This is a genomic window from Rhodoplanes tepidamans (assembly GCF_030813915.1).
Classification (GTDB): domain Bacteria; phylum Pseudomonadota; class Alphaproteobacteria; order Rhizobiales; family Xanthobacteraceae; genus Rhodoplanes; species Rhodoplanes tepidamans.
In genome coordinates this window covers 227992-285662 of sequence record NZ_JAUSUJ010000002.1, presented here as the reverse complement: position 1 = coordinate 285662, position 57671 = coordinate 227992, and the positions used below count along the sequence as shown (strand labels likewise).

Sequence of the window (57671 nt, the reverse complement as noted above, 5' to 3'; positions counted from 1 at the left end):
CCTCGACATCAAGATGCCGCGCATGGACGGCATGGAGACGCTCCGCCGCCTACGCCAGAAGTCCGACGTGCCCGTCATCTTCCTCACCTCGAAGGACGAGGAGATCGACGAGCTGTTCGGCCTCAAGATGGGCGCCGACGACTTCATCCGGAAGCCGTTCTCGCAGCGGCTGCTGGTCGAGCGGGTGAAGGCGGTGCTGCGGCGGGCGACGCCGAAGGACGGCGCCGCCCCGAAGGAGACCGACTCGGCCAAGGTGCTGGAGCGCGGTCAGCTCCGCATGGATCCGGAGCGCCACACCTGCACCTGGAAGGGCGAGCCGGTGACCCTCACGGTCACCGAGTTCCTGATCCTCCAGGCGCTGGCCCAGCGACCCGGGGTGGTGAAGAGCCGCAACGCCCTGATGGACGCCGCCTACGACGATCAGGTCTATGTCGACGACCGCACCATCGACAGCCACATCAAGCGGCTGCGCAAGAAGTTCAAGCAGGCCGACGACGAGTTCGACATGATCGAGACCTTGTACGGCGTCGGCTACCGGTTCAAGGAATAGGGCACGGCTTTCGGGCGACGCGGCACGCCGGGCCGGTCGGTGCCGCGCCGTGATCGGCGGCGCGACCGCTCGACCCGAACCGACGAGACGCCCTGATCAACTCGCGAGGCGCACGGCCCGTGCTCGATCGACTTGCCGACCGCGACACCACCGGAGACACCCCGGTCGAGACCCGCGCGGCGCCCCCGGCCGTGCCGACGCAGGTCCCGCCCGCCCGCCGCCGGCACCGCCGGACGCTGCGGCGGCTGATGCGGCCGCTGCGCCGGGCCGCCCGCTTCTGGCTGCAGCCCGCCACCGAGCAGATCCGGCGCTCCGCCGAGCGCGCCGCGCCGGGCGGAGCGTCGCCGGCCCGCGACGAGCCGGTCCTCTCGGGCATGTTCGGCATCGCCGGCCTGCGCCGCATCGCCCGCCTGCGGCGCGCCCTGCGCCGGGCCCGGCTGCGCGTCGCCATGCTGGCGGCCCCGCTGGTGCGCGGCGGCCGCGCCGTCGGCGACGCGCTCGTCACGGTGCACCGGACCACCGTCGGCGTTCTCGCCGCGGTCGGCACCCCGGTCGCCCGGACGCTGCGCCTCGACCGCCTCGGCCGGGCCATGCAGCCGGCCTGGAAGCTGTTCACGGCGCTGACCTTCTCCAGCCTCACCCGGCGCATCGTCTTCCTCAACGTCGCCGGCCTGCTGGCCCTGGTGGTCGGCATCCTCTACCTGACCCAGTTCCGGGCCGGCCTGATCGACGCGCGGGTGCACAGCCTGCTGGTGCAGGGCGAGATCATCTCGGGCGCCATCGCCTCCTCGGCGACGGTCGACACCGACACCATCACGATCGACCCGCAGCGCCTGCTCGAGCTGCAGGCGGGCGAGAGCTACGGCCCCTCCGACGACGTCCTGTTCGGCTACGAGTTTCCGCTCAACCCCGAGCAGGTGGCGCCGCTGCTGCGCCGGCTCGTCACCCCGACCAACACGCGCGCCCGCATCTACGACCGCGAGGGCACGCTGTTCATGGACAGCCGCACGTTCCTGGGCCGCGGCGACGTGCTGCGCTACGACCTGCCGCCGCCGACGGCCGAGAAGCCCGGCGCGGTCGAGCGCACCGTCGGCTCGATCCGGCGCTGGATGGGCCGCGGCGACCTGCCGCGCTACCGCGAGCTCGGACCGGAGGAGAACGGCCGCGCCTATCCGGAGATCGCCCAGGCGCTGGCCGGCCAGAAGGCGAGCGTGGTGCGGGTCGACGACCGCGGCAACGTCATCGTGTCGGTGGCGATCCCGATCCAGCGCTCGCGGGTGGTGCGCGGCGCCCTGCTGCTCTCCACCCAGGGCGGCGACATCGACCAGATCGTCGAGGCCGAGCGGCTGGCGATCCTGAAGGTGTCGCTGATCGCCGCCGGCATCATGTTCGTGCTGTCGCTCCTGCTCGCCGGCACCATCGCCGGGCCGGTGCGCCGCCTCGCCGACGGCGCCGAGCGGGTGCGCCGGCGCATCAAGACGCGCGTCGAGATTCCCGACTTCACCGGCCGGCGCGACGAGATCGGCCATCTCTCGGGCGCGCTGCGCGACATGACCAACGCGCTCTACAGCCGCATCGAGGCGATCGAGAGCTTCGCGGCCGACGTGGCGCACGAGCTGAAGAATCCGCTGACCTCGCTGCGCAGCGCCGTCGAGACCCTGCCGCGGGCCAAGACGCCGGAGAGCCAGGCGCGCCTGCTCGCCGTCATCGAGCACGACGTGAAGCGGCTCGACCGGCTGATCTCCGACATCTCCGACGCCAGCCGGCTCGACGCCGAGCTGCAGCGCAACGATTCCGGCACCGTCGACCTGCGCCGCCTGCTCACCACCGTGGTGGCGGTCGCCAACGAGGTGAAGCGCGGCAAGGGCGTCAACGGCGTGCGGGTGTCGCTCGCCTTCGAGGGCGGCGGACCGCGCAGCTTCCAGATCTCCGGCCACGACTCGCGCCTCGGCCAGGTGGTGCACAACCTGATCGACAATGCCCGCTCGTTCTCGCCGGAGGGCGGCATCGTGCGGGTGACCTGCCGGCGCCGCGACAAGGAGCTGGAGGTGACCGTGGAGGACGACGGGCCGGGCATCCGCCCCGACGCGCTCGACAAGATCTTCCAGCGCTTCTACACGGACCGCCCCGACCAGGGCTTCGGCCAGAACTCCGGCCTGGGCCTGTCGATCTCCAAGCAGATCGTCGAGGCGCATGCCGGGCGCATCTGGGCCGAGAACCGCCTCGGGCCGGACCCGGGTCCCGACAGCGGCGACGGCCCGCCGGTGCTCGGCGCCCGCTTCGTCGTCCGCCTGCCGGCGATGTGAGCCGGACCAATGTCCGCATGGGCCTCTCGCCTCCTGCGTTCCCTCCCCCCTTGTGGGGAAGGGACAGAGAGGGGGGTGAGCCGCGGGCGCGGTGATCGTGGCTCACCCCCCTCTCCACCTCTCCCCCACAAGGGGGGAGAGAGCAGGCTGCGATCTGCGGCGATGCACCGGCACACCTGTCGGTCCGGCCGCGACACGCTCGCCGCCCGCCGGCGCGGGCGGCCATGACTCCCACCATCCACGCCTCCGCCGTGCTGGTCGGGGCCCGGGCGGTGCTGATCCGCGGGCCGTCGGGAGCGGGAAAGTCGCGGCTCGCCCTGCGGCTCCTCGACGCGGGGGCGGGCCGGTTCGCCCGGCTGGTGGCGGACGACCGCACGGCGGTCACGGCGGCGGGCGGCCGCCTGCTGGCGCGGCCGGCCGAGACTCTCGCCGGGCTGATCGAGGTGCGCGGCCTGGGCCTGCGCCGGCTGCCGCACGAGCCGGTCGCGGTGGTCGGCCTCGTGGTCGACCTCGCCGATCCGGCGGCCGAACGGATGCCGCAGGACCGGGCGACCATCGTCACCATCGAGGGCGTCACGCTGCCGCGTCTCGGCCTGCCGGCCGGCGTCGACCCCCTGCCGGTCCTGCTGGCGGCGCTGGCGGGACCGCCCCCCGGGACGCCGGTCTCGCCCTGACCCGGGACGGTGGCGGTGCCGCGGTCCGGCGGGGCGTCGCGTCGCAGGTTCTTCACGGAATGGTCACGCCTGCCTATTAACGAATGACAACTTGAATTTAGCCGCGGGTCTGAAAGGATCCGCGGCGTCGGCCCCTCGGCGCGGCGGTGTGTGGATGCAGGCCGGCGCGGCTTGCCCGCCTCCGGGCGCCGGGGTATCGGCGACGCCCGGCGCGCGGCCGTCCGCACCGCGCCGGCCATCGGGGACACCCCGCGGACGCACGGGCCGGGGAGCCGGGCACTTGCGCTCGGGCCCCGGGATGTCATGATCCATTCGTATTTTCGTGCGGCGCAGCACACGCGCCGCGAGGTATTCCGATGATCGGCCTCGTACTCGTGACCCACGGTCGGCTCGCCGTCGAGTTCCGGGCCGCGCTGGAGCACGTCGTGGGTCCGCAGAGCCAGATCGAGACCGTCACGATCGATCCGAACGACAATGTCGAGCTTCGCCGCAAGGAGATCATCGACGCGGTCGGCCGGGTCGACACCGGCGACGGGGTGGCGATCCTGACCGACATGTTCGGCGGCACGCCCTCCAACCTCGCCATCTCGGTGATGAGCCTGCCCAATGTCGAGGTGCTGGCCGGCATCAACCTGCCGATGCTGGTGAAGCTCGCCAAGATCCGGGCCGAGTGCCCGCTGGCCGAATCGGTCGCGGCGGCGCAAGAATCGGGACGCAAGTACATCACCATCGCAAGCCGGGTTCTGGCCGGGAAATGAGCCGGGCGATGAGCGACGAGATCGACGCGGTCGACGGACCCTGCGGGTCGGAGTTCCCGGCACCGCGCGAGGGCGCCGTGGTGCGCCACATCCCCATCATCAACCAGAAGGGCCTGCACGCCCGCGCCTCGGCCAAGTTCGTCCAGACGGTCGAGCGCTTCGAGGCCCGGGTGTTCGTCACCCGCTGCGGCCAGACGGTCGGCGGGGATTCGATCATGGGCCTGATGATGCTGGCCGCCGCTCCCGGCACCACCATCATGGTGGAGGCGCTCGGCAGCGACGCCGACGCCGTGATCGCCGCCCTCGAGGAGCTGATCGGCAACCGCTTCGGCGAGGACGACTGAGGCGCTGCGCGCCTGCGCACCCGAGATCGCGTGCGCCGGACGGCAGCCGGGACGCCTTCGGCCGAGGCCCCATGGTCCTGGTCCGGCTTGCCGGGCGGATGGCCCGTGCTATCGTCCGGGCCATGAGCAAGACACTTCGGGACGTTCTCGCCCGCGCCGAATCGTGGCCGGACTGGGCGCAGCGCGATCTGGCCGAGATCGCGTCGCAGATCGATCGCGAGGTCCGCGGCGACCGCTACCGGGCGACCCGCGAGGAACTGGACAAGCTCGACGAAGCCGTGGACCAGGTCCGACGCGGTGAGGTCGTGACCGAGGCCGAGGTCGAAGCGATCTTCGCCAAGCACCGGACATCATGAGGCTCGAGCTTTCGCACGCGGCGGCAGCCGAGCTCGACGAGCTCCTCGGATACATCGGCGAACGAAGTCCTTCCGGTGCGGCCCATGTCGAGGCGAGCCTCCGCCAGGCGTTCGACCGCATCCGCCGGCATCCCGAGGCGGCCGAGCGGGTGGACGAGCGCCCGAGCATCCGGCGCATCCCGCTCGTCCGCTATCCTTACGTCATCTATTACGAGGTGGGCGAGGACGTAGTCACGATCCTTCGCATCCTGCACGGCGCCAGACGGCAACCTCGGCCCGGCGAGGAGAGCGAATCGTAGCCCCCAGGGCATGACGGGGCATTGGCCCACCATCCCTAACTGCGGCTTAACGACATAAAGAAGTCTTTATGTGTTTCTTGCGGGGTTCGCCGAGCCCTGCTATAGGGCTGGCGACGCCGCCCGGCGCTCGGCCCCTGTCGGCCGCAGGCGCCGGGGCGCGCCCGTTTCCATCAGCACCCAGGGATCTCCATGACCGCTTCCGCGAAGCCCGCGTCCGCCGCCGCCCCCGACTACGCCGTGAAGGACATCGGCCTCGCCGACTGGGGCCGCAAGGAGATCGCCATCGCCGAGACCGAGATGCCCGGCCTGATGGCGACCCGCGACGAGTACGGCCCGGAGCAGCCGCTGCGCGGCGCCCGCATCGCCGGCTCGCTGCACATGACCATCCAGACCGCGGTGCTGATCGAGACGCTCAAGGCGCTCGGCGCCGACGTGCGCTGGGCCTCGTGCAACATCTACTCGACCCAGGACCACGCCGCGGCAGCGATCGCGGCCGGCGGCACCCCGGTGTTCGCCGTCAAGGGCGAGAGCCTGGTCGACTACTGGGACTACACCCACCGGATCTTCGAGTGGGGCGACGGCGGCACCCCGAACATGATCCTCGACGACGGCGGCGACGCGACGCTGCTGATCCATCTCGGGGCCCGCGTCGAGGCCGGCGAGACCGCGCTGATCGCCAAGCCGACCAACGAGGAGGAGGAGGTCCTGTTCGCCGCCATCGCGAAGCGGATCAAGGAGCAGCCCGGCTGGTACAAGCGGAACGCCGAGGCGATCCGCGGCGTCACCGAGGAGACCACGACGGGCGTGCACCGCCTCTACGAGATGCAGAAGAAGGGCCAGCTCCTGTGGCCCGCCATCAACGTCAACGACTCGGTCACCAAGTCGAAGTTCGACAATCTCTACGGCTGCCGCGAGAGCCTGGTCGACGGCATCCGCCGCGGCACCGACGTGATGATGGCCGGCAAGATCGCCATGGTGGCGGGCTTCGGCGACGTCGGCAAGGGCTCGGCCGCCTCGCTGCGCAACGCCGGCTGCCGGGTGATGATCTCCGAGATCGATCCGATCTGCGCCCTGCAGGCCGCCATGGAGGGCTACGAGGTCGTCACCATGGACGACGCGGCGCCGCGCGCCGACATCTTCGTCACCGCGACCGGCAATCTCGACGTGATCACGGTCGACCACATGCGCAAGATGAAGGACCGCGCCATCGTCTGCAACATCGGCCACTTCGACTCGGAGATCCAGGTCGCCGGCCTGAAGAACTTCAAGTGGCACAACGTCAAGCCGCAGGTCGACGAGGTCGAGTTCCCGGACGGGCACCGCGTCATCCTGCTGTCCGAGGGGCGGCTGGTGAATCTCGGCAACGCCACCGGCCATCCGAGCTTCGTGATGTCGGCGTCGTTCACCAACCAGACGCTCGCCCAGATCGAGATCTTCACCAACCCGGGCAAGTACGAGCGCAAGGTCTACACGCTGCCCAAGCACCTCGACGAGAAGGTCGCGCGCCTGCACCTCGCCAAGGTCGGGGCCAAGCTGACGCAGCTCTCCGACAAGCAGGCCACCTATATCGGCGTGCCCCAGCAGGGCCCGTTCAAGCCGGAGATGTACCGGTACTGAGCGGCCGGTCGCCGCGCGGCACGGCGCGGCCCCGATGGTACGGGAAAGCGAGCGGCCGGGCCCCTGCCCGGCCGCTGTCGTTCCGGGCCGCCGCCGAGCCGGGCGGTCCGCGGCACCGGCTCGGCCGGGGCCGGGGGCCCGGGCGGCCCCGGCCGGAAGCCGGGCCGGGGTCCGGAGAAACCCGATTTGACCTTCCCCCTGCCGCATTGCGAATATAGCGGGTGAATCGGCCGGTCGGGCCGACATGCCGCGGCCGGGAAGGAGCATGTCCCCATGTGCCGCTGGATCGCCTATCGGGGCGAGACGATCGCACTCGAACACTACGTCACGGCGCCCGCGCGCTCCCTGGTCGCCCAGAGCATCCACGCCCTCGAATCGACGGCCGCCACCCATGGCGACGGCTTCGGGCTGGGCTGGTACGCCGACCATCCGGAGCCCGGCCTCTACCGCGAGGTGCGCCCGGCCTGGTCGGACGAGAACCTGCGCTATCTCTGCCGCCACATCCGCTCGCACCTGTTCTTCGCCCATGTGCGCTCGGCGACCGGCACCCCGATCACCCGGCCGAACTGCCATCCCTTCGCCTGCGGCAACTGGCTGTTCATGCACAACGGCTTCATCGGCGACTGGAACCGCATCCGCCGGCGGGTCGAAGGGCTGATCCCGGACGAGCTGTACGGCTCGCGCACCGGAACGACCGACTCGGAGGCCGTGTTCCTGGCGATCCTCGGGGCCGGGCTCGACCGCGACCCGGTCGGCGCCACCGCGCGGACCATGGCGGCCATCACGGCGATGACCCGCGAGAACGGCCGCGCCGATGCGCTGCGCTTCACCGCGGCGATCGCCAACGGCCGCGACCTCTACGCCTTCCGCTACGCCGCCAACGACGAGGCCAACACCCTGTACTACCGGGCCGCCGGCCAGGACGTGGTGTGCGTCTCCGAGCCGCTGGACGAGGACCGCTCCGGCTGGACCGCGGTGCCCACCGACCATGTGGTGGTGGCCCGCGCCGGCCGCCGGCCCGAGGTGCAGCCCTTCGCGGTCGCCCAGGCTCTGGCCGCGGAGTAGCCGGCGCTCCCTCTTCACCTCTCCCCGCCGGGCGGGGCGAGGGGGTGACCCGTGCCGTGCTGCCGGGGCCCTCCTGCGCCACCGGCTCGCCTTGCCGCTGCGCGGGGCGGATGATATCCCCCGCGCATGACCACCCAGACCATCGACCGCATCCGCAACTTCTCGATCGTGGCCCATATCGACCACGGCAAGTCGACGCTCGCCGACCGGCTGATCCAGCTCACCGGGGCGATGTCCGAGCGCGAGATGCAGGGGCGCGAGCAGGTGCTCGACTCGATGGACATCGAGCGCGAGCGCGGCATCACCATCAAGGCCCAGACGGTGCGGCTCGCCTACCGGGCCAAGGACGGCAAGGACTACGTCCTCAACCTGATCGACACGCCCGGGCATGTCGACTTCGCCTACGAGGTCAACCGGTCGCTGGCCGCCTGCGAAGGCTCGCTGCTGGTCGTCGACGCCAGCCAGGGGGTCGAGGCGCAGACGCTGGCCAACGTCTACCAGGCACTCGACAACAACCACGAGGTCGTGCCGGTCCTCAACAAGGTCGACCTGCCGGCCGCCGAGCCCGACAAGGTGAAGCAGCAGATCGAGGACGTGATCGGGCTCGACGCCTCGGACGCGCTGCAGATCTCCGCCAAGACCGGCATCGGCATCCCGGACGTGCTGGAGGCGATCGTCACCCGCCTGCCGGCCCCCAAGGGCGACCCCGACGCGCCCCTCAAGGCGCTGCTGGTCGACAGCTGGTACGACGCCTATCTGGGCGTCGTCGTGCTGGTGCGCATCGTCGACGGGTCGATCCGCAAGACCCAGAAGGTGCGCATGATGGGCACCGACGCGGCCTACGAGGTCGACCGCGTCGGCGTGTTCACGCCGAAAATGCAGGAGAAGGATTCTCTAGGCCCCGGCGAGATCGGCTTCATCACGGCGTCGATCAAGGAGGTGGCCGACACCAGGGTCGGCGACACCATCACGGACGACCGCAAGCCGACCGCGACGCCCCTGCCCGGCTTCCGCCCCGCCATTCCGGTGGTGTTCTGCGGCCTGTTCCCGGTCGATGCCGCGCAGTTCGAGGACCTGCGCGCCGCGATGGGCAAGCTGCGGCTCAACGACGCGAGCTTCACGTTCGAGATGGAGACGTCGGCCGCGCTCGGCTTCGGCTTCCGCTGCGGCTTCCTCGGCCTCCTGCACCTCGAGATCATCCAGGAGCGGCTGGAGCGCGAGTTCAATCTCGACCTGATCGCCACCGCGCCCAGCGTGATCTACAAGATCTTCATGACCGACGGGTCGGAGATCGAGATCCACAACCCGGTCGACATGCCGGACGTGGTGAAGATCAAGGAGATCCACGAGCCGTGGATCCAGGCCACCATCATGACGCCGGACGAGTATCTGGGCAGTGTGCTGAAGCTGTGCCAGGACCGCCGCGGCGTGCAGACCGAGCTCACCTACGTGGGCAACCGCGCCATGGTGAAGTACGAGCTGCCGCTGAACGAGGTGGTGTTCGATTTCTATGATCGCCTGAAGTCGGTGTCGAAGGGCTACGCGTCCTTCGACTACCATCTGACGGATTATCGCGAGGCCGATCTGGTAAAAATGTCGATCCTGGTCAATGCCGAGCCGGTCGACGCGCTGTCCATGCTGGTCCACCGCACGAGAGCCGAGGGGCGCGGCCGCGCCATGTGCGAGAAGCTCAAGGAGCTGATCCCGCCGCACATGTTCCAGGTGCCGATCCAGGCGGCGATCGGCGCGAAGATCATCGCCCGCGAGACGGTGCGGGCCTTCCGCAAGGACGTGACGGCCAAGTGCTACGGCGGCGACATCACGCGCAAGCGAAAGCTCCTCGACAAGCAGAAGGAGGGCAAGAAGCGCATGCGCCAGTTCGGCAAGGTCGACATCCCGCAGGAGGCTTTCATCGCCGCGCTGAAGGTTGATGTGTGAGGCGGTGACCCGCGTCAGCCACCGTCTTCTTCGGTTTCCTCGGCTTCCGGTTCGGGGGGCACGACGACTTCGGTCGTACCTTCCGCCCACTTGAACGTCGTTTTGTTCCGCTGGTCGTAGGCATCGACGATCGCTCCGATGGCGTCTTTGAACGACATCAACGATGCCGGTCGACCGGTTCGCGGCGGTGCGTCCATGACGTCGAAGAACGCGACACGTCCGAAGTCGTTCGGGCTCACGTCATAGAGGCCGATGAGAATCCGCTCGAACAATGTCGAATCGTCGACCGGCTTTTCACGACCGGCCCGATAGCGGAGAATCTGAACGGCCTGCCCGAAGCTGGACGGAGCGGAACTCCCGTCGTCGCAGGCATCCAAAGGTAGGAAGACGACGGCGCAGAGTACCGCATAAGGCTGTCGTTCGTGATAATCCGCCGCCTCGGCTCTCAGCTCGTTGTCGACGCGGGTGTAGTTCTTCGTATATCGCTTCGTTTTCGCGTCGCGGAAATTGATGGTCTTGATCGATACGCCGAGGCCGAGCCCGAGCTCGATGGTGGAATAGTTCACGTCGAGCTTCTTCAGACCCTTCCCGGTTCGCGCCTTGGATTCCTGTCCCGCCCCGGAGGCGTCCGGCAGAATCCCGGAAAAAGAGCTGCGGAGCGCATCTGCGAATCGCTGAGCCAGTGCACGAGACAAGGACTCGGCGTAGTTCTTCTTGTCGGTGCTGCTACCGTCCGCGGCTGCATCCCTCGGCCCGGCCCATGAGAGCTCTCGCCCAATACTGTCCTCGGTAAGAGATCGGGTTTCGGTCGAGAAACGTCTCGTCGTGGAATTCTTCGATTTCGCCATGACGACTACCGTGAGGTCAACGATCGGAGCTGCCGTCTGATCCGGGGCGCATCGATCGTCTCGCATTCCCAAACGACCACGACGCGAAAGCCCAGCTTTCGGAGTGCCTCGGTTTTGATTGCATCCCTTCGGACGTTGCTGTCGAACTTCGCCACCCAAAAGTCCCGATTGCGCGACGGCGTCGTGGTTCGGGCACACTCCTCGTGTCTGTGCCAGAAACATCCATTCACGAAGATGGCCCACTTCCTCCGCTTGTTGGCGAAATCAGGAGAGCCCGGGAGCGATCTCACATTGCGCCGATAGCCCAATCTCAGCTCGCGGAGCACGACTGCTACGTCGTCTTCCGGCTTGGTGCCGCGTTGCCTCACGCGACGCATCAACGCGGAGCGCTTCGGGTCTATCGGGCGTTCGCAAACAGGGGGCTTCATTCCGCGGCGTGAAGGCGGGGAAATCGATCGTCGACGAACCGGTCGATGGCGCGTACATGGTCGAGATGGGAGCGGACACGTTCCTTGAACCCGGGCACGAAACGAAGTGAACTCTTCTCGATTCGCGACAGGAAGCCAGCGGTTGCCCGTTCCGACAACAAGGTTGGTTCGTATTTCAGAAACTCTTGTAGCGGCGGTCTGATCTTCCAAGCCGGGAAGGCGGAGATGTGGACTTCGCGCCGTGTCTCGCCGTCGAAGCGGGCTGCCCGCGGCCAACGCACGCTCGTGAACGTTGCCGAATCCCGCGAGCGATCGAAGCGACCAGGTTTCGTCAAACGCCTCCCGATCCACGCCGCCACCGGTCGAGTCACCGCGTTGCCGACCAACGACCATCGGAACGAAGCGCGCCCGACAGCGGCGGCCGGTTTCGTCCAATCTGCCCGGAATCCCTGGAGCCGTTCCGCATCGCGTATATCGGGTGTGACGATCTCGCCGTTCGGCAGGAGGATTGCGGGTGGCGACGGAATCCCGACCGTCGAGCCATTCTTCAACGTCGGAACACAGTCGGGTCCCCAGCCCAGGCCGCGAGTGCCTTCCGTCCAGTAGAAGCCGTGCGCGTGGGTGCGGAGATCGGTTGCTTGAACCCGAGGCTCCGCCTCGTCCACGAGCAAAACGTCCGATGGATCGCCTTCGGTACTCGCGAGGAAGAAGACACGTTCCCGTCGCTGCGGCAGGAACGCGAGCGAGTTGACGACCCGGTACGCCCATCGATAGCCGCGCTCCTCGAAGGCGGACACCAGCCTGTCCATTGCGCTGCCGCGATCGAGTTGCAGCATGAATGACACGTTCTCAAGCAACACCCATCGAGGCCTGCTTTGGTCGATCAGCCGAAAAACGTGGCCGACCAGGCCCGACTTTCGGCCATTGATTCCCGCCGTCCTGCCGGCCTGGCTGAGGTCCTGGCAAGGAAAACCGGCGGTGAGCAGACCGACATCGGCAGGCAGTGATTTCAACCTTTCGACATCGCCGATGTTCGGAACGTCGCAGAACCGCTCCGCAAGGACCGCACGTGCGGGCTCCCAAATTTCGGACAGCAAAACGCTCTCGTGGCCGCCTTGATGCAGCCCGAGCTCAAGCCCACCGACGCCAGCAAACAATCCAGCAATCTTCATCGTCATCCCAGCCGTCTCGATCCAATGTTCATTAAACGTTCTGCCAAAGCAAGGGGGGTACACGAAGATTCAGTCGTAAAATCGAGCGTGTAGCCGACCCGTGACAGCAATCATGATCCGGATGGAGCGTGAAGCGGCAGCTGGGCTCCCGGCCACATCGTCCCGGGCCTTCGCTGCGAGGCCGGGCAAGAAACCCGCTTCAGACCTGGAGGGCCGAGAGTGGTCGCCGGTGGGCTCGGTCGGGGCGATTTCGGCCGCGAATCGGGCCAGGAGGGCGCGGCGGCGCGCACGAGGGACTGGACGGCGTTCCGGGCGCCGCGTGCGAGCAGTTCGGCGGCGCGTTCGCCGACCGAAATCCCGAGCTCCCCGACGATGCCGACCCCGCAGTCCCGAGCACGGCAGCCTCACCGAACGCGCGTCGGGGCCGAACGGGCGCTGTTCCGCCCCCAGCGCCGCCACGAACCGCGCGGGCGAGCGGACCCACGTACCGAGCGCATCCGCCACGCGGGCACGTCCCCTTGCGCCGGGCGGCCGGGCAGCGTACCTCGCCTCGCGCACCCGACGATCCGGTCGGCGCCGAGGATCGCCCGAGGATCACTCATGTCCCACGACGATGCGCGCCACGCGGCGGACGACGCTCTCTACAAGAAGATCGCGCTCCGGCTGATCCCGTTCATGATGGTGCTCTATCTGGTCGCGTTTCTCGACCGGGTGAACGTGTCGTTCGCGGCGCTCACCATGAATGCCGAGCTCGGGCTCTCGGCGAGCGTGTACGGCTGGGGCGCCGGGATCTTCTTTCTCGGCTACTTTCTGTTCGAGGTGCCGAGCAACCTGATCCTGGAGCGGGTCGGGGCGCGGGTGTGGATCGCCCGCATCATGATCACCTGGGGGCTCGTCTCGGCCGGCATGGCCTTCGTGCAGGGGCCGACGAGCTTCTACGTGCTGCGCTTCCTGCTCGGCGTCGCCGAGGCCGGCTTCCTGCCCGGCATGATCCTCTATCTGACGTACTGGTTCCCGCAGGAGCGGCTGGCGCGCTTCGTCGGCCTGTTCATGATGGCGGTGCCGATCGCCAGCGCGGTCGGGGCGCCGCTGTCGAGCCTGCTGCTCCAGACCCACGGCTTTCTCGGCCTGTCCGGCTGGCAGTGGCTGTTCATCCTGGAAGGCCTGCCGGCCTGCGCCCTCGGCCTCGCCGTGCTGGCCTGGCTCCCCGACGGCCCGGCGAGCGCGCGCTGGCTTTCCGACGCGGAGCGCGACGTCGTCGCGAAGAACCTCGCCGCCGACCGCGCCCGCAGCCCGCACCGGCTGCACGCCGCGCTCGGCCCGGCGCTGGCCGACGGCCGCGTCTGGCTGCTCGGCCTCGCCTATTTCGGCATCGTGGTCGGCCTCTACGGGGTCGGGATGTGGCTGCCGCAACTCATCAAGGCGCTCGGCTACGGCATCGAGGAGGTCGGGCTCCTGGTCGCCGTCCCCTACGCGATCAGCGCCGTCGCGATGCTCCTCTGGGGCCGCCGCAGCGACCGCCGGGCCGAGCGGGTGATGCATGTCGCGCTGCCGACCATGCTGAGCGCCGCCGGCCTGCTCGCCGCGGTGCTGCTGCCGCCGAACCTGTGGTCGATCGCGGCGCTCGGGGTCGCCACGGTCGGCATCTACGCGACGCTCGGGCCGTTCTGGGGCCTGCCGCCCCAGTTCCTCGAGCGCACCGCCGCAGCCGGCGGCATCGCGCTGATCAATTCGGTCGGCAATCTCGGCGGCTTTCTCGGGCCCACCCTGGTCGGCTGGAGCATGTCCCTCACCGGCAGCGCCCATGCCGGCCTCGTCGCCGTGACGGCCTGCCTCGCCGCCTCGGTCGCCGCCGTGCTGGTGACGGGCCGGCGGCTGCGTCTGCCGGGACAGGCCGCCGTGGCCGGCGCCGGGCCCTGAGCCCGGCGCGTCACCGCGGCCCACGCGGCGCGAAAGCGGCTAAACCGGGATCGTTACGCGGGCGCCGATCACGGTTCGGCCAGCCGGGCCTCGCCCTGCCGGCACAGGCTCGTGAAGCGCCGCGGCGTAACTCCGGGTGGCCCCGGCCGTATCTCGTGACAGGTGCGGCGACGATCGCCCATCGTTTCGAGACCAGGAGCCACTCCATGGCCAAGACCGCCTCCTCCAAGACCGCCTCCTCCGAGATCGCCTCCTTCAAGACCACCTTCTCCAAGGCCGCCCTGTTCGCCTTCGGGCTCGCCGCCGTGCTGGTCGCGGGCAGCGTGACCGCCGACGCCGCCATGCGCGTCCGCGGCAGCGCCGTGCACGACTCCTACGCGTCCGGCGGGACGCCGGGACCGACGGTCGGCTCGGAGGAGTCGCTGTTCGATCGGGCGAAGGGTTCGATCTACTGATCGCGGCGGCGCACGCCGATCCCGCGTTTCCCGGGGGGCGAACGCCGTTCGCCCCCCGCCGTTTCGATCCCGCCGCAGCCCGCGCCGGTCCGTGATCGCACCCGCTCCGCCCCTCAGTGCAGGCGCGGCGCGAGATGCGCCAGCTTGTCCGGATTGCGGACGAAGTAGATCGCCGCGATCGAGCCGTCGACGATCTCGAACGCCAGGGTCTGCACGCTGCCGTCGGCCTCGGTGACGATCAGGCCGGGCAGGCCGTTGATCGAGGCGCCGCGGCTCGCCGCCAGCACGTCCGGGAACTTGGCGGCGATGCCGGCGAAGAAGCGGGCGACCCGGTCGCGCCCGACGATCGGGTTGAGGGCCGCGGTCTTGCGGCCGCCGCCATCGCTGTGCAGCACCGCGTCGGCGGCGAGCAGCCTCGCCAGCCCGCTGGCGTCGGCCCGCTGCACCGCCTCGGCGAAGGCGGCGACCAGGCGCGAGCCCTCCTCGGGCGCCACCGCGAAGCGCGGCCGGGCGGCCCGGACATGGGCGCGGGCCCGCGTCGCCAGTTGTCGGCACGCCGCCTCGCTGCGGCCGATCAGCGCCGCCACCTCGGCGAAGCCCACGTCGAACACGTCGTGCAGCAGGAAGGCGGCGCGCTCCAGCGGCGACAGGCGTTCCAGCGCCATCAGCAGCCCGACCGAGAGGTCGGACGCGTACTCGCTCGCCGTGTCGGCGGCGAGCGCCTCGGCGTCGAGCAGCGGCTCCGGCAGCCACGGCCCGACATAGGTCTCGCGGCGCGCCTTGGCGGCGCGCAGCCGGTCGAGGCACAGCCGCGCCACGGTGCGCGACAGGAACGCACGGGCGTCGCCGACCGCAGCGCGGTCGGCCCGGTGCCAGCGCAGATAGGCGTCCTGCACGGCGTCCTCGGCCTCGGCGACCGAGCCGAGCATGCGATAGGCGAGGCCGACGAGATGCCGGCGATGCGCCTCGAAGTCCCGGGCGGGATCGTCCACCCCCCGCTCGCGCGTCGTCTCGTCGTTCGCCGGCTCGTCCATGCGGGGGCTCCGGGTTCAGGCCGCCGCCGCGGCCGCCCGGTCGGCAGGATGCTGCACCCGGAAGCCGATCGCCAGCCGGTTCCACGCGTTGATCATCCCGACCGCGATCGACAGCGCGATCACCTCGTCCTCGGAGAAATGGGCCCGGACCTCCTCCCAGGCGGCGTCCGGCGCATGCGTGTCGGCGACCCGGGTGAGCGCCTCGGCCCAGGCGAGCGCCGCCCGTTCGCGCGGCGTGTAGAGGGCGGACTCCTCCCAGGCGTCGAGCAGCAGGAGGCGGGCGACGCTCTCGCCGGCCTTCAGGGCGTCGGCGGAATGCATGTGCAGGCAGAAGGCGCAGCCGTTGATCTGCGACACCCGCGTCTTGATCAGCTCCAGGAGGGTGTGGTCGAGCTGCCTGCCGACCCAGGTCTCCACCCCGGCCATGGCGGCGACGCCGTCGTTCCTGCGGCCCAGCCAGTTCGTCACGCGCTCCGTCATCTCGCTCTCCGTTCGCTCCGTCGGCCGCTCCGCGGCGGCTCCGACCACAAGACGAAGCGGCCCATGGCGGTGTGACACGGGGCGGACGGTTTTTTGTGCGGGACGTCCTGTCCGTCTCGAGACGGAGGGGCGTCTACTCGGCGGCGTCGACGCGCTTCAGGAGGCCTTCCGCCTGCATCTCGTCGTGCAGGGCGATCGGGTCCCAGTCGTAGCCGTTCGGCCAGGTCGGGGCGCCGTCGTGCACGATCACGCGGGCGAAACAGGCGGGGTCCTTCAGCGGCTCCGCCATGGGTTCGGTCTTCTGCCGGACGAACGAGAAATCCCTCGTTCCGATCGCACCGTTGGAAAACTCGATCGCGAGCACGTAGCCGCCGAGCTTCCTGATCCCGACGACGTCAATCATCGTCCAGACCTCCAATGAACTCCAACGGTCCTTCCTCGCGTGCCGCGAGCCAGTTTCGCATCAGGGCCTCCTGCCGCAAGGCGGTCCAGTCCCGCATCAGCCGCGCCACGGCGGGCGGCAGATTTCCGCCGATCACGGAGCCGTCGGCCACCAGGACGCGAACGGGCGGCGCACCCAGCGTCCGGGCGATCCGCCCACCCCCTCTTGCGACCGCCGATATCCCCGCTATATCCCCCTCGTTTCCATCACGATTCCGAGTGGACGCCATGACCGACGCCGCCCCTCCCGACGCCTCCGAGGCCACTCCCGCCAGCCCCGCGCCGCACGCCGAGGTCCATCCGTTCCAGGCCGAGGTGGCCGAGCTGCTGCACCTGATGGTGCACTCGGTCTATTCCGAGACCGACGTCTTCCTGCGCGAGCTGATCTCCAACGCCTCCGACGCCTGCGACCGGCTGCGGTACGAGGCGATCGCCCGGCCGGAGCTGCTCGCCGACGACCCCGACCTGAAAATCCGCATCACGCCCGACAAGGCGGCCGGCACCCTGACGGTCGCCGACAACGGCGTCGGCATGGACCGCCAGGAGCTGATCGACAATCTCGGCACCATCGCGCGCTCCGGCACCCGCGCCTTCATCGCCAGACTCGCCGAGGCGAAGGACGGCGGCGGCCTGATCGGCCAGTTCGGCGTCGGCTTCTACGCCGCGTTCATGGTGGCCGACCGCATCGAGGTGACGAGCCGGCGGGCCGGCGCGGACGAGGCCTTCGTGTGGCGCTCCACCGGCAGCGCCGGCTTCGAGGTCGAGCCGGCCGGCGCGCACGCCGCCGCGCTCCCGCGCGGCACCGAGATCGTGCTGCACCTCAAGGAGGACGCCCGGAAGTATCTAGAGCCGTGGGAGATCGAGCGGGTCGTCCACGCCTATTCGGACCACATCCAGTTCCCGATCATGCTGGCCGTCCCGGCCGGCAAGGCGGACGGCGACGAGGCGGACGAGGCGAAGGCCGGCGACGAGAAGGCCGGCGAGCCGCGCCAGATCAACACCGCGAGCGCCGTGTGGCAGCGCTCGAAGTCCGAGCTGAAGCCGGAGGACTACACCCAGGCCTATCGCTCGATCTGCGGCGCCTTCGACGAGCCGGCGGTGACGCTGCACTACCGGGCCGAGGGCCGGCAGTCCTACGCGGTGCTGCTGTTCGTGCCGTCGAGCTCGATGTTCGACCTCTACGATCCGGCCCGCAAGAGCCACCTCAAGCTCTATGTGCGCCGCGTCTACATCACCGACGACGCGTCGCTGCTGCCGAGCTGGCTGCGCTTCGTGCGCGGCGTCGTCGACTCGGAGGACCTGCCGCTCAACCTGTCGCGCGAGATGCTGCAGAACAACCCGCAGGTCGCGGCGATGCGCAAGGCGATCACCGGCAAGGTGCTCTCCGAGCTGGAGAGCGTCGCGTCGAAGGACGCGGACAGGTTCGCGACCGTGTGGGAGACGTTCGGCGCCGTGATCAAGGAGGGCCTCTACGAGGAGCCCGACCGGCGCGAGCAGATCCTCGGCCTCGCCCGCTTCACCTCCACCCGGGGGGAGCGGCGCACGCTCGCCCAGTACGTCGCCGAGCTGCGCGAGAACCAGACCGAGATCTACTATCTGGCGGGCGAGGACCTCGACCGCCTCAAGGCCAATCCCAAGCTCGAGGCGGCGAAGGCGCGCGGCATCGAGGTTCTGCTGCTCACCGACCCGGTCGACGCGCTGTGGACCTCGCTGCGGCTCGACTTCCAGGGCAAGGGCTTCAAGTCGCTGAGCCAGGGCGAGGTCGACTTCAGCCTGGTGCCGCTCGCCGAGGAGGCCAGGGCGGAGGCGGAGAAGGCGGCCGAGACGGCGGTCGACGAGGCGAGCGTGATCGCCGCGGTCAAGCTGGCGCTCGGCGACCGTGTCTCCGACGTGAAGGCGTCGCAGCGCCTGACCGACAGCGCCGCCTGCCTGGTCGCCGGGGGCTTCGGGCCGGACCGCGAGCTGGAGCGGCTGCTCGCCAAGCAGAACCGCAGCTCCGGCACCAGGCCGGTCCTGGAGCTGAACATGCGGCACGCGCTGGTCGGCGCCGTCGCCCGCGAGAGCGGCGCCGGACACGCCCACGAGGCGGCCGACCTCGCGATGCTGCTGTTCGAGCAGGCGCAGATCCTCGACGGCGAGCTGCCCGACGATCCGGCCGCCTTCGCCATGCGGCTCAACCGGCTGGTGACGCGCGGCCTCGCCGCGCACTGAGGCCACCGCCGCGGCCCGAGCGCGGCGCCGCGGCGCCGCGCCTCAGCGCAGCCGGCGCGCCGGATTGCCGGCGACCGTGGCGCCCGCCGGCACGTCGCGGGTGACGATGCTGCCGGCGCCGATCACGGCGTCGTCGCCGACCGTGACGCCCGGCAGGATCACGGCGGCGCCGCCGATCCAGACGTTCCTGCCGATCACGACGGGCCGTCCGAACTCGAGCCCGTCGCGCCGCGCCTGCGGATCGCGCGGATGGTCGGCCGCGTAGATCTGCACGGCCGGGCCGATCTGGGTGCCGTCGCCGATCGTCACCGCGACGACGTCGAGGATCACGCAGTTGAAGTTGAGGAAGACGTCACGCCCGAGCGCGATGTTGAAGCCGAAGTCGCAGAAGAACGGCGGCCGGATCACGGCCCCCTCGCCGACCGCCGCGAACCGCTCGCGAAGGAGCACGCGCCGCTCCGCCGAGGCGCTGTCCATCATCGCGTTGTAGCGCGCCATCCACGCCTTGGTGGCCGCCTGGTCGGCCTGGATCTCCGGATCGCCGGGCCGGTACAGCGCGCCGGCGAGCATCTTCTGCTTTTCGGTGGTCAGCGGATCGCTCCTGTCGGTGGGCATGCATCGTCTACGAACAAAGAGGCCGCCGGTTGCGGCGGCCTTTGTCTTCTGACGATGCGGCATCCCGGTCATTCCGGGGCGCGGACCGCAGGTCCGCGAACCCGGAATCCAGAGGCAAATGCGGAGTTCGTTGCTGGATTCCGGGTTCGCCGCTGCGCGGCGCCCCGGAATGACCCGCTCCGCCTCACGCCTTCACGGCCATCACGTCGCGGGCGATGGCGAGGAACTCCTCGTCGCTGACCAGGCCGCGCTTGGCGATGCCCTTGTCCTTCACCTGCTTGAGCATCTCGTTGACGAGCCCGTCCTCCGGGATCGGCAGGCCGAGCTTCTCCAGCGTGTAGGTGATCGACGCCTTGCCGCTCTTCTTGCCGAGCACCACGTCGCCGGCGCGGCCGGTGAGGGCCGGATGGGTGCCGAACATGGCGAGCGGCTCGCGCACCACGAGGTCCACCCCGATCCCGGATTCACGGGTGAAGTTCTTCGAGCCGAGGATCGGCTTGTTGGCGGCGATCGGCACGCCGGTGATGCGGCTGACCAGGGCGCCGAGCTCCGGCAGCTTGTCGAGCCGGTACTGCTCGTCGTAGCCGTACAGCACGTGCAGCGCGACCATCAGCTCCTCGAGCGCGGCGTTGCCGGTGCGCTCGCCGAGCCCGTTGGCGCAGGAGTGGATGCACGACGCGCCGGCCTCGACGCCGGCCAGCTCGGTCGCCACCGCCATGCCGAAGTCGTTGTGGGTGTGCACCTCGACCGGCAGGCTGGTGAGCTGCTTCACCCGCCGCACCATGTGCTTGATCGCCTCGGGCAGCGCGCAGCCCATGGTGTCGACGATGCCGATCGAGTCGGGCGGCGCCTCCTGCATCAGCCGGGTGAGCAGGTTCTCCAGATCCTCGGGGCGGGCCCGCGTCGTGTCGTAGGGGAAGTAGACGGCGTAGAGGCCGCGCTTCTTGGCGTAGTTCACGACCTCGACGCTCTTGCGCAGAACGTCCTCCCAGGTCCACTTGAACTGGTACTTGAGCTTGGGATAGCCGATCGGGATCTCGATGATGACGCCGTGGCAGCCGCAGTCGAGCGCCTTGTCGATGTCGACCGTGACGGCGCGCGCGAACGAGAAGATCTTCGACTTCAGCCCGAGCCTGGAGATCTCCTTGATGGCGGTGAAGTCCATTTCGGAGACGGCCGGCATGCCGGCCTCGATGCGCTCCACCCCGACCTCGGCGAGCTTCTCGGCGATCGCCACCTTGTCGGCCACGTCCATGACGATGCCGGGCGTCTGCTCGCCGTCGCGCAGCGTCGCGTCGTGGATCTCGACCTTGGCCGGGAGCTGCCGGGCCGCCACCACGTCCGGCGCGTTGTTGTAGGGGGAGACCCACCACTCGTTGTCGCGGATGTGAGGTTCGCTCATCTGATCACCATGTCGTCGCGGTTGGCCCGAAAGCGCGCGGGAGGGAGCCCGTCTTAACGCGGCCGCCCGCCCCCCGTCCATCCGGCCCCCGCGCATCGCGGTCCCGCCGTTACGTCTGGGAGAACGGGGTACCGCGGGGACACTGACCCTCTCCCCTCGCGGGAGAGGGTGCCCTCGCGAAGCGAGGGCGGGTGAGGGGGCGCGCCCCGAGTTCCGAGCAAGAGGAGAGCCCCCTCACCCGTCTCGCCGCTTCGCGGCGATCCACCCTCTCCCACGAGGGGAGAGGGAAGAAACAGCAGCTCTACCGCCCCTCGCGCGCCCAGGTCAGGGCCAGGCTGCCGACCAGCAGGAGGAGGCCGAGGAGGCCGGCGAACATCGGCAGCACGCCGACGCCGCGCACCACGCTCGCCTCGCGCATCTTCAGGCCGATCCACGAGTCGCCCTTGAAGGTCTCGGACGAGCGCACCGGCACGACGCGCGGCACGTCGACCTCGGCGCCGGGCCGGGCCGACAGCCGGCGGGCGCTGCCGCCGGTCGCGTCGGCGAGCGGCGCCACCACGTCGGTGGTCGAGGTGACCTCGGCGAACTCGCGCGGATTGGGCGGCCCGACATTGACCATCGCGGAGAGCTTGCCGTCGGTGGCGCGCCACAGGCCGAGCTCGTTCGCCTCGATGCTCTTGCGCCAGACGCCGGCATCGGCCGGATCGAGCTCCACGGTGCGGGTGGCACCGGACGGCGCCGTCAGCGTCACGGGTGCGGCGGCGTCGGCCATGGTCTGGCGCTGCACCACGAGCTCGCGCCCGCGGGCGAACAGCCGCAGCGCCTCCTCCTCGAGGTCCGGCTGCTTCATCAGCCAGTGCGACAGCCGGCGCAAGAGGTCGATATGCGGCCCGCCGCCCTCGTAGCCGCGCGCCCACAGCCAGATGTGGTCCGACAGCAGGAGCGCGACGCGGCCCTCGCCCTCGCGGGCGAGCACCAGGAGCGGCTTCTCCTCCGGCCCCTTCATCACCGTCATGCCCTCGATCGAGCGGGCGTCGACGAGGCGGAACCAGCGGCTCCAGGCCGGCGGCTCGGCATTGGCGCCCTCGAGCGTGCGGGTGACCGGGTGACGCTTGCCGAGGTCGGTCAGCGCGGCCCGGAACGCCTGTTCGGTGACGTTGCCGTTCGGCTCCGCCGGCAGGATCGACTCGAGCGGCGTGCGCCACAGCGAGGTCTGGCTCGCATAGTCGGGGCCCGCCGCGACCAGCACGGCGCCGCCGTCGCGGACGTAGCGGGCGATGTTGTCGAAATAGATGATTGGCAGCACGCCCTGGCGCGCGTAGCGGTCGAAGATGATGAGCTGGAACTCGTTGATCTTCTGCTGGAACAGCTCGCGGGTCGGAAACGCGATCAGCGACAGCTCGTTGATCGGCGTGCCGTCCTGCTTCTCGGGCGGGCGCAGGATGGTGAAGTGGACGAGATCCACGTTGGCGTCGGACTTGAGGAGATTGCGCCAGGTCCGCTCGCCGGCGTGCGGCTCGCCCGAGACGAGAAGGACGCGCAGCTTGTCGCGCACGCCGTCGATCGAGACGACGGCCCGGTTGTTGAGCGGGGTCAGCTCGTCGAGGATCGGCGACGCCTCGATCTCGACGATGTTCTGGCCCGGATGCGGGATCGGCACCTGCACACGCACCTGGTCGCCCGACATCACGCTGCGGCGCTCGATGATCTCGCCGTCGCGGCTGATGCGGATCTGCGCGGGCGCCCGCGGCGCCCCGGTGTCCTCGACCCGGAACGTGATGGTCTGCTGCTGGCCGACGATGCCGAAGCGCGGCGCCGAGACGAGCACCACGCGACGGTCGCGCTCGCCCGGATGGCCGGTGACGAGCGCGTGCACGGGCGCCGCGAAGCCGAGCGCCCCGGTGTCGGGCGGCACGTCGTGCACGCGGCCGTCGGTCAGCATGATGGCGCCGGCCACCCGCTCCGGCGGCACGTCGGCGAGCGCCGCGCCGAGCGCGTCGAACAGCCGGGTGCCGTCGGTCTCGCCGTCGGCCTGGCCGGCCTCGACGGTGCGCAGCTCGAGCCCGGGAATGCGCTGCAGCCGCTCGGCGAGCGCGGCACGCGCCGCCTCCGCCTGCGCGGCACGGTCGCCGAACCCCTGGCTGGCGCTCTTGTCGACCACCATCACGGCGACCGAGGAGAGCGGCTCGCGGTCCTCGCGGGTGAACGACGGATTCGCCAGCGCCAGCACCAGCAGCGCCAGCGCCAGCGTCCTGATCCAGGCGCCGCGCATGCGGGCGACGAGCAGCAGCAGCGCGATCACGCCGGCGACCGCCGCGGCGGCCCACACCACGTAATCGGGAACGAGCGGCGCGAACGAGATGCCGAAGTTCATGCGGTGTCCAAGCTTGTCCGGTCGTCATTCCGGGGCGCGCCGCAGGCGCGAACCCGGAATCCAGCCGCGAATTCGGCGTATGCCGCTGGATTCCGGGTTCGGCGCGGAGCCTGTGCTCGGGCGGCGCGAAGCGCCGACCCGAGTGCGCCGCCCCGGAATGACCAGCACATCGCAACGACGTCTCTCATTGTCCCAGACGCTCCAGCAGGGCCGGGACGTGGACCTGGTCGGCCTTGTAGTTGCCGGTCAGGGCATACATCACGATGTTGACGCCGGCCCGGAAGGCGTGCTCGCGCTGGCGCGGCTCGCCCGGCACCAGCGGCAGCAGGGCCTGGCCGTCCGGCCGCGTCGCCCAGGCGCCGGCGAGATCGTTCGACGTGATCAGGATCGACGAGACGCCGTCGCCGGCGCGCGCCGGGCGGCGCTCGTCGGGCCCGTCCGGGTCGGCGGCCGGCATCGCCTCGACCCACAGCCGCCCGGCCGTGAAGCGGCCCGGGAAGTCGCGCAGCAGGAAGAAGGTCTTGGTCAGCACGTGCTCGCGCGGGATCGGCTCCAGCTCGGGGATGTCGAGCGAGGCGAGGATGCCGCGCAGCGCGATCATCCCGGGGCTGCGGGTCTCGCCGCCCGGCGCCGCCTCGACGGCGTCGCGGGTGTCGAACAGGATGGTGCCGCCCTGCTTCATGTAGGCGTCGATGCGGGCGAGCGCCTGCGCCGAGGGCTTCGGCGCGTCCGGCACGATCGGCCAGTAGATCAGCGGGAAGAAGGCGAGCTCGTCGCGGCCGATGTCGAGGCCGAGCGGCTCGCCGGCCTCCAGCGCGGTGCGCTGGCCGAGAAAGACGGTGAGGCTCTGCAGCCCGGCCTTGCTGATCGCGTCGACCTCGGCATTGCCGGTCGTCACATAGGCGAGGCGAGTGCCCGAGGTGGCCTTGGACGCGAACGCGTCGGCCTGCGGATCGGCCGCCCGGGCCGGCTGCGGGCCCGCCGCGGCGAGCGCGAGCGCGAGGCCGACGCCGAGCAGGAGCGCGGCCGGGGCGCGCCGCCAGCCGGTCAGGCGGGCGAGCCCGCCGGCGAGCCAGAACACCACCAGTGCGTCCAGGAAGGCGAGCGCGACGGCGGCCAGGAACACCGGGCCGCGCAGATCCTGCGGCTCGCTGGCGCGATACGGTTCGACGCGGGCGCCGAGCGGCCCGAGGTCGAGCGGCACCGGCCGGTCCGCGGCGACGAGCGTGTTGACGGCGACCAGCCCTTCCGGCGGCCCGTAGAAGCCGGGCGGGTTGTCGGCGGTGGCGCGGCCCGTGTAGCCGGCGACCACCGGCCGGGCGGTCGGCGGCGGCGGGCCGAACACGCCGTAGCCGTCGAGCAGCCGGGTCGGCGCCACGGTGTCGCCGGCCCCCTGGGCCTGCGCGCCCGACTCCGGCCCGACCGTCGCGCCGGACAGGCCGACGATGCGGCGGAGCATCTCGACGAAGGCGCCGGACAGCGGCAGGTCGGACCAGCGGGTGTCGGCCGTGACGTGGAACAGCACCACCATCCCCTTGCCGCGCTTGGCGGCCGTGACCAGCGGCGTGCCGTCGCCGAGCGCCGCCCAGGTGTGATCGACGAGCGACGAATCCGGCTCGGCCAGCACCTGCCGGCTGACCGTGACGTCCTCGGGCACCGGAAGTCCGGCGAACGGCCCGTCGTGCGAGAAGCTGGCCAGCCGCTGCGGCTGCTCCCAGCTGAGGCTGCCGCCCAGCACCCGGCCGCCGCGGCGCAGCCGCACCGGCACGAGGTCGTCGTCGGCCGCGGCGAGCCGGGGGCCGGCGAAGCGCACCAGCACGCCGCCCTCCTCGACCCAGCGCGACAGCTTCTCGCGGGCCTCGCCGGCGACGTTGCCGACGTCGGCCAGCACCATCATGGGCAGGCGCTGGTCGACGAACTGGGACACCGCCTCGGCCGGCGAGCCGCGCTCGGCGATGCGGGCGTCGGCGAACGGCCCGAGCGCGCGGCCGAGATAGAACGTGGAGGCGAGCAGCGGCTGCGCCGTCTCGGTGGTCGAGCCGGTGACGACGCCGACGGTGCGGCGGCGCCAGCGCTTGTCGAGCAGCTGCACGGCGCCGGCCGAGGCCTCGCCGGTGATCTCCAGCCGGGCGATGTCGTTGCGGATCTCGACCGGCAGGTCGAACCGCGCCTCGGTCTCGCGGGCGCCGCTGCCGAACGCGAAGGTCGCCTCGCCGAGCGGCAGGCCACGCAGATCCAGCGCCCGCACCGTGCCGGCCGTCGGACCGTCGGCCTCGGCGCGCAGCACCTTCACGGCGAGGCCACCGGCGGCGTTGTCGGCGGCGGCGAGCGCCAGCGCCGGCCGCACCCCGCCCGCCACCACGGTGACGGCGCGGCCCTCCGCGAGCTTCTGGAGCCCCGCGACGAATTCGGATCCGCGGCCGAGGTCGACCGAGTCGGAGAGCCAGACGATCTCGGCCTCCGGCGTGCCGGCGACGAGGCGCCCGATGGCGGGAAGCGCGTCGGCGCGCTCGACCGCGTGCGGCTTCGGCCGGATGGTGCGCAGCCGCGCCGCGGCGGCGTCCGGCGTCTCGAAGGAGATGTCGCGGGTCGGCTCGGAGAGCGGCACCAGGGCGACGCCGCGGCCGTCGGCCTGGGCGCGGGCGACCAGATCGGTGGCGGTGCGCAGGCGCGCATCGAAGGTCGAGGCGGCCGACCAGCCGTCGTCGATCAGCACCACGAGCGGCGCCCGGGCGGTGGCGGTCGGCACCGGCGGATTCCACATCGGCCCGGCGGCGGCGAGGATGACCAGGGCGGCCAGCGTCAGCCGCAGCAGCGTCAGCCACCACGGCGTGCGGGCCGGCGTCTCCTCCTTGGGGACGATGTCGAACAGGAGGCGGGTCGGCGGGAAGTCGACGCGGCGCGGCCGCGGCGGCACCAGCCGCAGCAGCCACCACAGCAGCGGCAGGCTGACGAGGCCGACCAGGACCAACGGGCTGGCGAAGGCGAGCGGGAGGCCGGGGATCATGCGGACCTCGCTGCCGCGATCGAACCGGCGTCCTCGGCGGTCGCTTCGGCGGCTTCCGCCGCGGCGATCGCCTCGGCATCGGCGGCCGGCTCGGCCCGCGGCGGCGGCGCGGCGCCGCGCCCGGCGGACAGCCGGGCGTGGAGCTGCAGCATCAGGTCGGTCGCCGGACGGTCGGTGCGGTGGACGACGAAGCTCCAGCCGATGCGGTCGGTCTCGCCGCGGATCTGGCTGCGGTGGAGCGCGATGCGCGCCGCGTAGTCCTCGCGCCACGCCTCGGCGCGGCCGGCCGTCACGGCCCCGTGCCCCTCCGGCTCGACGAACTCGACGCGGCCCGAATACGGGAACGTCTCCTCGGCCGGATCGACGATCTGCACGACATGCCCGTGCGCGCCGGCGGCGGAGAGCTGCGCCAGCGTCTGCCGGATCTCGGCGATCGGGCTCCACAGGTCGGACAGCACCAGCACCTCGGAGAGCGGCGACGGCGAGAAGGCCGGCGGCAGGCTCGATCGCTCGGACGGATCGTGCAGGAAGGCCTGGACCATGCGGTCGACGACGTTGCGGTTGGCCGTCACCGGCATCAGGCCCGGGATGCCGACGCGCTCGCCGCCCTGCACCAGCACCTCGCCGAGCGCCAGCGCCATCACCAGGGCGCGCTCCAGCTTGGTGTCGGTGGCGAGCCGCGAGCGGAACGCCATCGACGGCGAGCGGTCCGGCCAGATCCACACCGTGTGCGCCGCCTCCCATTCGCGCTCGCGCACGTAGAGGTGCTCGTCGCGGGCCGAGCGGCGCCAGTCGACGCGCCCGGACGACTCGCCGGAGACGAAGCGGCGGTACTGCCAGAAGTTCTCGCCCGGGCCGGCGCGGCGGCGGCCGTGCAGGCCGTGGATCACGGTCGCGGCGACGCGGCGCGCCTCCAGCACCAGGCGCGGCATCAGGGCCGCGAGATGGCGGCTCGACGCGCCGGCGCGATCGAGCGCCTGCCGTTCCGGGGCCAGCCGTTCGGGACTCGGCGAGGCGGTGGGGGTGGCCGCCATCGGGCCTATCCGATCCGGCTCTTCAGCCGGCCGATGACGCCCGGCACGGTCTCGCCGTCGGCCCGCGCCGCGAAGGTGAGCGCCATGCGGTGCTTCAGGATCGGCTCGGCGAGCGCCAGCACGTCGTCGACCGACGGCGCGTAACGCCCTTCCAGCAGCGCGCGCGCACGCACGGCGAGCATCAGCGCCTGGCTGGCGCGCGGGCTCGGCCCCCAGGCGATCATCTTGCCTTCGGGGCCTTCGGCGCCCGGACGGGCCGAGCGGACCAGCCGGAGAATCGCCTCGACCACCGACTCGCCGACCGGCAGACGGCGCACCAAGCGCTGCGCCGCCATCAGGTCGTCGGCCGTCATGGCCGGCTTCGCCGTCGCCTGCTCGGCGCCGGTCGTGTCGAACAGGATCTTCCGCTCGGCTTCGAGATCCGGGTAGTCGACGTCGATCTCCATCAGGAAGCGGTCGAGCTGTGCCTCGGGGAGCGGATAGGTGCCTTCCTGCTCCAGCGGGTTCTGGGTGGCGAGCACGTGGAACGGCTTCGGCAGGTCGTGGCGGGCGCCGGCCACCGTGACGTGCTGCTCCTGCATGGCCTGGAGGAGCGCCGACTGGGTGCGCGGGCTGGCGCGGTTGATCTCGTCGGCCATCAGCAGCTGGCCGAACACCGGCCCCGGAATGAAGCGGAAGTTGCGCTTGCCGCCGGGGCTCTCCTCGAGCACCTCGCTGCCGAGAATGTCGGACGGCATCAGGTCGGGCGTGAACTGGATGCGCTTGGCGTCGAGTCCCAGCACCGTGCCCATGGTGTCGACGAGCTTGGTCTTGGCGAGGCCGGGGACGCCGACCAGGAGCGCGTGGCCGCCCGCCAGGATGGTGACGATGGCGTGCTCGACGACCCGGTCCTGGCCGAAGATGACGGTGCCGACCGCCGACCGCGCCGCCCGGACATGGTTCGCCGTGGTCTCCGCGGCGCGGACGATCATGTCTTCCAGCTTTTCCAGGCTCTCGCCGCTCGGCGACATGCGGTACTCCTCGTCGGGTCCGTCGGACCGATCCATTCGAACGCTCCGGCATCGTCTTCGAAATCGACTTCGAAGACGGCTCGGAAACCACCGGTCGCCGGACAGCCATGCATCAACCGGGCCAGCCGGCCGTTGCGTCCGGCCGTTTCCACTCTCACCTATGCACCATAGGCTGTCGAGATGAGTCGGGGCGGGACACCGCCCTATCACGTTCACGCGACCTGGAGCGGGTGTCCGGAGATCGATCGGCTCCGGCCACCGCGCGGACGGGCGCGGGACAGGACAGGGTAAGGCCAACCGTGGCGAAGGAAGGGCAGAGCGGCGGCGGCGCGGATCCGGGCCGCATGGTCGAGGCGCTCGCCGGCGCCGTGCGGGCCGCCGCCGGCCACGGGCCGCCGCCCGTGCATCTGTGGAATCCGCCCGACTGCGGCGACATCCCGATGCGCATCGCCGCCGACGGGACCTGGTTCTACCAGGGCAGCCCGATCGGGCGGGCGGCGCTGGTGAAGCTGTTCGCCTCGGTGCTGCGGCGCGACGGCGACCGCTACGTGCTGGTCACCCCGGTGGAGAAGTGCGGCATCGCGGTCGACGACGTCCCCTTCCTCGCAGTCGAGATGACCCGCGAGGAGGCCGGCCCCGAGGGGGCGCCGGTCCTGCGGTTCCGCACCAATGTCGACGACTGGGTGACGTGCGGCGCCGACCACGCGCTGCGCTTCGAGCCGGAGGCCGGCACCGGCGGCCTCAAGCCCTACCTCCATGTCCGGCGCGGCCTGTGGGCCCGCGTCGTCCGCCCGGTCTACTACGACCTCGTCGCGCTGGGCGAGGAGCGCGATGTCGACGGCCGGCGGATGTTCGGCGTCGCCTCGGGCGACGCCTTCTTTCCGATGACGCCGGCGGACGCGCTGGCCGAGCATGCCCCGAAGGATTCTCCGCAATGACGGCGATCGAGCCGGCCGATCCCCTGACGCTGGGCCACGCCTTCTTCGACCGCGCCCGGGACCGCCTCGACATGGCGGTGCCGCCGGCCCTGACCGACCCCGACCAGCCGGCGACGCGCGGCGACATCGACCTCGATCCGGATCTGTGGGCGGCAGCGGGCGTCATCCCGGCGCGACCGGCCGCCGTGCTGATCGGCGTCGTCGATCGTCCGGAACCGGGCATCATCCTCACCCAGCGCACCACCAGCCTTCCGAACCACGCCGGCCAGATCGCGTTTCCCGGTGGCAAGATCGATCCGATCGACGCGACCCCGCTCGACGCCGCGCTGCGCGAGGCCGAGGAGGAGGTCGGGCTCGATCGCCGGCTCGTCGATCCGATCGGCTATCTGGACCTCTACTGCACGTTCTCCGGCTTCCGCATTCTTCCGGTCGTGTCACGGGTCGCCCCGGGCTATACGCTGACCCTCAACCCGGCCGAGGTGGAGGACGCCTTCGAGGTGCCGCTCGCGTTCCTGATGGACAAGCAGAACCACGCCCTGCACAGCCGCGACTGGAAAGGCCTGCGGCGGCGGTTCTACGTGATGCCCTGGCAGGAGCGGTACATCTGGGGCGTGACGGCCGGAATTCTCCGCAATCTCTACGAACGGGTGTACGAGAGATGACCGGCGCCCCGCAGCGGGCGCAGCGAACGGGGACTCGCGGCGTCGCATCATGATCCGTCCTGTACTCACCGAGCTCGCCCTTTTCCTCACCCCCTTCGCGCTCTATGCGGTGTTCCTGCTGGCGACCCGGCAGGGGGTGATCGATCCGGGCGCGTGGCGCCTGCCCGTGGTTGGCTGGCTGACGCTCGCCGCCCTCGCCCTGATGATCGCGAGCCTCGTGGTGATGGCCGAGTTCAGCGGCGCGCCGCCGAACTCGACCTACGTGCCGGCCCACATGGAGGACGGCCGGTTCGTCCCGGGCACGACGCGATGATCGCCCGGCGCATCGTCGGCGCCGGCTGGCTCGACGCCGCGCCGCTCGCCGCCGTGCTGGCGCTGCTCGACCGCGACGGCGAGGAGGCCCGCGTGGTCGGCGGCGCGGTGCGCAACACCCTGCTCGGCGAGCCACCCGGCGACATCGACATCGCCACCACGGCGCGGCCCGAGGAGGTGATGCGGCGCGCCCGCGCCGCCGGCCTCAAGGCGGTGCCGACCGGCATCGACCACGGCACCGTGACGATCGTCGCCGGCGGCACGCCGTTCGAGGTGACGACGCTGCGCGAGGACGTCGAGACCTTCGGCCGCAAGGCGACGGTGGCGTTCGGGCGCGACTGGGGGATCGACGCGGCGCGACGCGACTTCACCATGAACGCGCTGTCGCTGTCGCCGGACGGCACCCTGCACGATCCGGTCGGCGGGCTCGCCGACCTGGAGGCGCGGCGGGTGCGCTTCATCGGCGATCCCGAGCGCCGCATCGACGAGGACCATCTGCGCATCCTGCGCTTCTTCCGCTTCCACGCCTCCTACGGCAACGGCGCCTTCGATCCCGCCAGCCTGCACGCCTGCATCGTCGGGCGGGAGAAGCTGCGCGGCCTGTCGCGCGAGCGGGTGCGGATGGAGCTGATGAAGCTCCTGGTCGCGCCGGTCGCGGCCGGAACGCTCGGCACCATGGCGGACGCCGGCATTCTCCAGCTGGTGCTCGGCGGCATCGGCCGCCCGTGGGATCTCGCCACCATGGTCGCGCGCGAGCATGCGCTCGGCCTGCCGCCCGATGCGACCCGACGGCTGGGGGCGCTCGCCGTGCTGATCGCCGAGGACGCCGACCGGCTGCGCGACCGGCTGCGGCTGACCAACGGCGAGCACCGCCGGCTCGCCGTCATGGCGGAGGGCTGGTGGCGGCTCGGCGCGGCGACGTCCGACGCCGAGGCGCGCGTCCTGCTCTACCGGCTCGGGCCGGGCCCGTATGCCGACCGTCTGCTGCTCGCCTGGACGCGCGCCGGGAGCGACGGCGCGGGTGAGCCGGCCGCCGGGGCATGGACGAGCCTCGCGACCCTGCCGCAGCGGTGGACGGCGCCGCGATTCCCGATCCGGGCCGCCCGCTTCATGGCGCACGGGCTCGCCGGCGCGGCGCTCGGGGCCGCCATGAAGGACGCCGAGGCGACGTGGATCGCGCAGGGCTTTCCGGCCGACGCGGCGTCGCTCGACGCGATCGTGCGGTCGGCGCTCGCCGGCAGCGCCTCGGCCCGGTGATCTGGCGCGGATCGTTCGTTCAGGACCGCAGGCCGCGCGACAGGGCGAGCACCGCACCGAGGATGACCAGGGTCTGGCCGCCGGTCGTCCCGAACATCCACTTGATGATTTCGGTCTTGGTCGCCCCGATCTTCGCCTCCTACGGCGTGCCGCACCGACGCCTCAGCGGGCGGTTCCGAGCAGCGCGAGGCCGATCTTCTTGCCGTCGCCGTTCGCGGCGACCGCGAAGCCGAGATGGGTGGCGTCCGGATCCATCATGCGGTCGCGTCCCTTCGCATCGAGCCACTGGCCGGTGAAGAAGGCGACGTCGGCGTCGGTCGGCCGTGTCCCGCAGCCGCCGCACACGGCGGCCAGCATGCCGAGCGACGCCCAGCTGCGTCGCGCGCCGGCCGGCAGGTGGCCGAACAGGTCGATGCGGTCGCCGAGAGCGAAGTCGCGCGCGTCGGACGCCGGCAGCAGCGATGCGGCCGCCTCGGTCAGAGCCGGGCTGGCATCGAGCGGCCGATGGCCGGCCTCGCGGCGCGCCGCATTGACCCGGTCGAGCGCCTGCCGGACCTGCGCATCGGGCGGAATCGCGCTTGCCGTCTCGCCGGACGACAGTCCGCGCGGTGTCCCGGGTCCGGCGAAGGCCTGGACCGCATAGAGGCCGCCGCTCCGGCTCGCCGCGAGGCCGAAGCCGAAGCCGGACAGCCCGCGGCGGAGAATGTTGGCGCGGTGCTCGGGGCTGTTCATCCATCCCTCCTGCAGCCGCTCCACCCGGTCACGGTCGGCGGGGGGCGTGCAGGCCTCGCAGCGGGCGATGTTCTCGGCGGTGAGCCGCCAGCGGCTTCCGCCCGCCTCCTGATGGCGGTCGGCGACCGTCCCGCCTTCCGGCGAGCGATGCGCGAAATAGTCGCGCGCCAGCATGTCGGCCGCATGCGCCTGCGCGGCGGCCTCGGCAGCCGGCTCCGGCGACAGGGCCGGCAGGTCGTGCCGGCGGCGGTCGCGGTTGACGGCGTCGAGCGCCGCGGCGCGCAGCGCCTCGAGGTCGTCGGGCCGGGGCGATTCGGCGGTCGCGGGCGATCCGAGCGCCGAGGCGGCGATCAGCAGCGCCGCCAGCGCGGCGCGCCAGGCCGGCCGCGCGAAGAGGACGGCGGGCGGACGCCGCCCGGACCCTGCCGGGCGGTGCAGCGGCCGATCCCTGCGGGTCGGCCCCTCCTGCATCTCGACGTCCTGCGGCATGGCGCGCCTCCCTGGTCGGCAGGCGGCGGTTCGCGCCCTCCGGTCCCGACGTGACGGTGCTGGTGAGAAACGTGCCGTGCCGCACTTCGTTCGCGGCCGGCCCGGACTGCTCGCCCGCGCCGGGCCGGGAGGCGACCGCCCTCCTCGCGCTTCCCCGGTCACGCCTCCTCGCTCTCCTCCTCCTCGTCGTCCAGAAAGTCGCCGCCGAGGCGCAGGCCCTCGATCCAGGTCTCGCCGGCGCGCTTGATCACGGTGCGGGGCGTGACGCCGCCCTCCCGCGCGAGCGCCTGGGCCAGCGGCTGCGAATGGGTGACGACCCAGATCTGGCTGCGCCGCGCCGCCCGCACGATCATGCGGGCGAGCGGCTCCAGCAGATCGGGATGCAGGCTCGCCTCCGGCTCGTTCAGCGCGACGAAGCCGGGCAGCCGGTAGCCGAGCAGCGCCCCGGCGAGCGCCAGGTAGCGCAGCGTGCCGTCCGACAGCTCGGCCGCCTCGAACACGCGCTTGGGGTAGTCCGGGAAGACCAGCCCGAAGGAGGCGGTGCGCTCCGGCACCGGCACGATCAGCCGGGCGCCCGGAAAGGCGTCGTCGATCACGGCGTCGAGGTCCGCCGTGTCCTGGCGGATGTGAACCAGGGTGGCGAACACGGCGGCGAGGTCGGCGCCGTCGGACGACAGGGTCGGGGTCGTGACGGCGAGGCAGGGCTGGCGGAGCGGCGAGGCCCGGTCGCTGCGCAGGTCGTGATAGAAGCGCCAGTCCAGCATGGTGCGACGGACGAGGTCGATCTCCGGATGGTGCGCCGTGTCGCGGATGGCACCGAGCGCCGTCTCGGAGGCGAGCAGCGCGCCGCCGAGGGCCTGCCGGCGTCCGCCCTCGTCGGTGACCGAGGCCCGCGGGCCGCGCCGCTCCAGCAGCGGCAGCGGCCGCCGGCCGGTCCGGAGGACCAGCGTTTCCTCCTTCACCTGCTGCTCGAACTGGAACGCCGCGCCGGTCGGCGGCACCAGGCCGGCCTCGACCGCATAGGCGAAGCACGCGGCGTCGTCGCCGATCTCGACATCGAGCTTGATGCGCACCGGCTGGTCGCCGCGGCGCCGGCCGGCCCACAGGGCCGACTGCATGCCGCCCTCGGCGGCGAGCTCGCGCGCCAGGCTCCCGGCCGCCGAGCCCTGCAGAAGTTGCAAAGAACGATAAAGATTGCTCTTGCCGACACCGTTGGCGCCGACGAACACGGTCAGCGGGCCGGCCGGGAAGCGCAGGGCCCGCAGCGATCGATAGCCGACGATCCCGACCTCGCGGATGCGCATGCGTGCCTCGTTCGACCTCCCGGCGCCGGCGGCCCCGGAGGCGGCTTCACGGCCACTTCACCAGCGGCGGCATCGACGACAGGATCGACTCGACATTGCCGCCCGTCTTGAGGCCGAACACGGTGCCGCGGTCGTAGAGGAGATTGTACTCGACGTAGCGGCCGCGGCGCACCAGCTGCTCGTCGCGCTCGGCCTCGCTCCACGGCGTCGCGACGTTCGCCCGCACCAGCCGCGGATAGACGTCGAGGAAGGCGCGGCCGACGTCCTGGGTGAAGGCGAAGTCGGCCGCCCAGTCGCCCGAATCGAGCCAGTCGTAGAAGATGCCGCCGACGCCGCGCGGCTCGTTGCGGTGCTTGAGGAAGAAGTAGTCGTCGCACCACGCCTTGAGCCGCTCCCACGCGGCGACCGGCGCATGCGCGTCGCAGGCGCGTCGCATCGCCGCGTGGAACGCCACCGTGTCGGGATCGTCCTGGGTGCGCCGCCGGTCGAGCACCGGGGTGAGATCGCCGCCGCCGCCGAACCACGCTCGCGTGGTGACGACGAACCGGGTGTTCATGTGGGCGGCCGGCGCGTGCGGGTTCCGGGGATGGGCGATCAGCGAGATGCCGGACGCCCAGAAGCGCGGATCCTCGGAGGCGCCGGGAATGTCCTTGCGGAACTCCGGCGCGAACTCGCCGTGCACGGTCGAGACATGGACGCCGACCTTCTCGAACACGCGGCCGTGCATCATCGCCATCGTGCCGCCGCCGCCGTCGGCGCCGGACCGCTCGGTGCGCCGCCACGGCGTGCGGACGAAGCGGCCGGGCGGGTCCGGATAGAGGGCCGCCGGCGCGTCGTCCTCGATCGCCTCGAAGGCCGCGCAGATGTCGTCGCGCAGCCGCTCGAACCAGGCCCGCGCCTCGCCCTTGCGGGTGTCGAGCACGGCCGGCTCGGGCAGCGGCGAGGAGACCGGCCCGGGAGCCGTCGCGGTGGTGAGCGGAGTGGCGGGGGTGGCCATGTGATCACATCCGATTTTTCGTATACGTTACAGACGGCTGCGGAACCGACGCCGGCGGACCGGACGGCCGGCCCGCACGGCGCGCCGGCGCCGGCACCGATCGGCGGCCGAGGACCGAGGGCGACCGCTCTCGTCCTCCACGGCTAATCTCGCGAGATTAGAGTGGGACCGGCGCCGCGGGAAGCCGCTCCGGCGCCCGGTCGGCGACCCGGTCGAAGCCGCCGGTCTGGCGCAGCGCCTCGCCGGCCACCATGGCGCAGGCGACCGCGATGTTGAGCGAGCGCAGGCCGGGCCGCATCGGGATCACCAGCCGGGCGTCGGCCGCCGCATGGACGCGCGCCGGAACGCCGCCGGACTCGCGGCCGAGCAGCAGCACGTCGTCGGGCGAGAAGCGGTGGTCCGGATACGGCGTCGCCGCCTGCGTCGTGAGCAGGACGAGACGCAGGCCGCGCGCCCGGCGGAACGCCTCGAAGGCATCGAACGAGGCGTGCCGCGTCAGATCCACGTAAGCCAGATAGTCCATGCCGGCGCGGCGGAACGCCCGGTCCGAGGTGGGGAACCCGGCCGGCTCGATCAGGTCGGCGGCGAGGCCGAGACAGGCGGCGAGCCGCAGGATCGTCCCGGTGTTCTGAGGGATGTCGGGCTCGTAGAGGGCGATGCGCATGCGTCAACGAGCCGCCCTTCGCGGCCGGGCGAGGAACCCTGTATACAGATCGTTCGGCAGCACCGGGCTCACCTCCACGGGCAGGTCCGCGACGCCCCGTTAATACGCCGGACCAGGGCGTCCTCATCCTATTTGCCATATGCGGCTCCGGGCAACCGGACGGGCTTGCGCTCCGCGGGCAAAGGGTGCCAATAGAAAGAATTCAAGGTGGCGCGGATTGCGCCGCACGCGAGCTCGGCCGCGGCCGATCCCGCTTGCCGACCCCACCAGGGTCGGCCCTCGCCGGGTTGCCCGCCCATCGTATCGAAAGGGACCGTAGACTGTGACCAATCCGTCATTGCCATCCGAGCCGACCCGGCGCGATTTCCTCTACATCGCCACGGGCGCGGTCGGCGCGATCGGGGCCGGGTTCACATTGGTGCCGCTGATCGCCCAGATGAACCCGGACGCCTCGACCATCGCGGCCGGCGCGCCGATCGAGGTCGACCTCGCCCCCATCACCGAAGGGCAGGTCATCAAGGTGACCTGGCGCGGCAAGCCGATCTTCATCTCCCACCGCACCGCGGAGGAGGTGAAGCAGGCCCAGTCCGTGCCGATGAGCCAGCTCAAGGATCCGCAGACCGACCAGGACCGGACCAAGACCGGCCACGAGCAGTGGCTCGTCGTGATCGGCATCTGCACCCATCTGGGCTGCATCCCGATCGCCAAGTCGGGCGAGTACAATGGCTGGTTCTGCCCCTGCCACGGCTCGGTCTACGACGATTCCGGCCGCATCCGCCAAGGACCGGCCCCGCTGAACCTGGCGATCCCGCCCTATCGCTTCGTTTCCGATTCCAAGATCGAGATCGGCTGACGCGGCCTCCGGACCGCAGCGCCCTCCGGACAGAGACCCATCATGAGTGGACCTTCCAAGTTCCAGCCGACGCATCCCGCCCTCAAGTGGTTCGAAGCGCGGCTCCCCATCGTCAGCCTGATGTACGATTCCTTCGTCGCCTATCCGACGCCGAGGAATCTGAACTTCCTGTGGACGTTCGGCGCGATCCTGTCGTTCATCCTCGTCATCCAGATCGTCACCGGCGTCATCCTGGTGATGCACTACACGCCGAACGTCGACCTCGCCTTCACGTCGGTCGAGCACCTGATGCGCGACGTGAACTACGGCTGGCTGATGCGCTACGCCCATGCCAACGGCGCGGCGATGTTCTTCTTCGCCGTCTACATCCACATGTTCCGCGGCATGTACTACGGCTCCTACAAGGAGCCCCGCGAGGTGCTGTGGATCATCGGCGTGATCATCTACCTGCTGATGATGGCGACCGGCTTCCTCGGCTACGTGCTGCCCTGGGGCCAGATGAGCTACTGGGCCGCCACCGTGATCACCAACCTGTTCTCGGCGATCCCGTGGGTCGGCGAGCCCATCGTGACCTGGCTGTGGGGCGGCTACTCGGTCGGCAACCCGACCCTGACCCGCTTCTTCTCGCTCCACTACCTGCTGCCCTTCGTGATCGTCGCCTTCGTGGTGCTGCACGTCTGGGCCCTGCACGTGGTCGGCCAGAACAACCCGGCCGGCGTCGAGCCCAAGTCCGACCAGGACACGGTGCCCTTCACGCCCTACGCCACCATGAAGGACCTGTTCTACTTCTCGGCCTTCATGCTGCTGTTCTTCTGGTTCGTGTTCTACCTGCCGAACTATCTCGGCCACGCCGACAACTACATTCCGGCCAATCCGAGCGTCACCCCGGCCCACATCGTGCCGGAGTGGTACTACCTGCCGTTCTACGCGATCCTGCGCGCCATCCCGAACAAGCTCGCCGGCGTCATCGCGCTGTTCGCCTCGATCCTGATCCTCGCCTTCCTGCCCTGGCTCGACACCTCCAAGGTCAGGTCCGGCACCTACCGGCCGCTGTTCAAGATCTTCTTCTGGATCTTCGTGGCGGTCTGCATCCTGCTCGGCTGGCTCGGCGCCAAGCCGGCGGAGGGCGGCTACGTGATCGCGGCCCAGATCCTGACGGCCTGGTACTTCCTGCACTTCATCCTGATCCTCCCGGTGATCGGCCTCATCGAGAAGCCGCTGCCGGTGCCCGACTCGATCACCGAGGCGGCGACGGGCGGTCACAAGAAGAAGGTCGGCGTGGCGGGCGCGATCGTCGCGCTCGCCGTGCTGGTCGGCCTCGCCGCCGGAACCGGCAAGGCCGAGGCGGCCGGCGAGCAGCCGAAGCCGCCGCAGCTGACCTGGACCTTCGCGGGCCCGTTCGGCACCTACGACCGCGCCCAGCTGCAGCGCGGCTTCCAGGTCTATCGCGAGGTCTGCTCCGCCTGCCACGGGCTGTCGCTGCTGTCGTTCCGCAACCTCGCGGAACCGGGCGGTCCCGGCTTCACTACGGAGCAGGCCGCCGCCGTGGCGGCCGAGGCCAAGGTGAAGGACGGTCCCAACGACCAGGGCGAGATGTTCGAGCGGCCCGGCCGGCTGGCCGACCGCTTCCCGTCGCCCTATCCGAACCCGCAAGCCGCGGCGGTCGCCTTCAACGGCGTCGCGCCGCCCGACCTTTCGGTGATGGCCAAGGCCCGCACCTACGAGCGCGGCTTCCCGACCTTCGTGTTCGACATGCTGACCCAGTACCAGGAGGCCGGGCCGGACTACATCGCCGCCTATCTGACCGGCTACGAAGATCCGCCGGCCGACTTCAAGCTTCCCGACGGCGGCAACTACAACAAGTTCTACCCGGGTCACGCGACCGCGATGCCGCCGGCCCTGATGGACGACCTCGTCACCTACACGGACGGCACGCCCCAGACCGCGCAGCAATACGCCAAGGACGTGGCGGCCTTCCTGATGTGGGCGGCGGAGCCGCATCTCGAGGCGCGCAAGCGGCTCGGCTTCCAGGTGATGATCTTCCTGCTCGTCCTCACCGGGCTCCTGTACTTCACCAAGAAGAAGATCTGGCACGAGGTCGAGAAGCCGCGCGAGATCGCGCACGGCCAGGACCCCAAGGCCACCAAGATCTGATCTCTTCGGGACACGAAGAGGCGTCACGGACCGGCCCGCGCAAGCGGGCCGGTTTCGTTTCGGAGGGACGGTTCGCCCCGACCACGTCCGCCCGGGCCCGCTCGCCGGCGGGCCGGCGTCCCGTCCTCGCCGTGAGGAGCCGCCGAAGGCGGCGTCTCGAAGCGCGAGGGCCGCCCCGGCGGCCGCATCGCGCGCGGGCCACAAGGTTCGAGACGCGCCCGGAGCGCCCCCCGGGGCCGCGCGCAGCGCGGACCGGGGGCGCTCCTCGCCACGACGGGCGGTTCAGGATCCGGACCGCGCCACCAGGGCCCCCGCCCTACCCGGCCTTCTCGGCCGTGATCATGTAGTTGACGTCCATGTCGCGGGAGAGCTGCCAGCGATCGGCCAGCACGTTGTAGATCACGCCGGTCTCGCCGGAGACCACGAGGCCGGCCGCCTCCATGGCGGAGGAGAGCTCCTGCGGGGTGACGAACTTGTCCCACTGATGGGTGCCGACCGGCAGCCAGCGCAGCACGTATTCGGCCCCGACGATCGCCAGCGCCCAGCTCTTCATGGTGCGGTTGAGGGTGGCGGCGATCATCAGGCCGCCGGGCTTCACCATGCCGGCGCAGACCGAGACGAACAGCGGCACGTCGGTGACGTGCTCCACCACCTCCATGGCCAGCACCACGTCGAAGCGCTCGCCGGCCTCGGCCAGCGCCTCGGCGGTCGTGTTGCGGTAGTCGATCGACAGCCCGCCCTGGGCGGCGTGCAGCTTCGCCACCTCGATGTTGGTGGTGGCCGGATCGGCCCCCACCACCTCGGCGCCGAGACGGGCGAGCGGCTCGGAGAGGATGCCGCCGCCGCAGCCGATGTCGAGGACGCGCAGCCCGGCGAGGCCGTCGATCCGCCGCGGGTCGCGGCCGAAGCGGGCGCAGGCGGCCTCCTTCACCCAGCCGACCCGGACCGGATTGAACTTGTGCAGGGTCGCCATCTTGCCGCGGGGATCCCACCAGGTGCGGGCGATCGCCTCGAAGCGGGCGATTTCGGCCGCGTCGACCGTGGTGGATCTGTCGAGATCGATGCTCATGCGATGCCCTGGTCCGTGATGCTCTGATCCGTGATGCCCCGGCGCGCGAGGCGTTTCGGCGCGCGCCCCGAGGCGGCGCCGGAGAGAAGTCCGGGTTCGACGCCGCCGCCCGGCGGGAGGCTGCGATGCCGGCGTGCCCCGTTGCCATCGCCCGGGCCCGCCGTTATGTATACGCGCCTTTTTCGCGCCGGGATCAGGGCGATGCAAGCCCGCGCACGCGCCGTCCCGCGCCGTTGCCTTCGAAGGACGACCCACCCGCCATGGCCCGTCTCGTGATGAAGTTCGGCGGCAGCTCCGTCGCCGATATCGACCGCATCCGCAACGTGGCGCGGCACGTCAAGCGCGAGGTCGACGCCGGACATCAGGTCGCCGTCGTGGTCTCGGCCATGGCCGGCGAGACCAACCGGCTGGTCAAGTTCTGCCGCGACATCTCGGTCCTGCACGACCAGGCGGAGTACGACGCCGTGGTCGCCTCGGGCGAGCAGGTGACCTCGGGGCTGCTCGCCATCGCCCTGCAGGCGCTCGGGATTCCGGCCCGCTCCTGGCAGGGCTGGCAGATCCCGCTGGCGACCTCCGACCAGCACGGCGCCGCCCGCATCATGGACATCGACGGCGCGCCGCTGATCGCCGGCTTCGAGGCCGGCCAGGTCGCCGTGATCGCCGGCTTCCAGGGCATCCACCGCGAGACCGGCCGGATCGCCACGCTCGGCCGGGGCGGCTCCGACACCTCGGCGGTGGCGCTCGCCGCCGCCATCAAGGCCGACCGCTGCGACATCTACACCGACGTGGACGGCGTCTACACCACCGACCCGCGGGTGGTGCCGAAGGCCCGCCGTCTCGACAAGATCGCCTTCGAGGAGATGCTGGAGATGGCCTCGCTCGGGGCCAAGGTCATGCAGGTGCGCTCGATCGAGCTCGGCATGACCCACAATGTCCGCATCTTCGTGCGATCGAGCTTCGACAAGCCGGAGGACATCGATCCGCACCGGCCCCCTCCCGGAACCCTGATTTGCGACGAGTCCGAGATCATGGAACACGAGGTCGTCACCGGCATCGCCTTCTCCAGGGACGAGGCGCAGATTTCGGTGCGCAGCGTCGAGGACAAGCCCGGCGTCGCCGCCGCCATCTTCGGGCCGCTGTCGGACGCCAACATCAACGTGGACATGATCGTCCAGAACGTGTCGGCCGACGGCAAGACCACCGACCTCACCTTCACGGTGACGGCGGCGGACTTCGAGCGGGCCAAGGACACGATCGAAAAGGCCCGCGGGACCATCGGGTTCCAGCGACTCGACACGGCCACCGACGTGTCCAAGATCTCGGTGATCGGGGTCGGCATGCGCAGCCATGCCGGCGTCGCCGCCTCGGCCTTCCGGGCGCTCGCCGACCGGGGCGTGAACATCCGGGCCATCACCACGTCCGAGATCAAGTTCTCGCTCCTGATCGACGCCGCCTTCACCGAGCTCGCGGTGCGCACGCTGCACAGCCTCTACGGGCTCGACAAGGCCTGACCGCCCGATCCGGGGCACCGCGGCGCCTCCGGGGCGCCGCTCCGGGCCGACAAAGCCGTTCAGTCGCAAAGCGTTGGACAATAAGGAAAAGAGCTGCGGCGCAGCACGTCCTTTCGCTTGCAGCGCACACGGCGCATTCGCTATAGCCGTGAGGGAATCGCAAGACCCGGCCCGCCCCGGCGCGATTCCCCGACCCGGACCCGGAACGCCTCGTCCGGCCGGCCCCTGGTGATGCGACCCTGAAGGACCTCACGCGATGCGCGGCGCGCTGGGCGGTCCGCGCGTGCTGCTTCGGCGCCTCCGCGAGGTTATGGCGGAGCCGGTCAGCGCGCAGGAACGCCTCGACAAGATCGTGGTGCTGATCGCCGCGAACATGGTCGCGGAGGTGTGCTCCGTCTATGTGCTGCGCGTCGACGGCACGCTCGAGCTGTACGCCACCGAGGGCCTGAACCGGCAGGCCGTCCACCTCACCGTGATGCGCTCGGACGAGGGCCTGGTCGGCCTGGTCGCCACCGAGGCGAGCCCGATCAACCTCAACGACGCCCAGGCGCACCCGGCCTTCTCGTACCGGCCGGAGACCGGCGAGGAGATCTACCGCTCGTTCCTCGGCGTGCCGATTCTCCGCGCCGGCAACACGCTCGGCGTCCTGGTCGTCCAGAACCGGGCGCGGCGGACCTATTCCGAGGAAGAGGTCGAGGCGCTGCAGACCACCGCGATGGTCCTCGCCGAGATGATCGCCTCGGGCGAGCTGACCTCGCTGGCGCAGCCCGGCGCCGAGCCGGCGGTGCGGCGCCCCGTCCACGTCTCCGGCGCGGCCCTCACCGACGCCATCGCGCTCGGCCACGTGGTGCTGCACGAGCCGCGCGTCGTCATCACCAACTTCATCGCCGACGACGTCCAGAAGGAGCTGCGCCGGCTCGGCGTCGCCATCGAGACGCTGCGGGCCGAGCTCGATCTGATGCTGGAGAGCGGCGAGGTGGCGGAGGGCGGCGAGCACCGCGACGTGCTCGAGGCCTACCGCATGTTCGCCCACGACCGCGGCTGGGTGCACAAGCTGGAGGAGGCGGTGCTCACCGGCCTCACGGCCGAGGCGGCGGTCGAGCGCGTGCAGTCCGACACCCGCGCCCGCATGCTGCGCCAGACCGACCCGTATCTGCGCGAGCGGCTGCACGACTTCGACGACCTGGCGCACCGGCTGCAGCGCCAGCTGCTCGGCTACGACCACGCGCCGACCCGCGACAAGCTGCCCGAGCACGCCATCATCGTGGCGCGCTCGATGGGCCCGGCGGCGCTGCTCGACTACGACCGCAACCGCCTGCGCGGCCTCGTGCTGGAGGAAGGCGGACCGAACTCGCACGTCGCCATCGTCGCCCGCGCGCTCGGCATCGCCGCGGTCGGCGAGGTGCCGAACGCCACCGGCCTCGCCGATCCGGGCGACGCCGTCATCGTCGACGGCGTCACGGGCGACGTCCATGTGCGGCCGACGCCCGACATGGAGGCGGCCTATGTCGAGCGGGTGCGGCTGCGAGCCCGCCGGCAGCTGCAGTATCTCAGCCTGCGCGACAGGCCGTCGGTCACCAAGGACGGCCAGCCGATCACGCTGATGATCAATGCCGGCCTGCCAGTCGACCTGCCGCACATCGCCGAGACCGGGGCGGCCGGCATCGGCCTGTTCCGCACCGAGCTGCAGTTCATGGTGGCGGCCCAGTTCCCGCGCACCAGCGAGCAGCTCGCGCTGTACCGGAACGTGCTCGACGCCGCCGGCGGCAAGCCGGTGGTGTTCCGCACGCTCGACATCGGCGGCGACAAGGTGCTGCCCTACATGCGCAACTACGAGGAGGAGAACCCGGCGCTCGGCTGGCGGGCGATCCGCCTCGGCCTCGACCGCCCCGGCCTGCTGCGCAGCCAGGTGCGCGCCATGCTGCGCGCCGCCTCCGGCCGCGAGCTGCGCATCATGTTCCCGATGGTCGCCGTGGTGCACGAGTTCGACGAGGCCAAGGGCCTGGTCGAGCGCGAGCTGACCCATCTGCGCCGGCACGGCCACCGGCTGCCCGAGCGGGTCGAGGTCGGCACCATGCTGGAGGTGCCGGCGCTGCTGTTCCAGCTCGACGAGCTCCTGGAGCGGGTCGACTTCCTGTCGGTCGGCTCCAACGACCTGCTGCAGTTCCTGTTCGCGGCCGACCGCGGCAATGCCCGCGTCGCCAACCGCTTCGATCCGCTGTCGGTGCCGGTGCTGCGCGTCCTCAAGATGATCGTCGACCGCGCCGACGCGCACGGCAAGTCGGTGACGCTGTGCGGCGAGCTCGCCTCCAAGCCGATCGGCGCGCTCGCCCTGGTGGCCCTGGGCTATCGCGCCTTCTCGCTGCTGCCCTCGGCGGTCGGCCCGGTGAAGGCGATGCTGCTCGACCTCGACGCCGGCAAGGTGGAGCGCCTGGTGGCCTCGCTGATGACGCTGCCGCTCGGCAGCGCCTCGGTGCGCGCCAAGCTCACCGCCTTCGCCGAGGCCGAAGGCCTGACCCTCTGAGGCCCCGCGATGCTGCCGCAAGCCAAGCTCGACGCCGTGGTGACGCGCCATGCCGCGCTCCAGGCGGAGCTCGCCGGCAAGCTGCCGCCCGAGACCTTCGTGAAGCTCTCGCGTGAGCTCGCCGAGATCGACCCGGTCGTCGAGAAGGTGACGCGCTACAAGGAGATCCTGCGCGAGATCGACGACGTCGCCGCGATCGCGGCCGATCCGGCGAGCGACGCCGAGATGCGCAGCATCGCGGCCGACGAGAGGACGGCGCTGGAGGAGGCGCGGCTGCGCCTCGAGGAGGACATCCGGCTCGCCCTGATTCCCAAGGACGCGATGGACGAGCGCAACGTCATCGTCGAGATCCGCGCCGGCACGGGCGGCGACGAGGCGGCGCTGTTCGCCGGCGACCTGTTCCGCATGTACGAGCGCTTCGCCGCCCAGCAGGGCTGGAAGACCGAGATCCTGTCGGCGAGCGAAGGCACCATGGGCGGCTACAAGGAGATCATCGCCGAGATCCGCGGCGCCGGCGCCTTCGCCAGGCTGAAGTTCGAATCGGGCGTGCACCGGGTGCAGCGCGTGCCCGACACCGAGGCGTCGGGCCGCATCCACACCTCGGCCGCCACCGTCGCGGTGCTGCCCGAGGTCGAGGACGTCGACGTCGCGATCGACGAGAAGGACCTCGAGATCGACACCATGCGGTCGAGCGGCGCCGGCGGCCAGCACGTCAACAAGACCGAATCGGCAATCCGGGTGAAGCACGTGCCGAGCGGCATCGTCGTGTTCGTCCAGGAGGAGCGCTCGCAGCACCGGAACCGGGCCAAGGCGATGGCGATGCTGCGCGCCAGGCTCTACGATCAGGAGCGGCAGAAGCGCGACTCCGAGCGGGCCGCCGAGCGGCGCGGCCAAGTCGGCTCCGGCGACCGCTCCGAGCGCATCCGCACCTACAACTTTCCGCAGGGACGCGTCACCGACCACCGCATCAACCTGACCCTCTACAAGCTGCCGCAGGTGATGGAAGGCGAGGCGCTCGGCGAGATCGTCGACGCCCTCGTGACCGAGCACAACGCGGCGCTGCTCGCCGCCGAGACCGGAGCGGCGTGACGCTCCGCCTGACCGAAGGGACGCGGACGTGACCATGCACAAGCCGCGCTTTCCGCTGCGCTGGCGCCACCGGCTGTTCCGGATGGTGAAGCCGCGCACCCTGCAGGGCCTGTCGATCCAGCTCGCGGTGGCGACGGCCCTGCTGATCGCGGCGCTGCACTGGACCGGCCATCTCGGCGCGCTCGGCCGCCTGTGGACCGCATGGCTGGGATGATGGTGGCGGCCGGCGCCACCGTCGCGGCGGCCCGCCGGAGCGTCGCCGCGGCGCTGCGCGCCGCCCGTCTCGACACGCCGGATCTCGATGCGCGGCTGCTGGTGGGCGAGGCGCTCGGCCTCGATCACGCCGGCCTCGCGGTCGCCGCCGCCCGCGTCCTGACCGCGGACGAGGCGCGCCGGATCGAGGCGTTCGCGACGCGCCGTCTCGCGCACGAGCCGGTCGCCCGCATTCTCGGCCGCAGCCAGTTCTGGAGCCTGCCGCTGGTGGTGACGCGGGACGTGCTCGATCCGCGCCCCGACACCGAGACCGTAGTGACGGCGGCGCTCGCCGCGATCGACGCGCGCGGCCCGCGCCGGGCGGTGGCGCGCCTCGCCGATCTCGGCACCGGATCGGGGGCGATCCTGCTGGCGCTGCTGTCCGAGCTGCCGGAGGCGCGCGGCGTCGGCACCGACACGAGCCTCGCCGCGCTCGGCGTCGCGCGCGACAATGCCGGACGGCTCGGGCTGGCGCCGCGCGCCGGCTTCGTCGCCTGCGACTACGGCGGCGCGCTCGCCGGCGGCTTCGACCTCGTCGTCTCCAATCCGCCCTATATCCGCACCGCCGACATCGCGACGCTCGCCCCCGAGGTGCGCGACTTCGATCCGCGGCCGGCGCTCGACGGCGGGCCCGACGGCCTCGACGCCTACCGGGCGATCGCCGCCGATGCCGGGCGCCTGCTGGCGCCGGGCGGGCTCATCGTGGTCGAGGTCGGCCACGACCAGTCCGGGGCGGTTGTCGCCTTGTTCGATACGAACCACCTCGCCCGCATCGGCGACCCATATCAGGACTTTTCCGGACACCGGCGTGCCGTCCTGGCACAAAGGCAAACCTGATATACAAAATCGAAAGTCTTTCCCAAACGCCGACAAAAAAGAGCTTGATTCTGCAGCGAGAGTGACTAGGTTCCGCTTACGGAATCGACCTGGGTCGGTTTGACCTGCTGCAGAGGACGCCCGGAGCAAGGCTCGGCGAGGCACGCAGCGGAGACGCAGTCACCAAAATCCGTCGAACAGGGTTGGTGCTGCGCCACTCGGGATCGGGATGATACTTCAGCGGCTTCGGCGCGCGCTTCGATCATGGATCGTGAGCCGCGCGGGCATCGTGAGAGGTTGGCAGCGCCGCAGACGTGCTGCGGTCACAAGCTGAGCCATCAGAAGGGAATTGCGGCGCGGCCACGGGCGCGCCTGCATGCATCGGCTGTGCGCGGTTGCAGTCCGGTGGCGATCGGCCATGCGCCGATCCACGCAACCATTGATGTAACCGGCGGAGCAACCGCCGCAATCAGAGGTGGCCAAAAGCCGAACCATGAGAAACGGTCAGAACAAGCGCATGCGGGGCCGCAACCGCAAGAGCCACAATCCGCTCACCCGGGTTTACGAGTCCAACGGCCCGGACGTGAAGATCCGCGGCACCGCATCGCACATCGCCGAGAAGTACATGCAGCTCGCGCGTGACTCGCAGTCCTCCGGCGATCCGGTTTCGGCCGAGAACTATTTCCAGCATGCCGAGCACTATTTCCGGCTGATCGCCACGGCGCAGGAGCAGTTCCGCCAGACCACGCCGTTCTACCGCGGCGAAGGCGGCGCCGCCGACCCGCGCGACGACGTCTACGACGACGACGGCGACGACCAGCCGGGCCTCCCGGGCGCGGGCGAGCAGCCGAGCTTCGGCACCCGCGATCCGCAGCCCTATCTGCCGCGCGACGCGCAGTTCTTCACCCCCCGCGAGCAGCCCTTTGTGCGCCAGCCGCAGCCGGCCGGCGACGAGGGCATCGACCGGCTGCCGTCCTTCGTCACCGGCGGCGCCCCCGCGCCGCAGCAGAACGCGCAGACCTTCGGGCAGAACGGCTTCGAGGGCCAGGCCGGGCCGGGCGGCGCCGACCGCTTCCCGCTGCACCGGCGTCGCCGCCGCCACCGCGGCACCCGCGGCGACGCAGCCCCGGCCGGCGAGTCGAACGACGAGGGCTCGGCGCCGCAGGAGTGAACGACCTGCGACACCGCCTCTGAACAGAACGCCGTCACCTCGGGGTGACGGCGTTCGTGTTTTCGGAGTCCGGAGAGCGGACAGATGCGGCGCGGGCGGGACGCTGGCCCGCCCGGCGGGTCAGCGCCGCCGCGCCGGCAGCAGCCGGAACAGCAGGAACGAGCGCGCCGTCACCTCGTAGTCGTCGCCGAAGCCGAAGCGCTCGAGGTCGTCCTCGTCCGGGTCGTCGATCTCCAGATTGGTGTCGATCAGCCGCAGCCAGCCGCCGCCGCCCGCGACCTCCGGCAGCGTGAACTTCACCGGGATGTCGGCGGCGTTGAAGATCAGCACCATGGTGGCATCGTGGCCGCGCCGGCGGATGCCGGTCTCCTGGGCGCGCCCGTCGAAGATCACGCCCATGCACTTGGCGTAGGGATCGCTCCACTGCTCCGGCCCCATCTCGGTGCCGGCCGGCGTCAGCCAGGTGGCGTCGCGGACGCCGAGATCCTCGTTCCACTCGCCGGTGAGGAAGCGGTTGCGGCGCAGGATCGCGTAGGCGCGCCGGATGGCGATGACGCGCGCCGTGAAGTCGTACAGCGCCTCGCCTTCCGGCGTCAGGTTCCAGTCGATCCAGCTGATCTCGTTGTCCTGGCAGTAGGCGTTGTTGTTGCCGTGCTGGGTGCGCCCGAACTCGTCGCCGGCGGTCAGCATCGGCGTGCCCTGGGAGAGCAGCAGGGTCGCGAGCAGGTTGCGCTTCTGCCGCTCGCGCAGCGCCTTGATCTCGGGATCGTCGGTCGGCCCCTCGACGCCGTGGTTCCAGGTGTAGTTGGCGTTGTGGCCGTCGCGATTGTCCTCGCCGTTGGCCTCGTTGTGCTTGTCGTTGTAGCTCACGACGTCGTTCAGCGTGAAGCCGTCGTGCGCCGTGATGAAGTTGACGCTCGACCACGGCTTGCGGCCGCGCCGGTTGAACAGATCCCCGGAGCCGGTGAGCCGGGTCGCGAACTCGGCCAGCTGGCCTTCGTCGCCCTTCCAGAACTTGCGCATGGTGTCGCGATAGCGGTCGTTCCACTCCGCCCAGCCGGGCGGGAAGCGGCCGACCTGATAGCCGCCCGGGCCGCAGTCCCACGGTTCGGTGATCAGCTTCACCGAGGAGAGCACCGGGTCCTGCCGGCAGGAATCGAGGAAGCCGCCGCCCTCGTCGAAGCCGTAGGGCTCACGCGCCAGGATCGTGCCGAGGTCGAAGCGGAAGCCGTCGACATGCATCTCCTCGACCCAGTAGCGCAGGCTGTCGGTGACCATCTGCAGCACGCGCTGATGCGAGAGATTGAGCGTGTTCCCGGTGCCGGTGTCGTTGATGTAGTAGCGCGGCTGGTCGGGCAGCAGACGATAATAGGCGGCGTTGTCGATGCCCTTGAACGACAGCGTCGGGCCGCGCTCGTTGCCCTCGGCGGTGTGATTGTAGACGACGTCGAGGAGCACCTCGATGCCGGCGTCGTTGAGCCGCGCCACCATCTCCTTGAACTCGGAGAAGGCGAAGTCCGGCACGCTGGCGTAGCGCCGTGCCGGCGCGAAGAACGCGATGGTGTTGTAGCCCCAGTAGTTCACCAGGCCCTTCTCGGTGAGATACGTGTCGTCGACGAAGGTGTGGATCGGCAGGAGCTCGACGGCGGTGACGCCGAGCCGCTTCAGATGCGCGATCACGCCGGGGTCGCACAGCCCGCGGAAGGTGCCGCGCAGCGGCTCGGGCACGTCGGGATGCAGCTTGGTGAAGCCCTTGACGTGCATCTCGTAGACGATGGTGCGATCCCACGGGACCTTGGGCGAGCGCACGTCGCCCCAGGTGAAGGCCGGATCGACGACGCGGCCCTTCAGATTGTGACGCGCGCTGTCGCGGGTGTCGAAGGTGGTGTCGTCGCCGGTCTCGAGCTGGTAGCCGAACAGCTCCGGCCCCCACTTGATCTGCCCGAACACCGCCTTGGCGTAGGGGTCGAGCACCAGCTTGTTGGGATTGAAGCGGTGGCCGTTGTGCGGCTCGTAGGGGCCGTGCACCCGGTAGCCGTAGATGGTGCCCGGACGGGCGTCGGGCAGGAAGCCGTGCCAGACCTCGTCGGTGAACTCGGGCAGCTCGATGCGCTCCAGCTCGGTCTCGCCCGAATCGTCGAACAGGCAGAGCTCGACCTTGGTGGCGTGCGCCGAGAACAGCGCGAAGTTGACGCCGAGCCCGGTCCAGGTGGCGCCGAGCGGATGCGGCGAGCCCTCGCGGATTCGGATCCCGCCGGTGCCGTTGCGCGATTTCACGGGGGTCGCCGTGCTCGGCGGGGTGACGTGCTGGGTCATCGGCTCGAAGTCTCCACCGGGGAACGAGGGCGTCCGACGCCACCCCGCGCGAGCGTCGTCGCACCGCCGGCAGGCAGGGCCGCCGCGGACGCATCGACGCGCGATGTCGCACGAGAGGATCGGATGCGGCGCCGGCGCGGCAACGCGGTGCCGCGCGGGCCGGCAACTTTCAACTGCATGCGCCGGGGAAAGTTCCATGCCGCCGCGTCGCGGACGTCGTCGGGCGGCGGCCGGCCCCATGGCACCGTTTCCGGCTTCGATCGTTGTCTTGCGCCGGCTCTCTCGTCCGGCCGGGCGGGCGCGTCAGCCCGAAGGAGCGAGACATGTCCGACCCCGAGCGCAGCCCCGCCGCGCAGATATCACCGGCCGAGAGCCCGAAGCTGTCGGAGCTTCTCACCCTGGCGGTCGGCGTGGTGGTGGTGGCGGCGCTGTACCTCGCCCGCGACGTGCTGGTGCCGATCACGCTCGCCGTGCTGCTCACCTTCGTGCTGGCGCCGCTGGTGCGGGCGCTGCGCTGGCTGCGGCTCGGCCGGGTGCCGGCCGTCATCGTCGCCGTGATCGTCGCGCTCGCCGTGCTGTCGTCGATCGGCGCCGTGATCGGCAGCCAGATCGCCAGCTTCGCCCAGGACCTGCCGCGCTACGAGACGACCATCCGGGACAAGCTGGAGGTCGTGCGGGAGCAGACTCTCGGCCGCCTCACCAGCGTGATCGCCCAAATCGAGCAGATTCGCCCGGGCGAGGCGCCGGGGCCGGCGGAGCCCGCCGCCCCGCAGCAGACGGCACCGAACGGGCAGAACGGACAGCAGGCCGGCCAGGGCGGCGAGAGCGACGGTCCGCCCTCGCCGCTCGCCTTCGCGCAGCGCTGGGTCTCGCCGGTGCTGAGCCCGCTCGCCACGCTCGGCATCGTGCTGGTGTTCGTCACCTTCATCCTGCTGCAGAAGGAGGACCTGCGCGACCGCTTCATCCGGCTGTTCGGCTCGCGCGACCTCCACCGCACCACGGTGGCGCTCAACGACGCCGGCCGCCGGCTGAGCACGTTCTTCCTCACCCAGCTCGCCCTCAACACGGCGTTCGGCGTGCTGGTGACGGCCGGGCTCTACGTCATCGGGCTGCCGAGCCCGATCCTGTGGGGCATCGTCGCCGCGCTGTGCCGGTTCGTCCCCTATGTCGGAGCCTGGATCTCGACGCTGCTGCCGCTGGCGGTCGCGGCGGCGGTCGACCCCGGCTGGACGATGTTCCTCTGGACGCTCGCGCTGTTCCTGGTGACCGAGCCGCTGCTGGGGCAGGTGGTCGAGCCCGTCGTCTACGGGCATTCGACCGGGCTGTCGCCCGTGTCGGTGCTGATCGCCACCGTGTTCTGGACCTGGCTGTGGGGACCCATCGGCCTCGTGCTGGCGACGCCGCTGACCCTGTGCCTCGTCGTGCTCGGCCGTCACGTCGAACGGCTGGAGTTCCTCGAGGTCCTGCTCGGCGACCGGCCGGCGCTCACATCGACCGAGACGTTCTACCAGCGCATGCTGGCCGGCGACCCGGACGAGGTGCAGGACCAGGCCGAGGTGCTCCTCAAGACGCGCTCGCTGTCGGCCTATTACGACGAGGTGGCGCTGCGCGGCCTCGCCCTCGCCGCCGAGGATGCGGCGCGCGGCGTGCTCGGGCCGGCGCGCATCCGCACCATCGCCGGATCGGTGTGCGAGCTGGTCGAGGAGCTCGACGAGTACGACGACCACGCGCCGGCGCCGCCGATCGAGGGCGCGAGCCCGGTCGAGGCCGAGGACGAGGCCGCCGGCGACGTCCCGCCCGGCCGCATGGCACCGCCGCCGGAGGCGCGCACCGGCCCCTGGGCCTGCCCGTCGCCGGTGCTGTGCATCGCCGGGGCGAGCCCGCTCGACGAGGCCGCCGCCGCCATGCTGATGCAGCTCCTCGGCAAGCACGGGCTCGGCGCCCGCTCGCTGGCGAGCGACCGGCTGTCGCGCGTCCACGTCGCCGCGCTGAACCCGGACGGCATCGCCTATGTCTGCATCTCGCTGGTCGAGAGCACCGGAAACCTGGCGCGGGTCCGCTACCTGATCCGCCGGCTGCGCCGCCAGCTTCCGGGCGTGCCGATCCTGGTCGGCCTGTGGCCGGACCGCGACGACGGGACCGAGGGCGAGAGCGTGCGCACCACCATGGGCGCCGACCTCTATGTCGGCTCGCTCACCGAGGCCGTGAACGCCTGCGTCGACGCCGCCACGGCGACCGCGGTCGCGCAGGCCGCGACCGCCGACACCGGCGCGCCGCGCAGCGGCGCCCCGGAGCAGACCCCGGAGCCGGCGCCTCAGTCGCCGCTGCGGGCCGCCGCCGTGCCGTAGGGCCAGCCCCAGTCGCGGATCTCCGGCATGTCCTCGCCGTGCCGGATCACGTAGTCGCGGTGCGCGGTGCGCTTGTCGCGCAGCATCTGCTTCACGCCGGCGGCGCTCACGGCGAGATCCGGCACGCGGTCGATCGCGTCCATGGCGAGGCGGAAGCGGTCGAGATCGTTGATCACCACCATGTCGAACGGCGTCGTCGTGGTGCCCTCCTCCTTGTAGCCGCGGACATGGATGTTGGGGTGGTTGCGGCGCCGGTAGGCCAGCCGGTGAATCAGGTACGGATAGCCGTGATAGGCGAAGATCACCGGCCGGTCGGTGGTGAACAGCGAATCGAAGTCGCGATCCGTCAGCCCGTGCGGATGCTCGGTGTCGGGCTGCAGCGTCATCAGGTCGACGACGTTGACGACCCGGATCTTCAGCGCCGGCAGGTTCTCGCGCAGCAGCGAGACGGCGGCGAGCGTCTCCAGCGTCGGCACGTCGCCGGCGCAGGCCATCACCACGTCGGGCGTGCCGCCCTGGTCGTTGGAGGCGAAGTCGAGGATGCCGATGCCGGCCGCGACGTGCCGGATCGCGGCCTCCATGTCGAGCCACTGCGGCGCCGGCTGCTTGCCGGCGACGATCACGTTGACCCGGTTCCAGGTGCGCAGGGCGTGGTCGGCGACGGCCAGCAGCGTGTTGGCGTCCGGCGGGAAATAGACCCGCACCACCTCGGGCTTCTTGTTCAGCACCACGTCGATGAAGCCGGGGTCCTGGTGGGTGAAGCCGTTGTGGTCCTGCCGCCAGACATGCGACGTGAGCAGATAGTTGAGCGACGCGATGCGGCCGCGCCACGGCAGCGTCCGCGACACCTTCAGCCACTTGGCGTGCTGGTTGAACATCGAGTCGACGATGTGGACGAAGGCCTCGTAGCACGAGAAGAAGCCGTGCCGGCCGGTGAGCAGATAGCCTTCCAGCCAGCCCTGGCAGAGATGCTCGCTCAAGACCTCCATGACGCGGCCCTGGCGGGCGAGATGCACGTCGTAGGGCTCGATCGCCTCCTGCCAGACCCGGTCGGTCGCTTCGAACACGGCGTCGAGCCGGTTGGACGCGGTCTCGTCCGGTCCCATCAGGCGGAAGTTGCGGGCCTCGTCGTTCATCCTGATCACGTCGCGCAGATACGCGCCGAGCACCCGGGTCGCCTCGCCCATGGTGCCGCCCGGGTGATCGACCGCGACCGCATGGGCGCGCAGATCGGGCAGCGCGAGCGCGCCGCGGATGCCGCCGTGCGCGTGCGGGCTCGCCCCCATGCGGCGCGGCCCTGTCGGGGCCAGCGCGGCGATCTCGGGCAGGAGGCGACCGTCCGCGTCGAACAGCCGCTCGGGGCGATAGCTGCGCAGCCACGCCTCGAGCAGGCGCAGATGCTCCGGATTGTCGCGCGGATCGGTGATCGGGACCTGGTGGGCACGCCAGAAGCCCTCGACCTTCCTGCCGTCGATCTCCTTCGGCCCGGTCCAGCCCTTCGGGCTGCGCAGCACGATCACGGGCCAGCGCGGCCGCGACGGGGCCGCGGCTGCATCGCCCGCCCGGGCCTGCGCCTGCGTCGCCGCGATCGTGTCGAGCGCCCGGTCGAGCGTCTCGGCCATCAGCCGGTGCATCGCCATCGACTCGTCGCCGGCGACGAACAGCGGCTCCCAGCCGAGCCCACGCAGCATCGCGGCGATGTCGTCGTCGCTGGTGCGGCCCAGCACGGTCGGGTTGGCGATCTTGTAGCCGTTGAGATGCAGGATCGGCAGCACGGCGCCGTCGTGCACCGGATCGAGAAACCTGATCGACTGCCAGGAGCCGGCGAGCGGGCCGGTCTCGGCCTCGCCGTCACCGATCACGCAGGCGACGACCAGATCCGGATTGTCGAAGGCGGCCCCGAAGGCGTGCGACAGGGCATAGCCGAGCTCGCCGCCCTCGTGGATCGAGCCCGGCGTCTCGGGCGCCGCGTGGCTCGGGATGCCGCCCGGGAACGAGAACTGGCGGAACAGCGTCTTCAACCCGGCCGCGTCGCGCGAGATGTCCGGATAGATCTCGGAATACGCCCCCTCCAGATACGTGCTGGCGACCATGGCGGGGCCGCCGTGGCCGGGGCCGCAGACATAGAGCATGTCGAGATCGCGGGCGACGATCGCCCGGTTCAGATGCACGTAGACGAAGGAGAGGCCCGGCGACGTGCCCCAGTGCCCGAGCAGCCGCGGCTTGACGTGCTCGCGCGCTAGCGGCTCGCGCAGCAGCGGATTGTCGAGCAGGTAGATCTGGCCGACCGTGAGATAGTTCGCGGCCCGCCACCAAGCATCCATGCGGCCGAGCGTCACGTCGTCGACGCCGCCTGCGGGCGTGGTCGTGCTCTGGTCCATGACGGCTTCCTTCTGCATCCACGACGCGGGACATGGTCACGCCGTCATGGCCGGCCTGTGCCGGCCATCCACGTCTTCACGTCGCGCGACGGCGCGGTCGTGGATGGCCGGGACGAGCCCGGCCATGACGGAGGAAAGGCCTCGAAGGTGACATCATGGTGACCGACCTCGAGGCATCGCTCCGAGTCGGAAACCACCCGCCCGACGTCCCGTTCCCGCCTCAGCGCGGGTAGAGCAGCGCCGGCAGCCACGTCGCGAGGCCCGGCACGACCCACAGGGCGACGAGGGCGAGGAGCTGGATCACGACGAACGGGATGGCGCCGACATAGATGTGCGCCGTGGTGATCTCCTTCGGCGCGACGCCGCGCAGGAAGAACAGGGTGGGGCCGAGCGGCGGGTGGATGTAGGAGGTCTGCAGGTTGAGCGCGATCATCACGGCGAGCCAGACCGGATCGACGCCGGGCAGCTGCAGCAGCGCCGGCGCGACGATCGGCACCACGACGAAGATGATCTCGAAGGCGTCCATCACGAAGCCGAGCAGGAAGATCGCCAGCATCACGGTGAGCACGGCACCGGCCGTGCCGCCCGGCAGATCCGAGAGGGCGCGGTGCACGAGGTCGTCGCCGCCGAGCCCGCGGAACACCAGGCTGAACAGCGTCGCGCCGATCAGGATGAGGAAGATCATGCTGGTGACCTCGGCGGTGCGGGAGAGCACCGGCACGAGGAACTTTTCACGGTGCACGCGCAGCACGGGCTGCAGCAGCAGGGCCGCCGCGCCGGCGAGCAGCACCGCCGGCACCAGCCCGGCGGGATCCCCCGCGGCGAGGCTGCGCGGATCGAGCCCGTGCGAGGACAGCAGACGCAGCGTCGCGATCACCACGACGATCAGGCCGAGCCAGGGCGCCCAGGCGCGCGGATCGGGCCGCGCGGCGAGCAGCATCGCTCCGAAGGCCCCGACCGCGGCGGCCTCGGTCGGCGTCGCCAGCCCGCCCAGGATCGAGCCCAGCACGGCGAGGATCAGGAGGATCGGCGCGACCAGCACGGCGAGGGCGCGGCGCAGCAGGGCGAGGCCGTGCGGCGCGTCCGGGTCGGGCGGGATGGCCGGCGAGGACCGCGGCGCCACGATCGCCACGCCGACCAGGAACACGAGATAGAGCGCGACCAGGCCGAAGGCCGGCACGATGGCGCCGGCGAACAGATCGCTCACCGTGACGGACTGCGGCGCGAAGTTGCCCTGGGCGAGCTGGGCCGCCTGATAGGCGTTGCTCATCTGGTCGCCGAGCAGCACCAGCACGGTGGCGGGCGGAAAGATCTGGGCGAGCGTCGCGGTCGCGGCCACGGTTCCGGCGGCGAGCCGCTTGTCGTAGCCGTGCCGCAGCATGGTCGGCAGCACGATCAGGCCCATCGTCACCGTGGTGGCGCCGACGATGCCCTTCGCCGCGGCGAGCAGCACCCCGACGACGACGACCGCGACGGCGAGGCCGCCGCGCAGCCGGCCGAACAGGCGGCCCAGCGCCTCCAGCAGATCCTCGGCGACGCGCGAGCGCTCCAGCATCACGCCCATGAAGACGAACAGCGGAATCGCCAGCAGCACCTCGTTGGTCATCACCCCGAAGATGCGCTGCGGCAGCGCGCCCAGGAAGCTCGGCGCCATCACGCCGAGGAGATCACCGACCGCGACGAAGGCGAGCGCAACGCCGGCGAGCGTCAGCGCCACCGGGTAGCCGGCCATCAGCAGCGCGACGGCGGACACCACCATCAGGACGGCGACGAGAGCCTGGAGATCCATCGTTCACCCCTGCGCCGGGGCGGGTGCGGCGCCGCGCAGCACCGCGATCGCGCGGCAGAGCTGCGCGACGCCCTGGACGAGCATCAGCACGGCGAAGGCCGGGATCAGGGTCTTGAGCAGAAACACCAGCGGCAGGCCGCTGGCCTCGCGCGAGCGCTCCAGCAGCGCCCAGGAGCGCGCCACATAGGGCAGCGACACCCACAGGAGCACGATCGCAAAGGGAAACAGGAACGCCACCGTGCCGAGCGCGTCGATCCACGCCTTCCGGCGCGGCGCGAGGCCGGCATAGACGATGTCCACCCGCACGTGGCCGCCCCGGGCGAGCGTGAAGGCGGCGGCGAGCAGGAACAGCCCGGCATGGGCGTAGACGGCGGTCTCCTGCAGCCACAGCGAGCCGAGCCCGAGGGCATAGCGCAGCAGCACCACGGCGAGCTGGACCAGGACGACGGCCAGCGCGCCCCAGGCGGCGACCCGGAACACCGCACCGGTGACGCGGTCGATGCGGTCCGCCCAGGCCACGAGCCTCGCGCCCGGCGGCACACGCGCAGGCGACGGCGGCGGAATGATCTGGGGAGACGAAACGGATCCGGGGCCGGACATGGCGCCTTATACGCCGGCCCGGCCCCGGGGTTAAAGGGCGCGCTGCACGGCGCGCCCGTGTCGTGGCTCAGAGGAGCCCGCAGCCGCAGCCGAGGGTCCAGCTGCGGCCGTCGTCGCCGACGACGGTCGGCATCGCGTCGGCGATCATGGCGGAGGCGAGCGCCCGGCCGTCGTCGAGCCCGGCATGGCGGGTGCCGAAGTCGGCCGAGGCCTGGCGGCCGTAGCCGGCATAGTGCTTGATCGGCAGCCAGTCGGGCGCGACCGCGAGCGCCGCCGGGGCGAGGCCGGCGTACGGCCCCTCGCCGTAGACGATCTTGCCGCCCACCATGGTGAGGGCCGCGCTCATCTGCGAGATGCGGTTCTCCGGCACCGCAAAATAGTCCTCGTTGAGCACCGCGATGTCGGCCCACTTGCCGACCGAGATCGTGCCCTTCTTGTCCTCCTCGCGGGTGATCCAGGCACCGCTCGCCGTGTAGGCCTTCAGGGCCTCCTCGCGGCTCATCAGGTTGCGCTCGGCGGCATGGCGCAGCCCGCCGACCGTCCTGCCGGTGACCAGCCACTCGATGCCGACCCACGGATTGTGGCTCGCCGCGCGGTTGCCGTCAGTGCCGAGGGCGAACGGGATGCCCATGTCGCGGATGCGGCCGAAGGCGGGCGCGTCGGCGGCCGCCTCCATGCCCCACTTCTGCACATAGGCCTCGCCATCGAGCGACATGCGGTTCTGGATGCCGAGGCTGCCGCCGAGCGCCTGCAGGCGCTCCAGCGAGCGCGCCGAGATGCCCTCGCAGTGCTCGAGGCCCCAGCGCAGCTTGTCGACCGGCACCTCCTTGTGGACCTTCTCGACCACGCCGAGGATGCGCTGCGCCGTGAAGTCGAACGAGGCGTGCATGCGGAACGGCCAGCCGTTCTGCGCCACGAAGGTCAGCACCTCGGTGAGCTTCTCCTCCATGATCGGCGGCTGGCGGACCGGATCCTTGGCGAAGTTGGTGTTGTCGCCGGCCGCCCATACCGTGTACTCGCCGGCGCCGGACAGGCGGAAGAAGTCGTCGCCCTCGTAGAGCTTCGCCTGGGCGAGCCAGCCCTTGTAGTCCTCGATCTCGCGGCC

Annotated in this window: 48 protein-coding genes (2 of these 48 only partly in view); 26 read left to right on the top strand and 22 right to left on the bottom strand. The window is 71.0% G+C overall.

Going from position 1 to position 57671, the window contains the following annotated elements:
- The 10 genes from J2S22_RS03935 to lepA form a co-directional block, all read left to right on the top strand.
- Nucleotides 1–550, top strand: partial view of a response regulator transcription factor gene (locus tag J2S22_RS03935; protein ID WP_272775742.1) — the 3' portion only. 149 nt of this gene lie to the left of the window's left edge; the window shows 550 of its 699 coding nt (coding positions 150–699); the start codon falls outside the window, past its left edge; it ends in the stop codon at nt 548–550.
- A gap of 590 nt (nt 551–1140) precedes the next feature.
- Nucleotides 1141–2856 (top strand): sensor histidine kinase, encoded by a 1716-nt coding sequence (locus J2S22_RS03930; RefSeq protein ID WP_272775856.1) that lies wholly within the window; start codon nt 1141–1143, stop codon nt 2854–2856.
- A gap of 224 nt (nt 2857–3080) precedes the next feature.
- Nucleotides 3081–3530, top strand: coding sequence for an HPr kinase/phosphorylase (locus J2S22_RS03925; RefSeq protein WP_272775743.1), 450 nt, complete (start codon nt 3081–3083; stop codon nt 3528–3530).
- 356 nt (nt 3531–3886) lie between these two features.
- Nucleotides 3887–4288 carry a PTS sugar transporter subunit IIA gene (locus tag J2S22_RS03920; protein ID WP_272775744.1) on the top strand — a complete coding sequence of 134 codons (402 nt, stop codon included), beginning with the start codon at nt 3887–3889 and terminating at the stop codon, nt 4286–4288.
- Nucleotides 4289–4296: 8 nt separating this feature from the next.
- The gene (locus tag J2S22_RS03915; protein ID WP_272775745.1) at nt 4297–4632 is read left to right on the top strand and encodes an HPr family phosphocarrier protein; all 336 of its coding nucleotides are present in this window, start codon (nt 4297–4299) and stop codon (nt 4630–4632) included.
- Nucleotides 4633–4703: 71 nt separating this feature from the next.
- Nucleotides 4704–4988, top strand: a complete 285-nt coding sequence (locus J2S22_RS03910) for a hypothetical protein (RefSeq protein WP_272775746.1) — start codon at nt 4704–4706, stop codon at nt 4986–4988.
- Nucleotides 4985–5287 carry a type II toxin-antitoxin system RelE/ParE family toxin gene (locus J2S22_RS03905; RefSeq protein ID WP_272775747.1) on the top strand — a complete coding sequence of 101 codons (303 nt, stop codon included), beginning with the start codon at nt 4985–4987 and terminating at the stop codon, nt 5285–5287. The genes J2S22_RS03910 and J2S22_RS03905 overlap by 4 nt, the downstream gene beginning before the upstream one ends.
- A 189-nt stretch (nt 5288–5476) precedes the next feature.
- Nucleotides 5477–6904, top strand: a complete 1428-nt coding sequence (gene ahcY / locus J2S22_RS03900) for an adenosylhomocysteinase (protein WP_272775748.1) — start codon at nt 5477–5479, stop codon at nt 6902–6904.
- A 273-nt stretch (nt 6905–7177) separates the two neighbouring features.
- The gene (locus tag J2S22_RS03895) at nt 7178–7969 is read left to right on the top strand and encodes a class II glutamine amidotransferase (protein WP_272775749.1); all 792 of its coding nucleotides are present in this window, start codon (nt 7178–7180) and stop codon (nt 7967–7969) included.
- 126 nt (nt 7970–8095) lie between these two features.
- Complete coding sequence (gene lepA, locus J2S22_RS03890) at nt 8096–9907, top strand: translation elongation factor 4 (protein ID WP_272775750.1); 1812 nt, start codon at nt 8096–8098, stop codon at nt 9905–9907.
- A 14-nt stretch (nt 9908–9921) separates the two neighbouring features.
- Here the strand turns inward: lepA and J2S22_RS03885 are convergent, their stop codons facing one another.
- The 3 genes from J2S22_RS03885 to J2S22_RS03875 are packed head-to-tail and all read right to left on the bottom strand — an operon-like array spanning nt 9922 to nt 12361.
- Nucleotides 9922–10755, bottom strand: coding sequence for a hypothetical protein (locus J2S22_RS03885; protein WP_272775751.1), 834 nt, complete (start codon nt 10753–10755; stop codon nt 9922–9924).
- A 5-nt stretch (nt 10756–10760) separates the two neighbouring features.
- Entirely contained in the window at nt 10761–11183 is a 423-nt protein-coding gene (locus tag J2S22_RS03880) for a very short patch repair endonuclease (RefSeq protein ID WP_272775752.1), read from the bottom strand.
- Nucleotides 11180–12361 carry a DNA cytosine methyltransferase gene (locus J2S22_RS03875; protein ID WP_272775753.1) on the bottom strand — a complete coding sequence of 394 codons (1182 nt, stop codon included), beginning with the start codon at nt 12359–12361 and terminating at the stop codon, nt 11180–11182. The genes J2S22_RS03880 and J2S22_RS03875 overlap by 4 nt, the downstream gene beginning before the upstream one ends.
- 594 nt (nt 12362–12955) lie before the next feature.
- On the opposite strand from J2S22_RS03875, the gene J2S22_RS03870 reads away from it, so the two are divergent.
- Nucleotides 12956–14275 carry an MFS transporter gene (locus J2S22_RS03870; protein ID WP_272775754.1) on the top strand — a complete coding sequence of 440 codons (1320 nt, stop codon included), beginning with the start codon at nt 12956–12958 and terminating at the stop codon, nt 14273–14275.
- Between the two features lie 206 nt (nt 14276–14481).
- Nucleotides 14482–14730: a hypothetical protein gene (locus tag J2S22_RS03865; protein ID WP_272775755.1), complete on the top strand. Its 249-nt coding sequence runs from the start codon at nt 14482–14484 to the stop codon at nt 14728–14730.
- 113 nt (nt 14731–14843) lie between these two features.
- On the opposite strand, the gene J2S22_RS03860 is transcribed toward J2S22_RS03865, so the two are convergent.
- The 3 genes from J2S22_RS03860 to J2S22_RS03850 form a co-directional block, all read right to left on the bottom strand.
- Entirely contained in the window at nt 14844–15764 is a 921-nt protein-coding gene (locus tag J2S22_RS03860) for a sigma-70 family RNA polymerase sigma factor (RefSeq protein ID WP_272775756.1), read from the bottom strand.
- 15 nt (nt 15765–15779) lie between these two features.
- Nucleotides 15780–16244, bottom strand: a complete 465-nt coding sequence (locus J2S22_RS03855; RefSeq protein WP_272775757.1) for a carboxymuconolactone decarboxylase family protein — start codon at nt 16242–16244, stop codon at nt 15780–15782.
- Between the two features lie 133 nt (nt 16245–16377).
- Nucleotides 16378–16647, bottom strand: coding sequence for a DUF2442 domain-containing protein (locus J2S22_RS03850; RefSeq protein WP_272775758.1), 270 nt, complete (start codon nt 16645–16647; stop codon nt 16378–16380).
- A gap of 266 nt (nt 16648–16913) precedes the next feature.
- Between J2S22_RS03850 and htpG the strand changes: the two genes are divergently transcribed.
- Nucleotides 16914–18896 (top strand): molecular chaperone HtpG, encoded by a 1983-nt coding sequence (gene htpG, locus J2S22_RS03845; RefSeq protein WP_272775759.1) that lies wholly within the window; start codon nt 16914–16916, stop codon nt 18894–18896.
- A 42-nt stretch (nt 18897–18938) separates the two neighbouring features.
- Here the strand turns inward: htpG and J2S22_RS03840 are convergent, their stop codons facing one another.
- The 6 genes from J2S22_RS03840 to J2S22_RS03815 form a co-directional block, all read right to left on the bottom strand.
- Nucleotides 18939–19511 (bottom strand): sugar O-acetyltransferase, encoded by a 573-nt coding sequence (locus tag J2S22_RS03840; protein ID WP_272775760.1) that lies wholly within the window; start codon nt 19509–19511, stop codon nt 18939–18941.
- Nucleotides 19512–19695: 184 nt separating this feature from the next.
- Entirely contained in the window at nt 19696–20913 is a 1218-nt protein-coding gene (locus J2S22_RS03835; protein WP_272775761.1) for a LeuA family protein, read from the bottom strand.
- A 301-nt stretch (nt 20914–21214) separates the two neighbouring features.
- The gene (locus J2S22_RS03830; RefSeq protein ID WP_272775762.1) at nt 21215–23287 is read right to left on the bottom strand and encodes a hypothetical protein; all 2073 of its coding nucleotides are present in this window, start codon (nt 23285–23287) and stop codon (nt 21215–21217) included.
- 184 nt (nt 23288–23471) lie between these two features.
- Nucleotides 23472–26291: a DUF4159 domain-containing protein gene (locus J2S22_RS03825; RefSeq protein WP_272775857.1), complete on the bottom strand. Its 2820-nt coding sequence runs from the start codon at nt 26289–26291 to the stop codon at nt 23472–23474.
- Nucleotides 26291–27328 (bottom strand): DUF58 domain-containing protein, encoded by a 1038-nt coding sequence (locus tag J2S22_RS03820; RefSeq protein WP_272775763.1) that lies wholly within the window; start codon nt 27326–27328, stop codon nt 26291–26293. Before J2S22_RS03820 ends, J2S22_RS03825 begins: the two co-directional genes overlap by 1 nt.
- Before the next feature lie 5 nt (nt 27329–27333).
- Nucleotides 27334–28338, bottom strand: coding sequence for an AAA family ATPase (locus tag J2S22_RS03815; RefSeq protein WP_272775858.1), 1005 nt, complete (start codon nt 28336–28338; stop codon nt 27334–27336).
- Between the two features lie 299 nt (nt 28339–28637).
- Between J2S22_RS03815 and J2S22_RS03810 the strand changes: the two genes are divergently transcribed.
- Genes J2S22_RS03810 through J2S22_RS03795 form a run of 4 tightly spaced genes read left to right on the top strand, consistent with a single transcriptional unit; the run spans nt 28638 to nt 31507 of the window.
- Nucleotides 28638–29276 (top strand): DUF1285 domain-containing protein, encoded by a 639-nt coding sequence (locus J2S22_RS03810; protein ID WP_370878172.1) that lies wholly within the window; start codon nt 28638–28640, stop codon nt 29274–29276.
- Nucleotides 29273–29938 (top strand): CoA pyrophosphatase, encoded by a 666-nt coding sequence (locus tag J2S22_RS03805; RefSeq protein WP_272775764.1) that lies wholly within the window; start codon nt 29273–29275, stop codon nt 29936–29938. Before J2S22_RS03810 ends, J2S22_RS03805 begins: the two co-directional genes overlap by 4 nt.
- Nucleotides 29939–29987: 49 nt before the next feature.
- Nucleotides 29988–30251 (top strand): DUF6111 family protein, encoded by a 264-nt coding sequence (locus J2S22_RS03800; protein ID WP_272775765.1) that lies wholly within the window; start codon nt 29988–29990, stop codon nt 30249–30251.
- Complete coding sequence (locus tag J2S22_RS03795) at nt 30248–31507, top strand: CCA tRNA nucleotidyltransferase (protein WP_272775766.1); 1260 nt, start codon at nt 30248–30250, stop codon at nt 31505–31507. Before J2S22_RS03800 ends, J2S22_RS03795 begins: the two co-directional genes overlap by 4 nt.
- Before the next feature lie 162 nt (nt 31508–31669).
- Here J2S22_RS03795 and J2S22_RS03790 read toward each other — a convergent pair whose 3' ends face one another.
- The 4 genes from J2S22_RS03790 to J2S22_RS03775 form a co-directional block, all read right to left on the bottom strand.
- Nucleotides 31670–32728 (bottom strand): CAP domain-containing protein, encoded by a 1059-nt coding sequence (locus tag J2S22_RS03790; protein WP_272775767.1) that lies wholly within the window; start codon nt 32726–32728, stop codon nt 31670–31672.
- 158 nt (nt 32729–32886) lie between these two features.
- Nucleotides 32887–34032: an AAA family ATPase gene (locus J2S22_RS03785; protein WP_272775768.1), complete on the bottom strand. Its 1146-nt coding sequence runs from the start codon at nt 34030–34032 to the stop codon at nt 32887–32889.
- 46 nt (nt 34033–34078) lie between these two features.
- Entirely contained in the window at nt 34079–35029 is a 951-nt protein-coding gene (gene hemF / locus J2S22_RS03780) for an oxygen-dependent coproporphyrinogen oxidase (protein ID WP_272775769.1), read from the bottom strand.
- Nucleotides 35030–35186: 157 nt separating this feature from the next.
- Nucleotides 35187–35693 carry a tRNA (cytidine(34)-2'-O)-methyltransferase gene (locus tag J2S22_RS03775; RefSeq protein ID WP_272775770.1) on the bottom strand — a complete coding sequence of 169 codons (507 nt, stop codon included), beginning with the start codon at nt 35691–35693 and terminating at the stop codon, nt 35187–35189.
- A gap of 322 nt (nt 35694–36015) precedes the next feature.
- On the opposite strand from J2S22_RS03775, the gene petA reads away from it, so the two are divergent.
- Both petA and J2S22_RS03765 read left to right on the top strand, forming a co-directional pair.
- Nucleotides 36016–36546 carry a ubiquinol-cytochrome c reductase iron-sulfur subunit gene (gene petA / locus J2S22_RS03770; RefSeq protein WP_272775771.1) on the top strand — a complete coding sequence of 177 codons (531 nt, stop codon included), beginning with the start codon at nt 36016–36018 and terminating at the stop codon, nt 36544–36546.
- Between the two features lie 42 nt (nt 36547–36588).
- A complete protein-coding gene (locus J2S22_RS03765; protein ID WP_272775772.1) occupies nt 36589–38700 on the top strand; it encodes a cytochrome c1 in 2112 nt (703 codons plus the stop codon).
- Nucleotides 38701–39016: 316 nt separating this feature from the next.
- Here the strand turns inward: J2S22_RS03765 and ubiG are convergent, their stop codons facing one another.
- Nucleotides 39017–39769 (bottom strand): bifunctional 2-polyprenyl-6-hydroxyphenol methylase/3-demethylubiquinol 3-O-methyltransferase UbiG, encoded by a 753-nt coding sequence (gene ubiG, locus J2S22_RS03760; RefSeq protein WP_272775773.1) that lies wholly within the window; start codon nt 39767–39769, stop codon nt 39017–39019.
- A gap of 260 nt (nt 39770–40029) precedes the next feature.
- Between ubiG and J2S22_RS03755 the strand changes: the two genes are divergently transcribed.
- From J2S22_RS03755 to J2S22_RS03730, 6 genes are all read left to right on the top strand, one after another.
- Entirely contained in the window at nt 40030–41280 is a 1251-nt protein-coding gene (locus tag J2S22_RS03755) for an aspartate kinase (RefSeq protein WP_272775774.1), read from the top strand.
- Between the two features lie 256 nt (nt 41281–41536).
- Nucleotides 41537–43804, top strand: coding sequence for a phosphoenolpyruvate--protein phosphotransferase (ptsP, locus tag J2S22_RS03750; protein ID WP_272775775.1), 2268 nt, complete (start codon nt 41537–41539; stop codon nt 43802–43804).
- Between the two features lie 9 nt (nt 43805–43813).
- Entirely contained in the window at nt 43814–44893 is a 1080-nt protein-coding gene (gene prfA, locus J2S22_RS03745; RefSeq protein ID WP_272775776.1) for a peptide chain release factor 1, read from the top strand.
- Between the two features lie 28 nt (nt 44894–44921).
- Nucleotides 44922–45107, top strand: coding sequence for a hypothetical protein (locus J2S22_RS03740; protein WP_272775777.1), 186 nt, complete (start codon nt 44922–44924; stop codon nt 45105–45107).
- Nucleotides 45095–45982, top strand: a complete 888-nt coding sequence (gene prmC / locus J2S22_RS03735) for a peptide chain release factor N(5)-glutamine methyltransferase (RefSeq protein ID WP_272775778.1) — start codon at nt 45095–45097, stop codon at nt 45980–45982. The genes J2S22_RS03740 and prmC overlap by 13 nt, the downstream gene beginning before the upstream one ends.
- A gap of 472 nt (nt 45983–46454) precedes the next feature.
- A complete protein-coding gene (locus tag J2S22_RS03730; RefSeq protein WP_272775779.1) occupies nt 46455–47132 on the top strand; it encodes a DUF4167 domain-containing protein in 678 nt (225 codons plus the stop codon).
- Nucleotides 47133–47252: 120 nt separating this feature from the next.
- On the opposite strand, the gene glgX is transcribed toward J2S22_RS03730, so the two are convergent.
- On the bottom strand, nt 47253–49448 hold the full coding sequence (glgX, locus tag J2S22_RS03725; RefSeq protein ID WP_272775780.1) for a glycogen debranching protein GlgX: 2196 nt from the start codon (nt 49446–49448) through the stop codon (nt 47253–47255).
- A gap of 323 nt (nt 49449–49771) precedes the next feature.
- On the opposite strand from glgX, the gene J2S22_RS03720 reads away from it, so the two are divergent.
- Nucleotides 49772–51796 carry an AI-2E family transporter gene (locus J2S22_RS03720; RefSeq protein WP_272775781.1) on the top strand — a complete coding sequence of 675 codons (2025 nt, stop codon included), beginning with the start codon at nt 49772–49774 and terminating at the stop codon, nt 51794–51796.
- On the opposite strand, the gene J2S22_RS03715 is transcribed toward J2S22_RS03720, so the two are convergent.
- The 4 genes from J2S22_RS03715 to J2S22_RS03700 all read right to left on the bottom strand — a co-directional run.
- The gene (locus J2S22_RS03715) at nt 51763–54177 is read right to left on the bottom strand and encodes a phosphoketolase family protein (protein WP_272775782.1); all 2415 of its coding nucleotides are present in this window, start codon (nt 54175–54177) and stop codon (nt 51763–51765) included. The two genes, J2S22_RS03720 and J2S22_RS03715, sit on opposite strands and share 34 nt — an antisense overlap.
- Before the next feature lie 220 nt (nt 54178–54397).
- A complete protein-coding gene (locus tag J2S22_RS03710; protein ID WP_272775783.1) occupies nt 54398–55966 on the bottom strand; it encodes a TRAP transporter large permease in 1569 nt (522 codons plus the stop codon).
- A gap of 3 nt (nt 55967–55969) precedes the next feature.
- The gene (locus tag J2S22_RS03705) at nt 55970–56485 is read right to left on the bottom strand and encodes a TRAP transporter small permease subunit (protein ID WP_272775784.1); all 516 of its coding nucleotides are present in this window, start codon (nt 56483–56485) and stop codon (nt 55970–55972) included.
- Between the two features lie 148 nt (nt 56486–56633).
- On the bottom strand, nt 56634–57671 hold the 3' portion of the coding sequence (locus tag J2S22_RS03700) for an amidohydrolase (RefSeq protein ID WP_272775785.1). 945 nt of this gene lie beyond the right edge of the window; 1038 of the gene's 1983 nt are visible here — the last part of the coding sequence; its start codon lies off the right edge, out of view — the gene reads right to left on this strand; it ends in the stop codon at nt 56634–56636.

Bases quoted from the DNA above. Each gene is read 5' to 3' on its own strand.
- J2S22_RS03930 (WP_272775856.1), top strand. From the start codon at position 1,141: ATGCAGCCGGCCTGGAAGCTGTTCACGGCGCTGACCTTCTCCAGCCTC.
- J2S22_RS03925 (WP_272775743.1), top strand. From the start codon at position 3,081: ATGACTCCCACCATCCACGCCTCCGCCGTGCTGGTCGGGGCCCGGGCG.
- J2S22_RS03920 (WP_272775744.1), top strand. From the start codon at position 3,887: ATGATCGGCCTCGTACTCGTGACCCACGGTCGGCTCGCCGTCGAGTTC.
- J2S22_RS03915 (WP_272775745.1), top strand. From the start codon at position 4,297: ATGAGCGACGAGATCGACGCGGTCGACGGACCCTGCGGGTCGGAGTTC.
- J2S22_RS03910 (WP_272775746.1), top strand. From the start codon at position 4,704: ATGGTCCTGGTCCGGCTTGCCGGGCGGATGGCCCGTGCTATCGTCCGG.
- J2S22_RS03905 (WP_272775747.1), top strand. From the start codon at position 4,985: ATGAGGCTCGAGCTTTCGCACGCGGCGGCAGCCGAGCTCGACGAGCTC.
- ahcY (WP_272775748.1), top strand. From the start codon at position 5,477: ATGACCGCTTCCGCGAAGCCCGCGTCCGCCGCCGCCCCCGACTACGCC.
- J2S22_RS03895 (WP_272775749.1), top strand. From the start codon at position 7,178: ATGTGCCGCTGGATCGCCTATCGGGGCGAGACGATCGCACTCGAACAC.
- lepA (WP_272775750.1), top strand. From the start codon at position 8,096: ATGACCACCCAGACCATCGACCGCATCCGCAACTTCTCGATCGTGGCC.
- J2S22_RS03885 (WP_272775751.1), bottom strand. From the start codon at position 10,755: ATGGCGAAATCGAAGAATTCCACGACGAGACGTTTCTCGACCGAAACC.
- J2S22_RS03880 (WP_272775752.1), bottom strand. From the start codon at position 11,183: ATGAAGCCCCCTGTTTGCGAACGCCCGATAGACCCGAAGCGCTCCGCG.
- J2S22_RS03875 (WP_272775753.1), bottom strand. From the start codon at position 12,361: ATGACGATGAAGATTGCTGGATTGTTTGCTGGCGTCGGTGGGCTTGAG.
- J2S22_RS03870 (WP_272775754.1), top strand. From the start codon at position 12,956: ATGTCCCACGACGATGCGCGCCACGCGGCGGACGACGCTCTCTACAAG.
- J2S22_RS03865 (WP_272775755.1), top strand. From the start codon at position 14,482: ATGGCCAAGACCGCCTCCTCCAAGACCGCCTCCTCCGAGATCGCCTCC.
- J2S22_RS03860 (WP_272775756.1), bottom strand. From the start codon at position 15,764: ATGGACGAGCCGGCGAACGACGAGACGACGCGCGAGCGGGGGGTGGAC.
- J2S22_RS03855 (WP_272775757.1), bottom strand. From the start codon at position 16,244: ATGACGGAGCGCGTGACGAACTGGCTGGGCCGCAGGAACGACGGCGTC.
- J2S22_RS03850 (WP_272775758.1), bottom strand. From the start codon at position 16,647: ATGATTGACGTCGTCGGGATCAGGAAGCTCGGCGGCTACGTGCTCGCG.
- htpG (WP_272775759.1), top strand. From the start codon at position 16,914: ATGACCGACGCCGCCCCTCCCGACGCCTCCGAGGCCACTCCCGCCAGC.
- J2S22_RS03840 (WP_272775760.1), bottom strand. From the start codon at position 19,511: ATGCCCACCGACAGGAGCGATCCGCTGACCACCGAAAAGCAGAAGATG.
- J2S22_RS03835 (WP_272775761.1), bottom strand. From the start codon at position 20,913: ATGAGCGAACCTCACATCCGCGACAACGAGTGGTGGGTCTCCCCCTAC.
- J2S22_RS03830 (WP_272775762.1), bottom strand. From the start codon at position 23,287: ATGAACTTCGGCATCTCGTTCGCGCCGCTCGTTCCCGATTACGTGGTG.
- J2S22_RS03820 (WP_272775763.1), bottom strand. From the start codon at position 27,328: ATGGCGGCCACCCCCACCGCCTCGCCGAGTCCCGAACGGCTGGCCCCG.
- J2S22_RS03815 (WP_272775858.1), bottom strand. From the start codon at position 28,338: ATGTCGCCGAGCGGCGAGAGCCTGGAAAAGCTGGAAGACATGATCGTC.
- J2S22_RS03805 (WP_272775764.1), top strand. From the start codon at position 29,273: ATGACGGCGATCGAGCCGGCCGATCCCCTGACGCTGGGCCACGCCTTC.
- J2S22_RS03800 (WP_272775765.1), top strand. From the start codon at position 29,988: ATGATCCGTCCTGTACTCACCGAGCTCGCCCTTTTCCTCACCCCCTTC.
- J2S22_RS03795 (WP_272775766.1), top strand. From the start codon at position 30,248: ATGATCGCCCGGCGCATCGTCGGCGCCGGCTGGCTCGACGCCGCGCCG.
- J2S22_RS03790 (WP_272775767.1), bottom strand. From the start codon at position 32,728: ATGCCGCAGGACGTCGAGATGCAGGAGGGGCCGACCCGCAGGGATCGG.
- J2S22_RS03785 (WP_272775768.1), bottom strand. From the start codon at position 34,032: ATGCGCATCCGCGAGGTCGGGATCGTCGGCTATCGATCGCTGCGGGCC.
- hemF (WP_272775769.1), bottom strand. From the start codon at position 35,029: ATGGCCACCCCCGCCACTCCGCTCACCACCGCGACGGCTCCCGGGCCG.
- J2S22_RS03775 (WP_272775770.1), bottom strand. From the start codon at position 35,693: ATGCGCATCGCCCTCTACGAGCCCGACATCCCTCAGAACACCGGGACG.
- J2S22_RS03765 (WP_272775772.1), top strand. From the start codon at position 36,589: ATGAGTGGACCTTCCAAGTTCCAGCCGACGCATCCCGCCCTCAAGTGG.
- ubiG (WP_272775773.1), bottom strand. From the start codon at position 39,769: ATGAGCATCGATCTCGACAGATCCACCACGGTCGACGCGGCCGAAATC.
- J2S22_RS03755 (WP_272775774.1), top strand. From the start codon at position 40,030: ATGGCCCGTCTCGTGATGAAGTTCGGCGGCAGCTCCGTCGCCGATATC.
- ptsP (WP_272775775.1), top strand. From the start codon at position 41,537: ATGCGCGGCGCGCTGGGCGGTCCGCGCGTGCTGCTTCGGCGCCTCCGC.
- prfA (WP_272775776.1), top strand. From the start codon at position 43,814: ATGCTGCCGCAAGCCAAGCTCGACGCCGTGGTGACGCGCCATGCCGCG.
- prmC (WP_272775778.1), top strand. From the start codon at position 45,095: ATGGCTGGGATGATGGTGGCGGCCGGCGCCACCGTCGCGGCGGCCCGC.
- J2S22_RS03730 (WP_272775779.1), top strand. From the start codon at position 46,455: ATGAGAAACGGTCAGAACAAGCGCATGCGGGGCCGCAACCGCAAGAGC.
- glgX (WP_272775780.1), bottom strand. From the start codon at position 49,448: ATGACCCAGCACGTCACCCCGCCGAGCACGGCGACCCCCGTGAAATCG.
- J2S22_RS03720 (WP_272775781.1), top strand. From the start codon at position 49,772: ATGTCCGACCCCGAGCGCAGCCCCGCCGCGCAGATATCACCGGCCGAG.
- J2S22_RS03715 (WP_272775782.1), bottom strand. From the start codon at position 54,177: ATGGACCAGAGCACGACCACGCCCGCAGGCGGCGTCGACGACGTGACG.
- J2S22_RS03710 (WP_272775783.1), bottom strand. From the start codon at position 55,966: ATGGATCTCCAGGCTCTCGTCGCCGTCCTGATGGTGGTGTCCGCCGTC.